The following is a 57,671-nucleotide window of genomic DNA, read 5'->3' on the forward strand; positions in this document are numbered from 1 at the left end:
GGTCTGGACGGAATGTTCCGTCCTGATAGCCGGTAATCATGCCTGCCTGGGACATCCGCTCAATCGCGGCCTGTGCCCAGTGTCCGGCAATATCGCTGAAGCCGGCCGATTGGCCTTCGCTGCTTGTAATCAGGCGCGATAGAAGGGTCGCCATCTCAGCTCTGGTAATCGTCTGGTTCGGCTTGAAGCTGCCGTCCGTGTAACCTTTCATCATGCCGCTTCGCGTCACTTGACCGATTGCTTCTGCCGCCCAGTGTCCGGCAGGAACATCGGAATACGCTACACCAGCAGTGACTGCGGACTGGCTGAAAGTGCGGGCAATGATGCTGGCCGCTTCTGCCCGGGTAATGCTGTTGCCTGGCTTGAAGGTACCATCGGCATAACCCGTCATATACGCCTTCACCTGTACCGCAGGATCTTGTGCAAGTACAACGGTAAAGGTACTAAATTTGCTGATGCTAAATTGAATGCCCGACTTTCCGGTCTGGCCGAAAGGTACGATCTCTCCCTTGACCAATTCTTTGGTGCCGTCGCTGTGCTCGATGAAGACCGCCAGTGCCTTCAGTTGCTCCGCCGTTAACGAAGAGTTGCCAAGCGGCAATACCAGTGTAACCGGACGGCTCTGCAGATTGGTCTCAATCGTTACAGGACGGCTTACTAACGTAACTGTCGCACCGCGGGATACACTCTGCACCTGTGCTTTGGCAAGTGCTTCAACCTCTGCGCTCTGCTGTGATGTCTTCAGTGGAACGAGGTTGAAATAAATATCTGTACCGAATCCAGCCATTGAGCTGCCCGGCACCTTCACCTCAGCATTCACTGTGAATAGATCCAGCATGATCTGATTATCAGCAAATTGCTTACTGGAAGCTGCTGGAATGGTCAGTCTGGTTCCGGCAACCTCATCATTCTTATCAGGCACGATGATTCTGGCAATATTGGACCCGGCCGCCTTAAGCTCATTGACTGCCCGGATCGCCTGCTCCAATGTGAACGTAAGAGTATCACTCTTCACGCCGTTCGCATCCTTGGTGCGGGTAATGACAACGGAGGATACCATGGAGCCTTGAGCAGCCCCGTTTTCAACGTTTGCGTTAATACTTTCTGTCTGAGGACTTGGTGTTGGAACCGGAGCCGGTGCTCCTCCCCCTGATCCTGAACCGCCGCCCGGTGCCGGTGTAGGAGATTCAGTTGGCGTGACTGGAACAGGAACTGTTGCGAAGCTCCAGAGCTTACTATCCGCAAGTCCTGCATAACTGTTACCTGCTTCATCTGTAAAAGCACCCGGTTGTATAAGCACGTAATAGCTGCCGCCCTGCTTCAGCAGGCCGTTCGTGTTGATGCTGACGGTTGAGTTCGCAATCGAAACTAGCGTCTTGTCGTCCGCTTTAATCGACTTAACGACTTCACCATTCTCTGCATTTACAATCTCAATATTGCCTTTTCCAGCAAGCACATTCTCGTTAAAAGTCAATGTGAGTGCAGCCGATACAGGCACATGCGTTGCATTGCCTGCCGGACTGTAAGAGGTCACTACAGGCGCTGCTGTATCTGGCGCACTGGTGGTCACAAACCGCCAGGCGTTAATGCCTGCAATACCGGCATAGCTGTTGCCAGCATTATCGGTGAATGCTCCTTCAGAGACCCGCACAAAGTAGCTGGTACCATGCTCCAGATTGGCAGCCGGATTAATGGTGACCACATTATTTAGAATGGTTACCATGTCCGAAAGTGCTTGAATCGTCAAGACCGGATGAATATCATCGGTGCTGCGGAAAATCTCAATAGTACCCGCCGCTGCCCGTACATTTTCGCTGAAGGTAAGGGTCAGATTCGCGTTAACTGCTATTTCTGTGGCCCATGGCTCCGGCGAATAGGTAATCACCGTTGGCGAGATCCGATCGGGTGCATCTGTAGTTGTGAACTGCCAGACTGCGCTCTCTGCATTGCCGGCATAGCTGTTGCCTGCGAGATCAGTAAATGCCCCGGCTCCAATCTGTACATAGTAGCTCGCACCATACTTCAGATCATCCGTAGGATTAATCGTCACTACATTACTATGGATAGTTACATTCCCTGAAGCCGCAGGAATCGTCGCTGCCGGTGTATGATTCGCACTATTGTAAATGACGATATTGCCTGCTCCAGCCTTTACATTCTCGCTGAAGGTAAGGGTCAGATTAGCATCTGTTGCTACATCCGCTGCCCCATTTACAGGCGTAAAATGCTCTAATGCAGGAGCTGTCGTATCCGGCGCAGCCGTTGTGGTGAAGTGCCACGTGGTGTCGTCTGCGATACCGGAGTACAAGTTGCCGGATAGATCTGCGAAAGCATCTCCGCTAATCTGTACATGGTAGCTTGTACCATATTCCAGATTGTCAGCCGGGTTAATCGTGACTACATTGTTCAGAATGCTTACGTCCTTCGCAGCAATGGTAGCCGCTATTTGGTCAGACGAGTTGTTGTAGATAACAATACTGCCTTCCCCTGCTTGTACATTCTCGCTAAAAGCAAGCTCCAGGTTAGTTCCGATAGCTACCTCTGTTGCCCCATTCATAGGCGAGTATGTGCTTACGATTGGCGCGGTCGTATCCGGTTCGCTGGTGGTACTAAAGCGCCAGGTTGTATTGTTAGTGATACCGGCATAGCTGTTGCCCGACATATCCGTAAATGTACCATTATCAATCTGGACATAATAGCTTGCACCATAATCCAGATCAGCCTCGGGGTTAATCGTTACAACTTTGCCGTCAACGATTACTTCATCAGAACCAACAGGGATCGTCACAGGAGGAACTTCGCTGTTCGTGCTGTTGATTATCTTAATTTGGCCTTCACCCTTCTGTACATCCTCATTAAAGGTAAGAGCCAGATTGGTGCCAATTTCTTCATTCGTTGCTCCATTCTCAGGAGTAAAGCCGATTGTTAACGGCGGTGTAGTATCAGGCGCTTCTTCTGTTGTGAACTTCCAGGTGTCCTTGTCCGAGATACCTTCATAATAGTTAGCATTGTCTGATAGATCTTTGAAAGCTCCTTCATCGATGTTTACAAAGTACGTAGTACTGTTTTTAAAAACTTTATACGGAACAATGGTTACCACGTTATCCTTAACCGTGACATTCTCTGAGTTAACCGGAATTACCATTAGGTTTCCTTCGTCCATACTGTCATAAATCACAATGTTGCCGCTATCTGTCGTTACATCCTCACTGAAAGTGAGCGTCAGATTTGTGTCAATGGCTACTCCTACCGCCCCTGGCACAGGAAAATAATCACTTACAGTCGGAGCTTCCGTATCTCCTGGTCCGGCAACTGTCGTGAAACTCCACTCAGCCGCTGCGATTGCTGCATTGCCGCTTGCACCGTTAGTGAAAGCATTCGCTTCAACTGTAACGGCATATTTAGCCCCTGCATCAAAATCCTTACCCGGATTAATCGTTACCGTATTGGTAGCTGGATTTACTGTTACTCTGCTGGCGTCATCCGCCGGGATGGTTTCAACCGGAGTGGACAGATCCGCAGCCTTGAAAATTTTAATATTATTGTCGTCTCCAGTGGCTGCCGTCACCGGCTGATTAAACATGATCTCCAGATTTCTATCTATATCTACATCGGTCTCATCATTCCCTGGAGTCAGACTGAGCACCCTCGGGATGTTGGGAACGACATAAGACATAATGATTTCTCCGGAATCACCCGCTGCGATAAATTGATTAAGACCTTGGAAAAATACGATACCGTTAAGATTAGCCGTTGCGTTTGTAGTCTCTGGCTTCCACGTTTGCCCCAGATCGGTGCTGGAAAACACTTTCCCTCCATCTCCTGCGGCCATAAATACGCTGTTTCCGAAAGTTATTCCATTCAGGTTCACTTTCGACTCAAGGACCTTTGCTGCGCCTTTCGAACTTTCCGGAGAAGTAATAATAGTTCCAGACGCACCAACCGCTACGAACATTCCGCCGCCAAAGGTGATTCCGTTCAATTTGTTGGTTGTTTTACTTGTCACCTTGGTCCAATCAGATCCATCTTTGGACATTACCACTGTACCGTTATCACCCACCGCTACAAACTTACCGTTACCGTAAGCCACAGCGTTCAGATTCTCATTAGTGGCTGAGAATACGATCTCCCAGTCAGGGCGATTGTCATTTTTGATCATAATCATTCCTGAATCGCCGACTAGAACTAATGTTCCATCGCCGTAACTGACTCCATTCCAGTTAAAACCGGCGGAGCCATCGGAGGGTGTCCAGGACACGCCATCTGTTGACGTCAGGACTATCCCATTGTCACCGACTGCAACGAATTCGCCGCCTGCGCCCTTATGAATAATACTATTCAAATCCTCGGCTACCCCAGAATCACGAACAGCCCATGTCGAAGTTCCGCCTGCGGTAACAATTTTCCCTGCTTCCCCCACTGCAACTAAAGTATCTGAGCCAATAGCAACTCCGTTTACGTTGATGTCGTCTGGCAGCGGACCAACATTGTCCCAGCTTGCCGCACCATTGTCCGTTGAACCCGCATATACCGGAAAGGCTCCGGTCCAAACCAAGCTGATCACGAGTAACAACGAGAAATATTTTTTCAATCCCTTACCCTTAAACAAATGTATCGTTCCCCCTTGTTCATTCATCCTGTGCGCTATATTGCAAGTTCTGCTGGAGTCTAGCATCTGCCCCCTTAGAAAATTTCATTTCTGCGCCCATTCTATCAGACAGCTCTAAACAAACTCTTAACAATTCTCGACAAAAACCGATTCATCAGGACCTAATTGGGGTATAGCTCTAAAAAAAATGAAAAAACAGCGATTTTCTAACCTCTTATCATAAAAATTGTCTAAACCAAAAAAAGCGCACGGAGCTTTCGCTCACATGCGCTTTTTTTGGTTATATTTCCTCAAAAATTCCCTTGGCAACCTGTATCGCCGATGCGGCACGCGGCCAACCTCCATAAAAGGCGAGGTGAGTCATTGCCTCGATCAATTCTTCTTCGGATAGACCGTTCTCCAGGGCCAGACGGATATGAAAGGGTAACTGCTCGGTAAGTCCACCGGCAACCAGGGCCGATATCGTCAGGAGACTGCGTTCCCGAAGCGATAACTGCTCCCTTCTCCATACCTCCCCAAAGAGCACCTCCTCCGAATAACGCGCGAACGAAGGAGCAATGTCTCCAAATGCTTCAAGAGCATTCGATGCAATTCTCCGATGCTTCATTCCAATACCTCTCTTCCTTATATGAACATTCATTCAATCATCTGTGCGATGCCATTGCCAAACGTCCAGTCCTCGAATTCTGTATCGACCAGCACGACGAAGACGTCTTCTTTCCTGATGCCCAGTGTGCTCGACAACGTCTCGGCCAGCTTGCTGTAAAAGCCCCTTTTCTGCTCCTTGCTTCTCCCGGATTTGAGCGTAATCTGAATATAGAGCAGCCCATCCGTTCGCTCTATGTTTAAATAATTCGGACTGTAATAAAATTCGCTTGCTTTATGGGCATGGTAGACTTGAAAGAAATCATCTTGCGGCACGCTAAAATATTCCCTTAGAGCACTCATAATTTCGCGGCTAATGATAGGCAGCTGTTGGTCATCGTATTTGTTCTCCAAGTAACTGACTCTGACAAAAGGCATGTCACTTCACTCCTTTACTGGTGTAACTTCATTGTACTCCCCGCCTTTTATTCTGTATAATTGAATTAAATGATACGTAAATTCAAATTATCCGATGGAGATATCTGCTAATGGACCTAAAAGAACTAACTACATTTCAAACCATCCTGCAAGAAGGAAACTTCTCTAAAGCAGCCGCCAAACTGAACTACGCACAATCCACAATCACCAATCAGGTTCAACGTCTGGAGAAGGAACTGGGCATCAAGCTGTTCAAACGGGGCTGGGATTCTGAGCTTACAGCTTCGGGGCGGATATTTGCCGCTGAGATCGACAGTCTGATCCGACATTGGAACTATGTTGCGGACCAGGCAAAAGCTCTGCAAAAAGAGGAGATCGGAACGCTCAGGATCGGAGGGCTGGAATCATTGACAGAGCAGATACTACCAAAGTCACTGCTGCGGTTCATGGAGCATAAGCCTAATGTATCCTGCCATTTTGTGATCGGTAACACCGCTTCGCTCTCGCATGCCCTGCTTCAGAATCAATTGGATTTTGCCATCTGTGGAGAGCCTGTTGACCTATCTTCGTATCACTTCGAACCCTTGTATCAGGAGCGGATATCTTTTATCGCAGGGAACAACCACCCTTTGGCCGCAAAAGATGAGATCGCTTTCGAGGAATTGCTTGGTTATCCAATCATTGCCGGGGGAGCTACCTGTCTATATCATTCCCAATTATCGAAGCAGTTCTCCCGGTACACCGGAACTCCCTTTCTGCATACCGTAAGTCAAATCTCTGCCATTGCGGGCTTCGTCCAGCAAATCGATTTTATAGGAGCCGTCCTCGAATCTACGCCGTTACCACCGAATGTGGTGAGACTCCAGGTCACGCTGAAGGAAGCCTCCATTCCCGTAGGCCTGCTGCAATTACGTAACGATGAGTATCTCTCCTCATCCAAGAAGCTTTTGATGCAATTTGTAAAGGAGGAGCTGGAGTCTATTCACGATTAAGGCAGGTGGAGTAACGGGGATGCGAGCAGCACTGCAGTGATAAAAACGAGCTGAATTCCTATGCGGACCGGTAATTTTGGCACAGGCTTGCCCCCGATTGTCATATTCATGCGTGCTGCATAGATATTGGCGGGGAGCATGGCAATAAGAAGCAAGATCAGGCATACAGAAGCAGTTGCTGAGAAAGCGGGCAGCAGGATACCTATAGCTCCGGCCATTTCCAGCATCCCGGTAATCGTCACGATCCATTCTTTCTGCGGAAAAGCAGGCGGCACCATTCTGACCAAATCCGGCCGCCGCCGTCCCCAGTGAGCCGAAGCTCCGAAAAGCAGCATCACAGCTACAGCCCACTGAAGGGCGGTTTGCCAGTCATTCCAATACGTCAAGCCTAGTAGACCTATTCCCCGGAACAGTAAAAAGGATACGATGAGCGCTATAAAAGGAACCATTTAACCTCTCCCCTTCTTGTTACTTCATATTGCTTCATCTCAATTCTTCAGAATACCAGCCATAATACCGGATATTTCTTTCGCAGAAAGGGTCCCGGAAGAGGCGCGCAGGGACGCCCGCACACGCAGACCTAATGACAGCAGAACGAACAGCTCCGCCATCTCATCAGGGTTCACCGTTTCTTTAATCACCCCGTACTTTTGCCCCGTGATAATCCACTGCCTGGAGACCGACACCGACCGCTCATGAAAATGCTCAAGCACCTCCGCTACCGCCGGTTCATTCTCCTTGCCCAGCAGGTATAGAAGCACCTTGTTAGTCGCTTCATGGCTGTCTTCCAATCCGGCAAGACTTCTGGCGATGGCATGCATCGGCCCGTCGAAGCTTTTATCAATACTGCCTCTTACTTCCTCCTCAAAACGATCATTCACAGCGTCAAGCCGCTCCTCCAGCACCCAGGCAAAAATCTCATCCTTGCTCTTCACATAATGAAATATCGCCCCCTTAGATAATTGCGACTGCTCCATAATATCCTTCAAGGTAATGGCATGACAGCTCTTGTCCCGCAGCAGCTCCTTGGTCCCCTCCAGCAGCTGCCGGATCGTCTGCTTCCGCCGGTCTGCATTCTTCATTGCTATTCTCCTCTTCTGCCTTACATAGGTAAGATTAGATTAAATTAAAATATGATTACTGTTGATTATACATACCGACCGTTGGTTTGTAAATTAGTGCGTAAATAAAAAAAAGGTTCGGAATGTTCCGGATAACGTGGATTAATTCCTCCATCATTTCTCCGGCTCCCGAGCCCATGATTTTAATATCTATCCGATATGTATATTATTTCCATCTATGCCTCTTCATCCTCTTCGTCTTCATCTTCATCAAAGCCGCCATATTGATCCGGTGCCTCTCCCTCGATCTCCGTGACCATAGGCAGTTTTTGTCCCGGCTTCACTTCAGTCTCTCCCAGATATTGAACAATCATTCTCCACTCATCGCCATAATCGAATAGGAGCAGCATCTTTTGTTTGGGGGTATGAAAAACTTTACTGATTGTTGCTTTTTGCACTCCAGGAAACCTATCCCCCGCCCCCACATCAGCAAATAATTCATAGCCTTCCTCAGAGCGTGTCCAGTTTTTGAGATTATCATAGAATCCAAAGGCATGATCCAGATCAAAATCAAAAGATTCAATCGTAACTGCCGCAAGATCGTACAGCGACGCCTTTGCAGAAATTGCAATCTTCCGGGTAGGCCGACCACGCACCGCACCGTTCCAATCGCTTAAGGTTACTTTGAATAATCTGGCTTGTTCGTTGTTAGTCATCGGACTCTCCCCTTTTATCAATTCATTCTTCCTCACGCATTCTCCGAACCTCATTGTACAGTTTTTTTGCTTCATTAGGCGTCAGTATACCTTCAGATTCAAGAATATCGTCAATTGAATAGTCATCTTCAGCTAGCTCACTAGTTGTTTGTTTATCCATTCTTTTTGGCACAAGCATGTTTGATTTCAGCCTCCTATGAGGATTTAAGGATAATATACATGCAAACAATAAATAAAAGAAAACAAAAATATAAATCCTCTATAGTATACTGCACGATTAGAACCTCTGTAACTACTTATTGATTCCTGGATTTGTAGCGCTATAATAAGAAACATAGGTTGTGAAGCACACGCCGCTTTTAATGCTCTGCCCCTTCCGAGTTAGATTCTTGGAGAGGGTTGAGTATTGAGGCGGCTTTTTTGCGGGAAAAATAAATACTAAGTTGAGCGTTCGAGGAGGAGTACGGATGCCGCGATTTGAGCAGCAGTACGAGGAATGGTTAGTTAGCAATCTTAAGAATGAGAGCAACCACAGGCGCAAGGAGTTACTTGGCAAAGGATTAGGCCACGGAACAGTTGAATTTCTCCGCAAGGTATGGTTTCCGGCAATCGGCAATTTCGATCATTTGTTTCCAGAATGGGAAGTGCGTGATTTCAATAACGGGTACCGCTATCTGGACTTGGCTTATATGCCTGGAGGTGCAAAAGGCGGGATTGAGATTCAAGGCTATGGACCTCACGCCAGAGATCTGGATGTCAGACGCTTCAAGGATCTATGCCGCCGGCATTGCTTACTGGCCCTTGATAGTTGGACTTTTCTTCCTATCGCTTATCCTTCAATTATCGAAGAACCCAAGCAATGTCAGCAGTTGGTGTTGTCTTTTATCGGCAAATTCATTGCGACGGATGTTTCTTCCACATTAACTTGGCTGGAAGCGGAGACCCTTCGTTACGCAAGACGTCTGCTCAGGGCATTCACACCTTTCGAGCTTGCTAAGCATCTCAGGGTAACGGATAGGCACTCCAGACGAATTCTGCATCATTTGGTCGAACAACAGTTACTGGATGTGGCCGGAGGACAGCAGCGTTATCGGACATATCAGCTTAGAGTTTAACGTATGTTTAGGAGCATGAATTATAAAGCTGATATGGTAAAAACACTTGAATTCCGTGGCTGTGAGCGTGAAGAAGTAGAGGTATCAATCAGCTGTAACGGACCGAGACGCACCTATTTCTACAAAAAGCACAATTTTACCAAGCTTACGGACTCAGATGGCGCTATTTATTAGATTTCATCTCATATTTGGATGGTGAAGAGGCCTTAAGCGCGATACGGTCCGTTAGCCCTTTCAATTATACTGAATAGAGAAAATAAGGGCTGTGGGGTCCGTAGCAATCCTTTAGACACATCTAGAACCGAAGGAACTCGATGGAAACCATATTTCGCAGTTTGGGTTCGGGGGTTCGGGTTCGGGGGCGGGGTCGGGTTCGGGGTTCAAGGTTCGGGAATGGACCTCAAGCCCTTGCTGTTCCCCTACTTAATCACCCATATTCCATGAAACAGCAAAAGAACGGCATCTCTGCCGTTCTTCATGTGATGGACTCTCAGGGGCTCGAACCCTGGACAAATAGATTAAGAGTCTACTGCTCTACCAACTGAGCTAAGAGTCCGTATGAAATTGGTGGAGCCAAGGGGGATCGAACCCCTGACCTCATCGCTGCCAGCGATGCGCTCTCCCAGCTGAGCTATGGCCCCATATTTTTTACAATTTTGCCAATTTAGAATTACATTATGTATTCTACAATCTGATCTGAGCGAGAAGCTCAAGTCGCTTATTCATCAATGTGTTTCGTAGGCGACTTCTATATAATACAGAAATCTGCTTTCAGTGTCAACACTTTTCCGAAATTAATTTTGATACAAGACGCTCCACCCGGGAACTGACCTCTCAACCTCAAGGCCAGCCCCACTACCCCAATCGAATCCTTCACTTCTAAACGGCGAAGCTTACAGCCCGTCCAGCTCCTCAGTCTTGGACAGCAGTCCCTTCAGTTCCTTCATGAACATGTTGATGTCCTTGAACTGGCGGTACACGGACGCGAAGCGGACGTAGGCTACCTCGTCGACAGGGTAGAGCTGCTCCATGACCAGCTCGCCGATCTGGCGGCTCTCGATCTCGGCGAGAGCGATGCCGCGCAGGCTTTTCTCCACCTCAGATACGATGACCTCCAGGCGCTCTACAGGGACCGGACGCTTCTCGCAGGCACGGATCAGGCCGCGGAGGATTTTGTCACGGCTGAACTCTTCACGGCTGCCGCCTTTTTTGATCACAATCAGGGGGGTCTCTTCAATCATCTCGAAGGTGGTGAAACGGCGGCTGCACAGTTCGCATTCCCGCCTGCGGCGAATGGACTTATTCTCGTTGGCAGGGCGCGAGTCCAGGACTTTGGTATTGGTGTGGTCGCAGTAAGGACATTTCATAAGCTTCTTCACTTCCTCATCATTAGAATGGTCAGGCCCCGTCCCTTGATACACAAGGGCTATGCGGGCATCATTTAATTTCCAGAAAACACCGTTTATTTGTTGTTATGAATCTGACATGTCCGGCACATAATACAGTTACCAACCGATAGGAGGTGAACAGCAATGAGCCAAAATAACAACTCCAATAACCTGGTAGCTCCAAACTCACGCGGTGCCTTGGAACAACTGAAATATGAAGTTGCCCAGGAACTAGGTATCACCCTCTCCCCAGACGGATACCAAGGCAATAAAACTTCTTACGAAAACGGTTCGATCGGTGGTTACATCACTAAACGTCTTGTAACCCTGGCTGAACAGCAACTGGCAGGTCAGTACAAATAATACCTGCCCACACGACATAAGCTTGCCTAAGAAGTATCGAACGGCCTCCGGCCGTTTGATGCTTCTTTTTACATAACAGCAGCAGAAGTAACAAGCACCCTAGAACTCACTATAGAGCTCGGTGTATTGATCATAATAATAAATTACACGCTGTACGTAGTGACGGGTCTCACCGAACGGAATGTCCTTCACAGAGGCTTCTGTTCCGTCCCATTGCCCTTCATCCAACCAGCTCTGCACCTTACCAGGTCCGGCATTATAGGCGGCTATGACCGCTATACGGTTGCCGTCGAACTGCTTGGACAGCGTAGACAAATACCAGGTGCCCAGTTCAATATTGGAGGAGGGCTCTTCCTTCAGCCGCTCCAGCGACACGTCGGGGAGCTTGGCCTTTTCGAGCGCCCACTTGGCGGTATCCGGCATGAGCTGCATGAGCCCCAGTGCGCCTTTTTTGGATTCGCGGCCAGTCTTATAATTGGTCTCCACACGGATGATGGACGCCACCAGGAATGGGTCCATCTCATACGTCTGGCTGTGCTGGCGGATCTCTGCTTTAAAATAAATGGGATAAAACCATGACATCCAGTTGGAGCCAAGAAACAGGATCGCGGTGAAGCCGATGAACAGCAGCAGCAGGACTCTTTTTTTGCGCAGCCACTTCATCATATCAGACCCAGCCTGTCCCACAGACGGGCAACCTGAAGCTCGGCAGACTCAGGATCACCGCTATTGTCGATCACAAATGTCGCTTTCCTGCGCTTCAGTTCAATATCCATCTGCGACCTCAGCCGGTCCTCAGCCTGTTCCAGCTTCATTCCGCTGCGCTCCATGAGGCGGGCTAGCTGCACCCTCCTCGGAACATAGACCACAATAATCTGATCGAACAAGGAATCCAGCTCTGATTCGTAGAGCAGCGGAATGTCCACAATGACGAGCCGCTGCGGATTCTCTTGTTCAAGCGCATACATTCTGTCCTTAATCTCCCTGCGGATTGCCGGATGGGTCAGGTTATTCAGTGTCTTGAGCGCCTCCGGGTCCCGGAAGACAATCTCGCCAAGACCTGCCCGGTCCAGCGAACCGTCAGGCAGCAGAATGCGGTCTCCAAAAGCCTCCACCGCCGCCGCCAGCACCGGGTGCCCGGGGAGCATCACCTCTCTGGCGATGACATCGGCATCCACCAGTGCAGCTCCCTTGCGGACAAACAGTGCAGACACGGTGCTTTTTCCCGAAGCGATGCCTCCGGTTAAGCCTATAATCATGTACTCACCTCATAATAACTTCATTATACCCATTACAATTAATAATATCGCGGGCAGCGCAGCGGCATGCTTCATCCAGTAGCTGCCTGATAATCTCAGTCCTGTCTTCATTCCCATCAGCAAAAAGGTCCCGCTGAATACAGCGATCATCAGCGAGGTGGACCACGGGCTGAATCCGAGTAGTGCCGCACCGAGGCCGGCACCGAAGGCATCCAGCGACAACGCGATCCCCAGGATCATGGCTTCCATGGAGGAGATGCTTCCCGAGGCATCCATATCAGCGGAAGACGGCGTGCGGAGAATCTGTATAACCACGCCCAGATGGCGAAGCTCCAGCGAGAATACAGCCGGCTTCAGCTCTGCCTCAGCACTCTGTGCGGCAGCAGCCGTCTCCCTCCTGATCTCCTGCCCGGGCGCAGCCTCTTCCTGCTCCTTCTCCTTCTGTGTCAGCATCTGGAACAGGGACCAACAGCCCATTAAGACGAGAATAACCGCTCCGACACTGGAAGCGGCATTCGGGGAGACTACCTTTGCCAGCAGCACGCCGACCTGCATAGAACCATAAATGACGACCCCTGAACAGAGCGAGATAATGATAATGGAGAGCAGGGGAATTTTCATTTTACGCAGTCCATATGTAATGCCTACACCAAATCCATCCAGACTAAGCGCAAACGCAAGCAACAGCAGTGACAACAATGGGCTAAGCACCCGCAATCCCTCCCGTGAAGAACCGGAGCCGGAGCTCCGTTTCGCCATAATCAGCAATCTTCACACATTATATGGGCGGGACGGGCAGGAAGTGCCTGCCTTTATACATAACGGTTATAACTCAGATGTAACTTGCCTGGAAACGGGCTGTAAATGCGGCGCTGACTCTAAATAAATATTACAGAATCAGTACAGGTACCGGCTGGCAGCTGGGACAATAATGCGTTCCCCGTCCGCCGACCACACTCTTCTCAATCAGCGTGCCGCAGGTGGCACACGGCTGATCCTTGCGTCCGTAGATCTTGTGCTGATCCTGGTAGCTCCCGCTCTCTCCCTGGCCGTTGACATATGACTTCACGGAGGAGCCTCCGGCATTCACTGCTTCCGTCAGTGTTGCGACAATAGCATGATGCAGTCTGGCCAGCTGATCCTCCGAGAGGGACTTCGCGGTCTCCTCCGGGTGGATGCCTGCACGGTGCAGGGACTCATCTACATAAATATTGCCGATACCTACTATATATTCCTGATTGAGCAGCAGCGGCTTGATCTTGGTGCTCCGCTTAACGACAATCTCCTTGAACCGTTCCAGCGTGAAATCGGCATCCAGCGGCTCCTGCCCCAGCTTGTTCAGCGGCTTCAGCTGCAGATCCTCTCCCGGCTGGAATAGATGCATCGTCCCGAACTGGCGCACATCCGTATAACGCAGCTCCGTCCCATCTGTGAAATGGAAAATAACATGCGTATGCTTGTCCAGCAGCTCGCCCTCACGGTACACCCCGTAACGGCCCTCCATCCGCAGATGGGAGACCATCACCAGCCCGTCAAATACGAAACGCAGGAACTTGCCTCTGCGCTCAACCGTTACCACTGTATGGCCTGCCAGCATATGGGCAAAGACCTGAATATCATCCGGGCGCTGAATGATCCGCGGCAGCCGGACGGTGACATGCTCTATCTGCTTGCCTGTAATTAACTCATTAAGTGTTCTTCTGACTGTTTCGACTTCCGGCAATTCCGGCATCATGGCTCACCTCCACTCCATTATACCGGATATCTGCCATGTGCGGGGAGCCTATTTCGCTTCGTACCAGTTGCTGCCATAACTTACCTCTGCCTTCAGCGGAACAGACAGCTGCAGCGCTCCGGCCATCACCTCGGGCAGAAGCTGCTTCATTTGCTCCAGCTCCTCCTCCGGCACCTCGAATACTAACTCATCGTGTACCTGGAGCAGCATCCGGCTCTTCAGGCCGCGCTCATGCAGCGCCTTGTCCATATGAACCATGGCCAGCTTGATAATATCCGCAGCGGTTCCCTGAATCGGCGTATTCATCGCCGTACGTTCTGCGAAGGACCGCAGATTGAAGTTCTTCGCATTGATCTCCGGCAGATAACGGCGGCGTTCCAGCAGAGTAGTAACATACCCCTGCTTACGGGCCTCGACTACGATATCATCCATGTAACGGCGCACACCTTGGAACACCTCGAAATACTGCTCAATGAACCTGGCCGCTTCCTTGCGCGGGATGTTCAGGTTCTGCGACAGGCCGTAATCGCTGATGCCGTAGACAATCCCGAAGTTAACTGCTTTGGCGGAGCGGCGCATATTACTGTCCACACTCTCCGCAGGGACGCCGAATACGTCCATGGCGGTCTTAGTATGAATATCCATATCCTCGACAAAAGCTTCCTTCATCCGCTCATCACCTGAGATATGCGCCAGCACACGCAGCTCGATCTGCGAGTAATCCGCCGCCAGAATCGACCAGCCCGGCTCGGAGGGCACGAATACCTTACGGATCTTGCGGCCCTCTTCGAGCCGGATTGGAATGTTCTGCAGGTTCGGGAACTGGCTGCTGAGCCGGCCCGTGGCCGCAATCGTCTGCCGGTAAAAGGTGTGTACCTTGCCGGTCTCCGGCGAGATTTCCTTCATCAGGCCTTCCACATACGTGGATTGCAGCTTGGCAATGGTACGGTATTGCAGAATCAGGCGCACAGCGTCATGATAAGGCGCAAGCTTTTCCAGTACCTCGGCATCCGTCGAATACCCGGTCTTCGTCTTCTTCACGACCGGCAGACCGAGCTTCACGAACAGAACCTCGCCCAGCTGCTTCGGAGAATTAAGATTGAATTCGGTTCCGCAAGCGGAGTAGATCTCAGTGACCAGCCGGGAGATCTGGGCTTCAAATTCCCTGCCGAGCTGGACGAGATCATCCTTGTTAACAGCAATGCCCTGCTTCTCCATATCGGCGAGAATCCGTGACAGCGGCATCTCCAGGTCCTGGAACAGACCGGTCATGTCCGTCTTGTCCAGCTCCTCCTGCTGCTTCTGTACAATGCCAAGCACAGTCGCACTCTTACGGGCGACATGCTCACCGAGAATCTTAAGCTCAGGAATTCTATATTTGGCCCCTTTGCCGAAGACATCCTCATCCGGCGACAAGCGGGGTAGGCCGTATTTCGTGGTCAGGTCATTCAGATTCTGGCTGGCTTCGGTCGGGTCCAGCAGGTAGGCGGCCAGCTGAACATCGTTAGCGGCTCCGGCAAAAGCAATCCCCTGCCAATGCAGCGCCAGATCGGCACGGTGCAGATCATACCCGCTCTTCGGCGCCTGCTCGTCACCGAGCCAGTCCCGCAGGGGTGCTGCCGCCTTACTCTTCAGCAAGGCAAAAGACACAAAGTAATGCTGCTCCGGCGAAGACAGCCCGAGACCGATCACTTCGGCACGGTGCGGGTTCTCCCCGTTAGATTCCACATGCAGGGCGGAGATGCCCGGCAGTGCCTGAACCAGCTTCTCTATTCCGGCTTCGTCAACAATTGTAATATTAAGCTCTGCGGCTTCCACCACGGGGGAACCCGTCAGGCTGCCGTCCGCCGCATGTGAATAGGCGCTCAGCGACAGGCGCTCCAGCAGCGAGCGGAATTCCAGCTTGGCGAGCGCCGGCCCAGCCGTGTCCGTGTTAATCCCGCTGAAGACCATATCCTCCCACGTATGCTCAAGCGGAACCTCGCGGTAGATCGTCGCCAACTTTTTGCTCATGATGGCGCTGTCCGCATGCTCTTCCAGCTTCTCTTTCATCTTGCCCTTCAGCTCACCGGTTCCGGCCAGCACGCCCTCCACCGATCCGAACTGCTGGAGCAGCTTAAGCGCTGTCTTCTCCCCGACTCCCGGCACCCCGGGAATATTATCGCTGGCATCGCCCATCAGCCCCTTCAGATCAATGATCTGCTCTGGGGTGAGATCATATTTGTCACGGATCTGCTTAGGTCCGTAAAGTTCCACTTCCGTAACTCCCTTGCGCACCAGCGCTATGGTGGTATGCTCGGAAGCCAGCTGCAGCATATCCTTATCCCCGGACACAATCATCACCTGACGGCCGGCGGCATCCGCTTCCCTGGAGATGGTGCCGATAATATCGTCGGCCTCGTAGCCTGCAATCTCGAACTGCGGAACTCCCAGACCCTTCAGCAGTTCCTTGAGCAGCGGGAACTGCTCGGACAGCTCCGGCGGGGTCTTCTGACGCCCGCCCTTATAATCCTCATAGCCTTCATGCCGGAAGGTAATCTTCCCCGCGTCGAAGGCTACAATCATATGTGTCGGTTTATGCTCCTCCAGCAGACGCAGCAGCATCGTCGTGAAACCGTATACCGCATTCGTCTGCTGTCCCGCTGTATTCGTCAGCGGCGGCATGGCGAAGAACGCCCGGTAAATGATATTATTTCCATCAATGAGTATCAGCTTGTCCACACTAGCACCTCGCCTTTTTCTTGCTTTCTCCTTACATAGTAACATATGCTCCGCACCAAGACGAAATGGCTCTGCCACGAATCGCCGCTTTATGCCAAAATAAAAAACAAGCCCCCGGAATGAAGGCTTGCCTCTGGCAGTCTATACTGTTATTGGTTCAAATCCGGACGTTTACCTGTAACCAGATACACTACACTCTCGCCAATATTCGTGGCATGATCGGCAATCCGCTCAATGTAACGGCCAACCAGTGTGAGCAGCATCGCCTGATTCACTGTCTCAGGCCTCTGAACCATATAAGTGTACAGTTCGTTAATCATCGCGCTGTACAGACCATCGACCTGATCGTCATCCTGCGCCATTTTGTAGGCCAGATCCGTATTCTCGTCCAGATAAGACTGAATAGCCTCCGTGGTCATGATCGTAACAAGCTCAGCCATGCGCGGAATATCCACAAGCGGCTTAATCAGCTGCTGTCCCTGGATGCGCATCGTTACCTTGGCTACATCCAGTGCCAGATCGCCCATACGCTCCAGATCGCTGGAGATTTTGAAGGCTACAATAATGCGGCGCAGGTCCTTCGCCACCGGCTGCTGGGTGATGATCAGCCGTGAGCCGATCTCCATAATCCGGTCTTCCATGGCGTTCAGCCGCAGGTCCGCTTTGACAATCTCCTGCGCCCGTACCGTATCAAGGGTCTGTAGGGCCAGTACCGCACCGTCGAGTGCATCCGTTACATGCTCGCCCATCTGCTGCAGCAGAGAGCGCAGTTCTTCCAGATCTTTATCGAATTCTTTTCTGCGAATCATATCGAAAGTGATCCTCCTCACAAACATTTGGTCATATCGGGTGAACAAGAGTGAACCTAAGACTTACGAAGCAGCCATTCTTAGCCGAAGCGGCCAGAAATATAGTCTTCTGTGCGGGAATCCTTAGGGTTCGAGAACAGCAGCTCCGTGTCCGCAGCCTCCACAATAACACCGTTCAGGAAAAATACAGTGCGTCCCGATACCCGGGCGGCCTGATGCATATTATGCGTGACCATTACAATCGTATACTTATCCCGCAGCTCCTGGACCAGCTCCTCAATCTTGAGTGTGGACACCGGGTCTAGCGCTGAAGTCGCCTCATCCATCAGCAGAATATCCGGCTGTACGGCAAGGGCTCTGGCAATACAGAGACGCTGCTGCTGGCCTCCGGACAGACTTAAGGCCGACTTTTTGAGGAAATCCTTCACTTCCTCCCAGAGTGCAGACTGGCGCAGACTTTGCTCTACCAGGACATCCAGCTCGGCTTTGCTCTTCACACCGTGCAGACGCGGGCCATAAGCCACGTTATCATAGATCGACTTGGGAAAAGGATTGGGCTGCTGGAACACCATCCCCACCTGCTTGCGCAGACTCTCCACTTCAATCTCGTCGCTGTAGATGTTTTTGCCGCCGATATTCACTTTACCTTCAATACGTGTTCCGGGAATCATGTCGTTCATACGGTTAAGGGTACGCAGCAATGTGGATTTCCCGCAGCCGGAGGGTCCGATAAACGCAGTCACCTGCTTCTCCGGAATCTGCAAATCCACCTTCTTCAGGGCATGGAATGACTCATAGTAGAGATCTAGCTTCTCTATGTCAATGATGGATTTCATTAGTTTCTGTTGTCTCCTTCTCATCATCTTCGTTCCCCATGATAAGCTTTCAGTGTAAATAGAGCTCCAGAGAATTGTTAACGCAGTGTAAAAATCCTTGTACAGTTAGACAATGCCGGAGGAGAAGATGCTTATCTTGTGAGAAAAGAACACCGTCATGTTAAATGACTGGTGTTCTCTTCTTGTTGACAACCAGCTTGTAGCCCACGCCGCGGATGGAATCAATATGCACGGATTCAGGGTCAAGCTCCAGCTTCTTGCGCAGGGAACTGACATGCACATCGACGGTACGCTGGCCTCCGATATAGTCGAAGCCCCAGACCGCATTCATCAGATCATCCCGTGTCAGGACAACGCCCGGCTTGCGGGCCAGATACAGCAGGACTTCAAATTCCTTCGGCCGCAGATTGATGCTCTGTCCGCCCAGCGAGACTTCATAACGCTCAGGGTAGATCTCCAGCTGTCCGAGAATAATCGTCGATGCAGACACCGCCGTCTCGGGCGGAGCTTCTTCGGCAATACCGGAGATCCGCCGCAGTACAGCGCTGACCCGCGCCAGCAGCTCGGATACGCCGAAGGGCTTCGTAATATAGTCATCCGCCCCGGACTTCAGCCCGCGGACGACATCCTCTTCCGCATTCTTGGCCGTCAGCACTATAACCGGTGTGCGGATGCCTTGTCCACGCAATTTATCCAGAATGTCAATGCCGTTCATGCCGGGCAGCATCAGATCCAGTACGATCAAGTCAAAAGGTTCTCTAGTCGCACGGTCATATCCTGCCGTTCCATGATCCTCCACCGTCACCTCGTAGCCTTCCTGTGTCAGGTTATAAGACAGCAGCCGGGCCAGTGTCGGTTCGTCTTCAATGACAAGCAATCGTTGTGCCATAGGTTCCCCCGTCTTTTCATAGGTTATTAATTTTACAAAACTGCACACATGCACATCATAGCACCACAATGTTAACTTGGTGTAAAATCATAAATTTATTCTCTATTGATCCGTTATGATCCGCAGGGTTATAGATTCTCTTCCTGCAGCAGCGGCAGTTCAAGGATGAACGAGCTGCCGATGCCCAGATCGCTCTCAACGTTAATTGACCCGCGGTGCAGCTCAACCAGATGCTTCACGATGGATAGACCGAGGCCGGTTCCGCCGGAGCTTCTGGAGCGGGCTTTGTCCACCCGGTAAAAGCGTTCAAAGATCCGGGGCAGATCCTTGCGCGGAATCCCCATCCCCGTATCACTGACTGTAAAGCGTACGCTCTCGGTGCCATCCTTCTTCTGGATGCTCACTGCGGTGACTCTGACATTCCCCCCGTCCTGGGTGTAGTTGATCGCATTGGAGAGCAGATTCATGAAGATCTGGCGCAGCTTGTCTTCATCTCCCTCAATGAATAGCTCCGCAGGCACATCCGAGCTAAGTGTAATCTTCTTCTTCTCCGCAACCTTACTGAGCGTTTCCAGTACGGAGTCGAAGAATTCGATCAGATGAACCGGGGAGCATTCCAGCTGAACGCGTTTGGATTCGATTTTGGACAGCTCCAGGATGTCGCCGATCAGGCGGTTCAGCCGTTCATTCTCATCGTAAATAATCTGCAGGAACGAACGCGCCGTCTTCTCATCTGTAACGCCACCGCCGAGGAGGGTCTCGGCGAAGCCTTTTACCGCAGCGACAGGGGTCTTCAGCTCGTGGGAGACATTGGCGACGAATTCGCTGCGCATTTTCTCGAGCCTGCGGATCTCTGTAACCTCCTGAAGCAGGAACAGCATGCCCCGAGAACAGCCGTCCTGAATCATCGGCACCCCATCCAGACGCACAATCCGCTCCACCGGATTATAGATGCTGCGCTCCTCGTGAATAGGTTCACCTGCGGACACCCCATCATCAATTAGCCGGGTAAGCTCATAATGATGCTTAATCTCCTTGTAGGAATGTCCGGTCATCTCGCTGTGCTTCACATCGAGCAGCCGTTCGGCGGCCCGGTTAAGCAGGGCAATCTCCCCTTCAGCGTTAATCATCACGATCCCGCCGGTCATATTGTCGAGTACGCTCTGCAGCAGGTCCTCATTGTCGCGGATGGTCTTCAGCTGGGCCTGGAGACTGTCGGCCATCGCGTTGATGGCTGTAGCCAGCTGGCCGATCTCATCCTTGCGCTTCATGGGCACCCGGGCATCGTAATCGAGATCGGTAATCCGCCGCGCCACTCTGGTGATCTGCTCCAGCGGTGAGGTCATACTGGAAGCCACCTTGTAGCTCACCAAGGTTGCGGCAATGAACAGCAGCACCAGCCCCCCTGCCATGATCATCCACGCCCGGTTCAGTCCTTCGGATACGGTATCGAGCCCCATCGACAGCCGGATATACCCGTCAAAGCCCTGATCGGAGGACACGGAACCCGCCACATACATCATTTCACGGTCTAATGTATCGCTGTAACGGATCGCCCGGCCAATCCCTTCCTTCGCGGCCAGCAGCTCCTCTTCGCGGGTAGAGTGGTTGTCCATATCACGCGGATTCTTCTCCGAGTCCCCAATGACCCGGCCTTGCTTCGTAATGAAGGTGACACGTGATCCGGTCAAGATGGATATCCTCTCTGCCTGTTCTGTATAGTAGTTCAGGGCATCCGGGCTGCTGGTATCCATGAATGAGAAGGTGCCGGAGAGCAGCTTTATTTCCCGGGACATGTTCTCTTCCAGCACGGAAATATGCGAATCCTTGAACAGCTGAGCCATGGTGATCCCGGCCCCGGTCATTGATATTCCTATCAGTGCCATAAGTATGATGGTAAGTCGAATGCGGAATGGTTTCATCTGCGGCGGTCCTCTTCCCTCGTGTTTATGTCCATGAGAACACTCTACCTGCATTTTCGGCAAAATACCAGTTCCGGCGGCGATTATCAACGGGGTGTAAAATGTGCGGGGGGCGAGGGAGGAGCGTTGTCTAAGATCCAAGAGCCTGGGCCGAGGATGGAGCGCTGTCTGAGATCCAAGAGCCTGGGCCGAGGATGGAGCGCTGTCTGAGATCCAAGAGCCTGGGCCGAGGATGGAGCGCTGTCTGAGATCCAAGAGCCTGGGCCGAGGATGGAGCGCTGTGGGATCTATAATGGACGCTCCGCAAACGGACTGTTGTTCCGATCGCTGTTGTGTCCAGATTTTTATTATTTTTACCTGATCGGTGAAAATCCGGACACAAAGGCGAACGCTACCGCTTCTCCGCGGGTCAGTCCGCCCGCTGCGCTGTTTAAGTGGTGGGAGATACAGGAAAACCCTGTAAACCTCAGACCCTCGCACACATCCAGCACGCTCACCCTTGCTCCTATACAATGTATTCGGTTTTCCGAATACAATCGGCCCGCGTACCTCGCCGCTAAACATTGTGTTCGGTTTTCCGCATACATTCGGCTCGCACACCTCACCAATGCGCATTGTATTCGGTTTTCCGCACACATTTAGCCCGCAGACCCAGCACGTGCACATTGTGTTCGGTTTTCCGCATACATTCGGCCCGCACACCTCGCCACTGCCCATTATGTTCGGTTTTTCGCCTATATTTGGCCCGCATACCTCGCACCTGCGCATTGTGATCGGTTTTTCGATTACATTTGGCACGTGCACTCCCAACCTGCGCATTGTGATCGGTTTTCCGATTACATTTGGTACGTGCACTCCCAACCTGCGCATTGTGATCGGTTTTCCGATTACATTTGGCACGTGCACTCCCAACCTTCGCATTGTGATCGGTTTTTCGATTACATTTGGCACGCACACCTCTCCAACCAGAAAACGCCCTTCCTAATTGGCATACTACACCACTTAGAAAGGGCGGCCCCGTTTTGTTACTTACATGCGCTACTGATCCTTCCAGCGCTGCACGGTCAGTGTGACCGTCTGCGACCCGCCTGACGTCGTGAGCGTCCGGTTCGCAATATCTGCACCGCTGGATGCGGTCTCTACTGTGCCCCAGCTTATACGTCACGGCGCTGCCTGCCGGAAGATTCAAGGTGATGGAATAGACGCCGTCACTGCCACGGGTCAGCAGATAGGCTACATCTGCCGCATTCCAGCTGTTGAACGAACCCGTCAGATAGACCGGAGCATTCGCCGGAGTCGAACCTGGTACGTTAACCCGGAAGGTTACGCTATCCGCCTGCGGTTCCCCGGAGGTCAAGCTTCCCCCGACCAGACTGGAACTGCCGGTGCCAAAATGATAGTTATTCCCGCCATTGTTATCCCAGGTCCCGCTGCCGTTATTAAAGGCTGCGGTTAGACCTGTGGCGCTGCCAAGCGGGATGGTAATGGCTTTGTAGCCACTGAAAGTAGAGGCCTGCATCTGCACACCCGGTGAAGTCGTCCAGGTGGTCGCCCCATCCAGCTTGTAATGAATGTATGAGTTACTGAATGCCGTATTCTTGTAATAGATGGTCGCGGTGTTGCCCGCCGGTGTGGCGGTTGGCACAGGTGTCGCCGTTGGCGCTATGGTTGGTGTTGCACTCGGAGCTACCGTCGGTGTTGCGGTCGGCGCTACAGTTGGTGTAGCTTTTGGAGTTGCAATAGGCGTTGCACTTGGTTTAACTGTCGGTGCCACCGTTGGCGTAGCACTCGGCTGGGTCGTCGGGGTCGCAGTTGGTACTGTTGTCGGTGTTGCGGTCGGCGCTACAGTTGGTGTAGCAGTCGGTGCTACGGTTGGTGCCACCGTAGGAGCCACGGTCGGTGTAACCGTCGGAGCTACACTCGGCGATGCAGTTGGCGCAGCAGGACCGCCCGGCTGGATTTTGCCAGAGCCGGTGTAGGTCCAGGTGCCGGTGCCGAACAGATAATTGCTGCCCCCGTTACTGTCCCAGGTGCCGCTGCCATTGTTGAAGCAGGCTTCGAGCTGGGTAGCTGCGCCGATGTTAATGGTGATTTTGTGATAGCCTGCTACCTCAGCGGCCGGAATCGCTACGCCTGGGGCTGTCGTCCAAGTCCCGCCCACTGGACGGTAATGAATGTACGGATTGGTGTAACCCTGCTTATAATAGATCGTTACATTATTGCCCGCCGGTGTGGTAGCAGTTGCTGCGGCACTGAAGCCGGAGAGATTGCCGGAGGCATCATAGGCTTTAACTCTGTATTCATATGTTGTACTGGCCGACAAGCCACTGTCTGTATATGAGGTGGAAGCTGTTGTTCCGATTTTGATGCCATTGCGGTAGAGCTCATAGCCGGTAACACGAATATTATCTGAAGCGGCATTCCAGGTCAGCCCGATAGAAGAAGCATTAACCACTGTGGCCTGAACATTGCCTGGAACAGCCGGAGCTTCAGTATCCGGGACAGCGGGCACATCTGTGATGAACGGATGCGTCCCTTCAATAGTACCTTGCATGCTCTCCGTATATTTGCCGTTCGCCAGCTTATATTTGCCGGCACCGACATAGACCTGCTGGATATCACTTTTGGTCACATTGCCTTTAGCATCCTTGGCTTCAATGTAGTAGTCCAATAGCTGATCGCGGTAATCGGAGATGTAGGAGAAATACAGATTCCCGATATCCGTGGCCGGAACCTTCTGCATAATCGTCTTGCTGCTTGGCTGCCAGTCAACACCGTTAATATCGGCGCTCAGGTCGCGGACATTCATCGGGTATTCCGTCCACGCGCCAACCTTGGCAGGGTCAATACCAGGTACTCCGGCTGCGGCCAGACCTGCGGGATCATATACTTTGAAGGTATTATCCGCTGCGTCTGCCGTCTTATCACGGTGTGCCCGGACCTTCACCTTGATCTCGCTGATTCCGCTGGTGTCGAACGCATACGTATAGATGGCAAAAGCATTATTGTAATGCTGCAGGGTCCAGCCCTCTGCCTTGCTGACATTGGCGCTGCCCGGATTGTACGGGTAACGCTGGGGCCACCAGACGGAGGGGCCGGTTTTGTCTTTGGCCAGCTTTTGCGATACATAGGGCTTGGAGAAGTATAACGATTGATTGAAGGACAATGCCGGCTTCACGCTGTCATCCACATTCTCATCGTAATAGCCGAATCCCGAATCCATCGCAGGCAGCAGGAAATACCAGGCCAGCTCAGCAGGATTGGCACCTCCAGCATAGTCATTCGCCGTGTTGCCCTTCACAGGATAGGAGAGCATCCACGGATTCAATTGATTGCCTTCGTAGGTCACCTCACGGTCCAGCGGGTTCGCAGGCTTCCAATAATTCGGGTGCTCCTCCAGCCAGATCTGCTCAGCGGTCTTGGCATAGTTCAGGGAAGCCTGTAACAGTGCGAAATTACGCTCCAGATAATGATAGCCCTTCTCGAAGGATACCGTCATGCCTTCCTCGACACCCGCCAGATTCTTCTTCGGGGCGTAAGCAGTCCCATTCACCTGATTGAAGGCCGCGAACTGGCCTTTCCAGATCCCAAACGGCAAATGCCAATGGTACCAGGTCGGATCAGACGACGAATCCCGGGTATCGATCCAGGAGCCGTCCTGCACATGGACCACATCGGATGCGGCCGGTGTATTGCTGCGCAGATACTCATCGATCCCCATACCGGTCACGCCGCTGCTGGCATAGGTAACATTCCCGGCATTGCGCCAGGTCTCCTCGGAGCCGGCCCGGCCTGAAGAATTATCCCCGTCATGGGCCACGACAAAAATCTGCTTCTGCGCAACCAGATTCTCATACGGCTTAAGCGCATCTGCTTTTACCTGGCCCAGATACCCTTCTTCCCAGGACTGCGCCTGGGCGACAGGCACGCCGACCACTCTCGATTCTGCCCCGGTTGCCGGGTCCACATAACGGACCCAATGGGCCGTTGAGGCAAAAGGATATTTATTATAGACCACCTGCTGCTCATTGAACATCGGCTCACTCACCCAGGCTCCGGCTGTACTGACATTCTGCAGATCGCTGCGGTTGGGCGGTGAGATCATCGTATCTGTGCCCGGACTGTCCAGCAGCGGATAATCCTTAAGGGTGCGGGAGAAATGGTTGTTGCCGATCACGGACCACTGGATGCCAAGCTTGTTCAGCACCGGGATCATCCGCTCTGAGAACCCCAGCTCTGTCGGAAAAAATCCCTTAGACGACTTGTAGCTGCTGCCCAGGAAATAAGGCTGAGCCATCGTGGCTCCATGATAAATCATATCCTTGAGCAAATAGTCATTGCCGACCAGCGGTCCCATCGAATGGTGTCCGGAGAAATGGATCAGGTCGAGCATGTTGTCGCCGCCTGTGGTCCGAAGCTGATTTACGGCATTCTTCCACGGGGTTCCCCAGGCCGGATTATTGTATCCGCTTACATTTCCTTGTTGAATAATACTGTTCACATTGTTCACCACGGACCCCGACATAGTAACATGCATCTGCGCCTGGGGATGATTGCTGTGCAGCGTGTTCGCCACACTCCAGGGCCAGGTTAAATACGCGCCCGTCTTGGCGTGATGGGAATAGTAAGAGACCAGATCATCATGGGGCATGGGAGATCCATTCGGCAGATAATAGGGATATCCAGCGGGCGGATTCTGCTTCAGTTGGATCACTTCACCATCGTAGGTATAGCGGATCGGACTGCCTACAGGAGTGGAATTGTAAGTGTTCAAGTCATAGTAAGCCCAGAAATTCGGCATATGATTATGGTAGACATGCGTAGCGGCAATCTCTGCCGAGACAGGGGACACTAATGCCGGAACGCTCAGAAGCCCGCCCAGGAGCAGGGCTGTAATCTTGCGCAGGGACCTGGAGGTCTTGGTCATGGTTCAACTCCTTCTTATCGGGTTCATTCTTCGTCAAAAAAACGGGGGCGGCGGACATCCATCCCCCGCCCCCTCAAGCGGCTTACTGATCCTTCCAGCGCTGCACGCTTAGTGTCACTGTCTGTGCTCCGCCTGCCGGTGTGAGCGTCCGGTTCGCAATGTCCGCCCCGCTGGACGCGGTCTCTACCGTACCCCAGCTTCCGCGCGTCAGCTTATACGTCACGGCGCTGCCTTCCGGAAGGTTCAAGGTGATGGAATAGACGCCGTCACTGCCACGGGTCAGCAGATAGGCTGCATCTGCCGCATTCCAGCTGTTGAACGAACCCGTCAGATAGACCGGAGCATTCGCCGGAGTGGATCCCGGTACGCTAACCCGGAAGGTTATGCTGTCTGCCTGCGGTTCCCCGGAGGTCAAGCTTCCCCCAACCAGACTGGAACTGCCGGTGCCAAAATGATAGTTATTCCCGCCATTGTTATCCCAGGTCCCGCTGCCGTTATTAAAGGCTGCGGTTAGGCCTGTGGCGCTGCCAAGCGGAATGGTAATGGCTTTGTAGCCACTGAAAGTAGAGGCCTGCATCTGCACACCCGGTGAAGTCGTCCAGGTTGTCGCCCCATCCAGCTTGTAATGGATATACGAATTACTGAAGGCTGTATTCTTGTAATAGATCGTCGCAGTGTTGCCCGCCGGAGTGGCGGTTGGCACAGGTGTCGCCGTTGGCGCTACGGTCGGTGATGCTGTTGGTGTTGCACTCGGTGCTACGGTTGGTGTAGCAGTCGGTGCTACGGTTGGTGCCACCGTAGGCGTCAGGGTTGGTGTCGCTGTTGGTGCTACGGTTGGTGTAGCCGTCGGCGTTGCCGTTGGCGTTACCGGACCGCCTGCCTGGATATTGCCTGTAGGCGTATAGGTCCAGGTACCGGTGCCGAACAGATAATTACTGCTACCATTGCTGTCCCAGGTGCCGCTGCCGTTATTGAAGCAGGCTTCGAGCTGGGTGGCTGCGCCGATGTTAATGGTGATTTTGTTATAGCCCGCTACCTCAGCGGCTGGAATAGCCACACCCGGAGATGTCGTCCAAGTCCCGCCCACTGGGCGGTAATGAATGTACGGATTGGTGTAACCCTGCTTGTAGTAGATTGTCACACTGTTACCGGCAGGGGTAACGATCAGAGCGGCTGCGCTGAAGGCCGACAGATTCATGGCGGCATCATACGCTTTTACCGTATAAGAATAATTAGTGCTGCCTACAAGTCCGTTATCGGTAAAAGAGGTCGTAGCCGAAGTCCCGATCTTCACTCCATTGCGGTAGATTTCGTACCCGCTCACCCCGACATTATCGGTGGAAGCTGACCAGGACACCAGCGCGCTGGAGGCATTCTGTACGGTTGCTGTTACATTTCCCGGAACACTTGGTGCTTGCGTATCGGTTACCGGCTGTGTTTTGGAGTAGATTTTGGCCGAATTGGCACTTAGAGTAACTGTAATTTGCTTACCGGTAACACCGCCCGCCTGCACGGTCACAGTATCGGAGGGGTTCAACTGGTTCACCAGAACCGTACCTGCGGTTAGTGTGCTCTCGGCGCGCAGCGGCAGCGTTACCGTCTGTGATCCGCCGGATGCATTACTGAATGCGGAGATGACCTCCTGGCCGACATTCGTTCCGCTGTCAATCCGACGGGAGAATGCGTACAGGTTCTGTGCCGACCACATTTCGCGCTGGGTGCCGGTGCGCAGGGCCGGGTTGTTTTTGCGGATCTCATTGAGCTTGGCTACATGCTTGAAGGTGCTGGCATTCTCATTGAAATAATTCTCCAGCACATTGCCGCTTGCATCCCGCTTCACCATCGACCAGCGGTTCCACGTATCCGCGATGCCGCCCGTCATGATCTGCCCGTTGCCATTGCCCTTGTTCTGCTCCGTTCCCTGGAAGACCACAGGCGTTCCGCGCACGGTGAAGATAAAGGACAAAGCATTCTGCAGCTTCTCAACACTGCCCCCGGCCTCGGTCAAGAAGCGGTTGCGGTCATGATTGTCGATGAAGGTAACCATATGGTTGGTGTTGCCGCCGTAGTAGGAGTCTTGAGCCAGGGTGCCTTTAATATTTGCGTCAAAAGACTGCCCGTACGCGAAGCTGTTCAGCACGGAGAAGAACAACGGGAAGTCGAGCATCCCCCACTCCTTATTGGTACCGACCCAGCGGGAGACGAATTCGGCATTGCCGTCGAAATTCTCCCCAAAAGTGTTCACGCCCAGCAAATTTTGCAGCTCGCCGATATCGGTCGGCTTCATCAGCTTGGCCGCATCGACACGGGCGCCGTCTGCTCCCGTATAGTCAAACCAGCCCTTGATCGAGCTGAAGATGGCCTGCTTGGCGGCAGGAACATCAAAGTCGATATCATCCAGACCACCCAGATCATGATTCTCCAGATAATCCTGGGCCCACTGATCGTACCGTCCATCGGCAAGTGACCAGTTAATGTCCCCATTGTGATGGTACCAGGCCGGATTATTGAACGGAGCCGCAGGCTGCAATGTCGGGATATCATAATACGCCTGTGTGCCCAGCATATAATCGCCGATGTGATTAGGCACGACATCAATGATCACCTTAATCCCGAGCGCATGTGCGGAGTCTACAAGTTCTTTCAGCTTTTCTTTGGTGCCGAAGTAAGGGTTCGCCTTGTTCGGATCTTTGACATTGTAGCCGTGGTAGGCCGTGTTCTTGCCGGTACCGTTGTTCTCACGGTTAGTCATCTGCGGCTCGGCTACCGGTGAGATCCAGATTGCGGTATAGCCCATATTGTGAATATACGGGAGCTTGTCAATGACCCCCTGCCAGTCCCCGCCCTTCATATAACGGAAGTCCTCCTCGGAGTTCTCCCCGTAGCGGATAGCCGCGCCTGTTGCATTATTGGAAGAATCACCGTCATGGAAGCGGTCAACCATAATCTGATAAATCGTGTCATTCTCGGTTACGGTGCCAATACTCGCAGCCTCCGCCTTAGAAGGCGGTACAACAAACAGACTCATCGTGATGGACAGTACAATGGATGCGATTAGAACGGGAACAAGCAAGCGGTTACGTTTTCTTTTCATTCCTCATCTCCCTCTCATGTAAACCGAATGCAATACACTTTCAGTAACGAATAAGCTGCCGTCAATAATTTCAATCTTTCTAATATAGGGAAACCGGTTTCCCCACTAAAAATTAACATGTCCATGTATGCGCTGTCAAGACATATAATTTATAACTTCCACAAGCCGCATCCTATAGGGGCTGCCGACTCTGCAAAACTTGAAAAAAATATTATTCGGCACAGCCGAATAGCTGCAGGTGCTTTTCAGGAACCGGTTGCCTCCAGAAAATATAGTGTTAGACTGATAAATAAAAATGCTGCAATATAAGGGGAGCGATATTATAATGAGCCCATCTATTCTGCGGGACGGATTAAGAATCATCTCTTCATGTAAAAAAGACACAGGGGATATCTGGCAGGCTCACTTTGGTGCTGCCGCTATTGGCAGTTATTTTTTTATTAAAACGAATAATCCGGCACCAGAGCTTGCCCGACTTGTAGCTTTGCAGACCGAAGCAATGATCCAAAGGATAATTGGGGAGAACGGTATACAACATCGTACCGGCTGTGACGAGCAGCTGGCTGTAACTGCCATACTTGAGGCCCTCGATGCAACGGTTGATGAGTTACACTGGGTCGGTCATAATGTGATTTACAGCGCATCGTGTCTGCTCTCCATCCACGAACTTAAAGGCTGGGGAAGTACGGAGGATCTTGCAGGAATAACCGATCTTATCCGCTCGTTTGAGCGGACAATTCCGGGGCGGTCATGGATTGGCTTCTCTGCTTCCGAGGTGAAGAGGATGGAGGTTACAGACGAGGACGGCTTTCCGGTCATCTCGACGCCCGGCGAGCTTTCTTTGCTTGTGCTGGAAGAATTAGCTCATTTCCCTGTCATTTACCGGGCAGAAGCACATCATGATCTGATCGGTCATATGCTGACTTTCTCCCACGCGTTAAACATCCTGTATGACCTTGGCCATGTCTCCTTTTTCCAAAGAGGGTTACCGCCTTTAATGAAATTGATTACAGTTCTGCGCCACAGCCGTAACCTTGTACCTGGAGAACCCATCAAGCTGGTTTCACCTGTCGATCATTTGCCCCTGAAGCCGGCTGAGCGTGCGGACGTATTGCCGACCGACATTAAGTTTTGGCAAAAGGACTATAGCGGGCAGGATTGGGATTATGGTCACGTGTTTAAATTCACCCATAGCTTCTATGACCATTTGCAGCGTGTAGAGCACAAGAAAGAGTCGTATATTGAAAAATTCCGGTATACGCTAATTCAATAAAACAGCGTCAGTCTATGGACATTACTCTCGTCCATGGCTGACGCTGTTTCTTTGTTTGAGGTCCTGTTACTTAAACACCGGCTCGCGGAACTGGGCCAGCTTGGCGGCGGAATCCTTTTCGACATCGGCATGGAGGCTGTTGCCGTGCGCATCCATGGTCACGATCGCTGCGAAGCCGTCCACCTGCAGATGCCACATCGCCTCAGGAATACCGAATTCCATGAAGTCTACGGCGTTGACCTTCTTGATACATTCTGCGTAATACTGCGCCGCACCGCCGATTGCATTGAGGTAGACGGCGCCGTGCTCCCCTAAGGCTTTGAGGGTCTTGGGTCCCATACCGCCTTTGCCGATTACAGCGCGGATGCCGAACTTCTTAATAATATCGCCCTGATACGGCTCCTCGCGGATACTGGTCGTCGGGCCAGCCGCCTTCACATGCCAGCCTTCATCATCCTTCAGCATGACCGGGCCACAGTGATAGATGACGGCACCGTTCAGATCGACAGGGGTGTCATGATCCATGAGGTATTTGTGCAGGGCATCGCGGCCGGTGTGCATCTCGCCAGAGAGGATCACCACATCGCCGACGCGCAGGCTGCGGATATCCTCCTCGCTGATCGGTGTGCTCAGGCGGATCTCGCGCGAGCCGCCTGAGCCAGCGGAAGCTGCCGCAGCCGGTTCAGATCCTGCCCCATTCCCTGAAACGGCTGCATCCGAAGCTGCTTCACCCGTCCCGGATACAATAGCCGGTGCCGCAGGAATCGTAGCATCCTCTGGCACCACGCCGGAAGCTGTCCGTTCTGCCGCAGCTACACCCACAGGTTCAGCAACCGGCTGCGGTGCAGCTTCCCCCTCAACAGATATCCCGGTGCCGCTCTCATACAGCCAATCCTGAATGTCACCAGTAGCCGGATGAACCAGAATGCCCTGGCGGCGGAAGGCCCAGCAGTTATAGGCTACAGAGACAAAGAAGCTGGCAGGCAGCCGGTTCATTACCCCGATTTTGCAGCCCAGCAGCGTCACTTCACCGCCGAAGCCCATCGTGCCGATTCCGAGCTTATTGGCATTCTCCATAATGTAATTCTCCAGCTTGCCCAAATCTTCATTAGGATTCACATCCTCAACCTTGCGGAACAGCTGCTTCTTCGCCAGCTCATAGCCCGTGGTACGGTCACCGCCGATGCCTACACCAATGAATCCTGCGCTACAGCCCTGGCCCTGCGCCTGATACACGGAATGCAGGATGCACTTGCGGATACCGTCGAGGTCGCGTCCGGCTTTGCCGAGTCCCTCCAGCTCTGCCGGAAGGCTGTACTGGATGTTCTTATTCTCGCAGCCGCCGCCCTTCAGGATCAGCCGGACGTCAATGCTCTCTTCCTCCCACTGCTCGAAGTGAATCACCGGAGTGCCTGCTCCCAGATTATCCCCGCTGTTCTCGCCGGTTAGCGAATCCACGGAATTGGGCCGCAGCTTCCCGTTCTTCGTAGCGCGGATAATTGCGCTGTGAATATCCTTCTTCATCTCTATCTGATTCACGCCCACCGGCGTATGGATTATAAAAGTCGGCATCCCCGTATCCTGGCAGATCGGTGATATTTGCTGCTCCGCCATCCCGATATTCTGCGCTATCGTGGTTAGTGCCAGTCCGGAGCGTGTCGCCCGGTCTTCCAGCGCCCGCCCTCTGGCCACTGCCCGGCGCACATCTCCCGGCAGGTTCGTGGAGGTCTCTACAATCAAATTATAAATGCTCTCTTCAAAATGCTGCATCTTCATTCAGTCTCCTCTCCATCTGGTTCAAGCGGCCCTAACTCTGGTACAATTAGTTACTATAATAGCACATTAAGCTGCTCATGAAAGGGGTTACTTCAAAATTGAACTACCATTTCTCCGCCTATCTCTACCGGCTGCAATATATCCAGCGCTGGAGCCTCATGCGCAGCACCGCCCCGGAGAACGTGGCGCAGCATTCATTCCAGGTCGCCCTGCTGGCGCACATGCTGTGCACCATCGGCAATGCCCATTTCGGCTGCTCGCTGAACGCCGACCGCGCATCCACAATGGCGCTGTTCCACGACGCCACCGAGGTCTTCACCGGCGACATCGCTACGCCGGTGAAGCATGACAACTCGCGTCTGCTGTCCAGCTTCCGCGAGATGGAGCAGGTGGCCGCCGACCGGCTGGCGGCCATGATCCCGCCGGAGCTGAGCGCAGTCTATGCGCCGCTCCTGCAGCCGCACACCAGCCCGCCCGGCTCCGAGGATGCCGGACTGCTCCGCTACGTCAAGGCAGCGGATGTGCTGGACGCTTACCTGAAATGCGTCTGGGAGGTCGCCGCAGGCAACCGCGAATTCGCCGCTGCCAGGGAGCAGACCGCCGCGAAGCTGCATGTGCTGGAGATGCCTGAGATGGAATATTTCCTTAAACACATGGCTCCGGGCTTCGAAATGTCGCTGGACGAGCTGTCTTCCAGTGCGAGTCAGGGACAGTCTGCCGTAGAGCCTGAATCTATAGAGTAAATAGAGTACAGCATTTGTATATGTTGGCTCCTAGCGTTGGCTGATATACTTACGTGTTAACAATGCTATGCGAATGCCTCTCTTAAACGGCCCGCATTTTCTCCTTCCGCACCAATTGTGTTCGGTTTTTCGCACATATTGGGCCCCACCCAGCCTTCTCGTTAGCGATTGTGTTCGGTTTTTCGCCTACATTGGGTCCACCAGCCTTCTCGCTAGGGATTGTGTTCGGTTTTTCGCCTACATTGGGCCCACATGCAACTTATAACCCTTATACAATGCAAATAACCCGCCATGAAGCGGGTTATTTGCATATGGTCAGGTTAAGTTAGACACGGTTAGTCTAGTCAGCTTAAGTTAGACACGGTTAGTCTGGTCAGTTTAAGTTGATTCGCTTAGTCTAGTCAAGTTAAGTTCATTCGTTTTTCCTGATCAGTTTAAATTACATCCGGTTTGGTCACATCAGGCTCAACCAGATTCAGCCTGCCTACCTCAACCCAAGCGGCTCGGACAGGATATCCCAGTCCTTGAATACCGGCTGGAGTCCTTGCGAACGCAGCATCTCGGCCATCTCGTTCACGCTGCGGTTGTCCGAGATTTCAAACTGCGGCGTTCCCCCTTCCAGGGAATGTCCGCCCACTTCGGTGGATACCCCTGCGGACATCTTCGTGATGCCGAGCTGGACCAGATGATCGCGCAGGGCCGCAGGCTCCCGTGTAGACAGCGAGATGCCGGAGCGCGGCAGAAATAGGCGGTAAGCCAGAATAATCTGCACCAGCGCACGGTCGGTTACATCGCTTGCGGGATTGAATTCGCCTAAGTAAGGCCGGAACCGGGGAGTCGACAGCCCGATTTCGCATTCCGGGTACTTGTCCTGCAGATATCTCGCATGCAGCGCAGTGGCCAGCGCCTCCTGGCGCCATTCGTACATGCCAAGCAGGGCTCCGATATTCACCGAACGGAACCCGGCTTGACAGCCCCGTTCGGGAGCGTCCAGACGGTTGCGGTAGACGCGTTTGGGTCCTTTTACATGCAGCGCACGATAAGTTTCCTGATGGTAGACCTCCTGATAGAGCGTCAGACCGTCCACGCCAGCTTCTCTGAGCTCAGCATATTCTGCTGTCGAGAGCGGATTCACTTCAATGCTGACGGAGGCAAAATAGCGGCGCAGCACATTCACGCAGTCCCTCACATAACCGGCCGGACTGTCCCTGCGGGATTCTCCGGTCAGAATCAGAATGTGGCGCAGGCCTGTGGCTGCGATGGTCTCCGCTTCCCGGGCGACCTGCTCCAGCGTCAGTTTTTTGCGCGGAAAATCATAAATAGAACTGAAGCTGCAATACGTGCAGTGATTCACGCAAAAATCAGCCAGGTACATCGGTGTAAACAGCTGCATCACATGGCCGAAATGCGTACGCGTTAAGCGGTGCGCCTTCTGCGCCATCTCCTCCAGATAAGGCTCCGCTGCCGGTGACAGCAGTGCCATCAGCCCCTCTTCATCGACCCGCTCTGCACGAAGCGCGCGCTTCACATCCTCTGCCGTATACCGGCTCCATAACGCTTCGTAAGGCAGCTGCTCCAGCCGGGTCATCGTCTCATAAAAGCTCATAACCGTTCTCTCCTCCCTATTCCATCTGTCAGGCCAAGAACCCGGTCAACGGTGAAGAGGCTGCCGCCGTCTCTTCCACAGGCCCCAGTCCGGCGAGATAAGCCTTGCGCCCTGCGGCTACCGCGTCACGGAAGGCTTCTGCCATCAGCAGCGGATCCGAGGCGGTGGCAATCGCTGTATTAAGCAGCACCGCTGCGGCCCCCATCTCCATCGCCTCAGCCGCCTCGGACGGTCTGCCGATTCCGGCATCCACGATCACCGGCAGATTCGTCTCGGAGATCAGAATCCGGATCAGTTCCTTGGTCTGCAGTCCGCGGTTGGACCCGATCGGCGCTCCCAGCGGCATCACGGCCGCAGCCCCCGCTGCCTTCAACCGCAGGGCGGCGGACAGGTCAGGACTCATATACGGAAGCACCACGAAGCCCTCTGCTGCAAGGATCTCGGTCGCCCGGATGGTCTCGGTATTATCCGGCAGCAGATATTTCTGGTCGTTGATGACCTCAATCTTCACCCAGTTCCCCAGCCCCGCCGATCTCGCCAGCCGGGCAATCCGTACTGCTTCCTCTGCGGTGCGCGCACCGGAGGTATTAGGCAGTAAGGTCATATGGGAAGGAATATGGCTGACAATATTGTCACTGCTCTCCGGGTCCACCCGGCGCAGAGCAACGGTAATGACCTGTGAGCCTGATCGCGTAATCACCTCGGGAATGAGGGTGTTGCGGCTGTATTTTCCGGTACCAATGAACAGTCTGCTGGTTAGAGTCACTCCGCCAATCATCAATGGATCTTGCATGTTAACGCCTCCTGGGATAAGTCTTCGTGTTCAGCCTCCGCCTACAAAATGAACCAGCTCCACCCGGTCCCCCTCACTGAGCAGTGTTTCTCCGTAAACCTCTCTGCCAGCAAGCTCACCATTCAGCTCGACAATCACCAGCTTACCGGCCCACTCGGGCCGGGAGAGCAGATCCTCCAGTGTCCGGCAGCTCTCTTCGATTCTTTGCCTCTTTCCGTTAACGGTCACATTCATGCCTGTTCACCTCCTGCTGTGCCCTGTGTTTGAGCCATATCCAGCGCTTCAGCCAGCTCCGCTGCCCTGTCCCTGTGGACCGCTTCCCTGTACGCCATGGCCGCTGCCACCGGGTCCGGGGCTCCGCAGATCCCCGACATGACAGCAATGCCAGCCGCCCCTTGGGCCAGCACCGCTCCGGCATTACCCGGGGTAATCCCTCCAAGCGCAATCAGCGGGATGCGGCTCCAGCGGACAGCCTCGGCCAGTTGCGCAAGTCCCCGTGCCTGCTGTCCGGGCTTACAGGCCGTCGGGAAAACATGCCCGTAGAGGCAGAAGTCTGCTCCCCGCCTTCCAGCCTCCGCCGCCTCTTCCCGCGAGTGTACCGACCTGCCGATCCGCAGGCCCGGTGCAAGCCCGCGTGCTGCGGCTGGCGGAAGGCTATGCCAGGCCAACTGTACACCGCCTGCCCCAGCGGCCAAGGCAATATCGATCCGGTCATTAATGACCAGCTTCGAAGGCGGAACCCCGGCCTGAAGCATCTGCTGCGCCGCCGCCAGCAGTTCGCGGGCGGACATGGCTTTTTCCCGGAGATGGATATAATCCACCATGGGATGTACCGCCGCAGCCAGCTCCGCAAGCTTCTCAGGGTGGAGCCGACCGTCTGAGATGACATGAATTTCGTGCAACGCCTTTCCCCCTCCCGTCTGTCCCAGCTCACACTACACCTCTCCACAACACAAAAAAGACCGCCCCCGTAAAGGAAGCAGTCTGGAATAGAAACAGGAATACCGGTATTAGCCGTATACCCCCGCTGCAATATTCGTTCTCCACTTCCCTACGCTGGTATAACCCAGATCAGGTTCAAAGGGTCCGAGCAGATACGCCCGTCTCAGCCTTGCGGCTCCCCTAGTGATCGTTCTATGCGGTTGTTTGGCCTTGCTTTTTGTATATTAGCATATAATTCCTGTTAGAGCTATTCTTTCGTAGATTTTACTTCAATTACAAAAGCCACGGATGAACTCCCTTCTGAAAATTTACCATCCTCGGATGTCCAGAATGCTGATATGCCGTAGTAATAAACGCCTTGTTCTTTTGGAGCATTAAAAGAGCCGTTCTTCAATGGAATTTGCACTTCTTTATCATCGACAAATTGCTGAACGGTTAACCCGCCGGGTGCCGGTTTATAAGTAAAAGCAACATCGATCCCCCCCTCAGGGGCTATAACAGTGGGAGTAACCCCCTGTACCAAGGATTGTCCTCCTGTATAATCTGCACATCCTAATTTTCCCCAGCAATAGCTGCCTTGGGTAACCGGAATTTGGGTTTTCCCGGAAGTAACAAGGGGTAGCGGCGGCGATTCCTGTGTAATTCTAATCCCAATGCTTTTTGCATATCCTTCCAATCTTGTGTTTTCCACAACTCTCCCTGCAAAAGGAGTCCAATAAATGAACACTACCAGAAAAATTAAAATCCCCGCTGCAGATAGAATGAATCCTTTTTTTCTAAGCATCCCTATCCCCTTTTCATATCAAATTATCTAAATAGACGGAAATATATTGTAATAGTTACAAGCGCAGAAAAAAAGCCTGCCGGCAAGCGGTTAGGCTTTTTTAAAATAAAATTTATATGTTGCACACAAATCTGCATCCAGATCTTATTCTGCACCCATTATCCGTTGACAACCTCGCCGCCGTTCACATGCATCACCTGTCCGCTCACATAGGAGGAATCGTCCGAGGCCAGGTATACATACGCCGGTGCCAGCTCTTCAGGCTGCCCCGGGCGCTTCATCGGCTGGGTGCCGCCGAACTCACTGACCTTCTTCGCGTCAAAGGTGGACGGAATCAGCGGGGTCCAGATCGGTCCGGGCGCTACCGCGTTCACGCGGATGCCCTTATCGGCCAGATTCATTGACAGCGAACGGGTGAAGCTGAGAATGGCTCCTTTGGTGGACGAATAGTCCAGCAGCTGCGGGCTGCCGCGATACGCCGTGATGGAGGTCGTGTTAATGATCGTAGCGCCTTTTTTAAGATGAGGCATAGCTGCCTTCGTCAGGTAGAACATGGAGAAAATATTCGTCCGGAACGTACGCTCCAGCTGCTCCGCTGTAATGTCCTCAATATGGTCCTGCGGATGCTGCTCCGCCGCATTGTTAATCAGGATGTCAAGCTTGCCGAGTCCTTCAACGGTTTGGCGAATCAAGCTCTGACAGAAGCATTCGTCCCCGATATCCCCGGCGATCAGAATACACGTTCTGCCCTCCTGCTCCACCTGGCGCTTGGTCTCTTCCGCATCCTCATGCTCGTTCAAGTAGGAGATCACCACATCCGCGCCCTCCTTGGCAAAATGCACGGCAACCGCACGCCCGATCCCGCTGTCGCCTCCGGTAATGAGCGCGGCCTTGCCCAGCAGCTTGCCTGCTGCCTTGTACGCAGGTGTCTCAAACTCCGGGAGCGGGTTCATCTCACTCTCAATTCCCGGGCGCTGATCCTGTACCTGCGGGGGCAGAGTTTTGACAGGTTGTTTGTTAGTGTCTGGCATAATCCATTCTCCTTTCGCTGTCCACAGTATTGTTGATTAATCATGTTAGCATGGCTTAAGGTCTGGTGTTTATGCACAGGCAGTGTGCCTGCTTGACTGTACGTTATGTTACTTACCACACTTGGCAGCCGCCCAAACAGCCAATCTTCATTCAACGGTGCCTATATCGGAACGGTAGTACGGTAAGCAACGAACGTTTCCAAAAAGAATATTATCTATATCCGCTAGGGGGAATGTCCTATACTTTGTGGGGAACGACAACTACCTTAACTGAGGGGACGCTTCTATCATGGGAAATGAGCGCATCTTGCTGACGAACGGAACTGTAATCGATGGAACCGGACAGCAGCCGCTGCATCATGCAAGCATTGAGATTGTTAATGGCCGTTTCGGCACCATAACACAGTATAGTGACATTAACGGGAGAATCGGGCATGACTCCGCAACAACAGTGATCGACCTTGAGGGTCTGTTCCTTTTGCCGGGGTTTATTCACACCCATGCCCATACCAGCTTCAAGTACATACAGAATGAGCCGCTGCACGGATATCATACGGAATATTTGGCCGCGTGCCTTGCGGAAGGAATTACTACGATCCGGGATGAGGGGATGACTACGGCAGCATCGATTGATGATGTGGTCACATATACGCAGCAGTTGGAGGACGCTAATTCTCCCAGAATTCTTACATCCGGCAAGGTATTCACCGCTCCAGGCGGGTACGGTGGTCAGGAGCCTATCGGAGTAGGGAGTGCAGAGGAGGCGCGGCTTAAGGTCCTTGAAGTCTTGGGACAAGGAATACATTTCATCAAAACAGCGCTGGAAGACGGCTACGATCCCGCAACCGCCGGACTGCCGCAGCTGAATCAGGAGATTCTCGAAGCGATCTGCCAGGAGGCCAGGAGTATGGGTGCTTGTGTGTCTGCTCATGTTACAAGTGCACGCAATCTTCAGATTCTGGTGGATGCAGGGATCAGCGATGCTGCGCATATGGTCTACGACCGGCTGGACGATCAACTGATCCGGCAAATGGTGAGCGGGAGCATCCGTATCGTCCCCACCCTCACCGTACTCCAGATGTTCCAGGACAAATTCGGTGCGCCGCTGCTGGAGCAAGGGCTGGATAATGTCCGGAGATTTATTCAGGCAGGCGGGGAGATTGGGCTGGGGGATGATTTTATTGAAGAAACTCCTCCGTGGTACAGAGCCGGTATGCCGTGGAGGGAGATCCAGCTGTTAGGCCAGGCCGGCCTCTCCCCGATGCAGATTATTGTGGCTGCCACTTCAACCGGTGCCAAGATCTGTAAGCTGGAACATGAGCTCGGTACCATTGAGACAGGCAAGAGGGCCGATCTGTTGGTCGTCGGGGGAGATCCGCTGGCGGATATTAACAACCTGCGGCAGGTCAGCTGGGTAATGAAAGACGGCAAGATCGTATCGAAATCATACTAACAGGAGGTTTTGCAAAATGAATGCAAGAATCACACTATCTCCGGTCACCCCGGACGATATCGATTTCATCACAGAACTGGAGACCAATACCGCCCTCTGGCCCTTCGAGGATATGATTCCAACTGACAAGGAGGCAGTCCGGAAGACGGTGACGGAACGAATCGCTAGCGACTGGCATAGACAATTCCTGATCCGGCTAGCTACTCCCGAAGCAACCCCTGTAGGGGAACTGAGCATACACTGGTATGTAAAAGAGCGCGAGAGCTGGGAGCTGGGCTACAGCCTTTTCCCTGAATACCGGGGGCAAGGCTACTGCACCGAAGCGGCGCAGCTGGCCTTGAAGCTTGCTTTTGAAGAATGGAAGGCCCACAGAGTCGTGGCTATGTGCAATGAATACAATACCGCATCCATCAAGGTGCTGGATAGGCTAGGCATGGTCCGCGAGGGCGTATTCCGGGAAGAAATACACTGGAACCACCAGTGGGTCAACCAGTACTTTTATGCGATACTGGACCGGGAGTACCGGGCGATTACCGGGATATAGAGGAAGGATGCTGTATTCTGTTTTTAGGCACGTTGTTCATTTTCATGCTGGAGCTGTGCCTTGAAAGACATGTTTGTTTTCGCATACATCGGGTCGATGTCTCTTCATAGCAGTACATCGCCCCTCATGACAAGACCTCACTCCTTGGGATAGCGGCCTTATTTCCAGAACTCTATTCATCTTCCTTCACAATTGCATCCTGAACCTTACCCGCACCCCTAACCTTTGTTGACATATTCAGAATCGCCTGCGTCACTGTTGTCCCTTCATCCAGCTCTATCTTAACCCCTGTTGCAGTGGCAGCGGTCTTAAGCGTGCGTATGGAGCCTTTTTGCAGGTGGAGGACGGGTCCTTTGGCTTCAATATTCACATCTCCGAAATTGCCGTTAAGCGTCACTACGATCCCGGCTGCAAGGCCGGATGGCAGATCAATATCTGTGAACCCGTCTCCGGTACCCTCCCCCTCTTCCAGATTTACACCGGACTGTACCGACAATGCCTTCACCCAGGCTGTACCTTCGGTGACCAGGCGGGCAGTTCCACTATTCTTCTGCACAATCACTTGGTTCATGGTTGTGTTCTTGAGCTGCACTGAGGGATCTCCGCTTCCCTGTATGATGACCTTTCCTAGCACTTCAACACTATCCAAGGTTACCTCTCCGTTGCCAATACCTTCTTCCAGGACCAGGTCTCCAAAAATCTTCAGATTCTGCAGCAGCACATCATAGCCGGATACGGTAACATTGTTATAGTATTTGATGGCTCCCGGTTCAAAACTTCCGAGCCCCTCAGAACGGCCGATAGTTACACTCTGCAAGCCACCGCTTGTGACATTGTAATAATCCAGCAGTGCAATCGCTTCGGCCCGGGTCATCGCCTGTTCTGGAGCAAACCGCCCGTCCGGGTACCCCTTCATTCCTCCGTCATTGATCAGTGCAGCGACATCGGCTTCACTCCAGCCTGCAATCTGATCCTTATCGCTGAACATGGATAATACCTCCGTGCTTCCCGTCTCAAAATACATCATTCTGCTCACCATAATCGCCGCCTCCTGGCGCATAACGGGATCGCCCGGACGAATCGTGCCTCCGTAACCCTTGATGATGCCCACTTCCAGCGCTTTCGAGATTTCTTCGTATGCCCAGCTTGTCTTAGGCAGATCGCTGAAATCAGCCTTCACCTTGCTCTCAGCCGTCAGCCCGGCCAACTGGTTGATTAACGCGATAAATTCCGCTCTAGTGATCGCCTGATCCGGCCGGACTGACCCGTCCGCGAATCCCTTCAGCCATCCCTTTTCCAGCCAGCGGCTCATCTGCTTCTGCGCCCAGTGTCCTTCATAATCGGCTGCCGCAGACATATGCCCGGCTGAACCCAGCAGCAAGCCCAGACTCAGCCCGACCGTTACTAATTTTCTTCCTATCATTACTGCGCTCACTCCTAAGTATGTATGTGATGCCAAATGAACCAAGCACCTGATCACAGTGTACCGGAATACATAGCCGTTGGGAACAATATCCAACCATGTGCATCCAGACATGCGAAACAGCCCTGGAGGCCGAGGCTTCCAGAGCTGTTATCACACTGCCCATCCGGTAGCAGGTTATTTAGATAATTGTGTTGTAGACCATGAAAAAGATCATGACGACCAGCGAGACCATCAGCAGCAGACTCATGGTACGGATCTTGGCAGTCTCCGCAGAGACATCACGGTTCTCTCTCATGCCAGCCGCAGCAAGGCGCAGGGGCTTGGTCATAATCCCGCCGAACGCGAACATAGCCAGCAGAAGCACCGTAACAATGATCATCCAGGGTACAGAATACTCGCCCTTAGTCATCATGTAGCCGCCGGTCAGCAGCTGAATCACCAGCCCGTATTGGGCAAAGCGGTTGAAGCCGCCGATTGCAGTGAGCGTGCCTTCCTTCGCCGGGGAGGACAGCTTAGCCGTCCCGCTTAAGATAAACGGCAGCACCAGATAGAAACCGAGTGCCAGTGTCCCGATCATATGCAGAAAAAAGAAAACATGACCCATCTTAATCTCCTCCAATTTCGATTTGAGGGGCTCCGGCAGATTGCCGGACTTACATAGTTACCGAAGAAGTCACCGCGCGGACCGAATCAGCGGACTGGTTGAGTGCCGCCTGTTCCTCCGCTGTAAGCTCCAGTTCAAAAATCCGCTCAATGCCCTCCGCCCCCAAAAGCGCAGGAACTCCCATGAACAGGTTCTCATAGCCGTATTCACCCTCAAGCAGAGCGATTACCGGTATGATCCGTTTCTTGTCCTTGAGAATAGCCTCCGCCATCTGAACCAGGGATGCTGCCGGAGCATAGTACGCGCTGCCGTTCCCAAGCAGGCTGACAATTTCACCGCCGCCCACCCGGGTACGCTGCACAATCTCTGCAATGCGCTCTGCCGGGATAAGCGTCTCGATGGGAATACCGCCTACGCTGGAATAACGCACTAGCGGCACCATATCGTCGCCATGGCCACCCAGCACGAAGCCGCGTACATCCTCTACCGATACATTAAGCTCCTGAGCGATGAAGGTGCAGTAGCGGGCCGTATCCAGCACCCCGGATTGCCCGATGACACGGTTCTTGGGGAAGCCGAGCGCATGATAGGCCACGTATGTCATCGCATCCACCGGATTGGTCAGTATGATCACAATGGACTCTGGGGCCACGCGCTTCACATTCCCGCAGACCGATCTGACGATATTCGCATTGGTATTGACCAGATCCTCACGGCTCATGCCGGGCCCCCGGGCAATCCCTGCGGTAATAATAACGATGTCAGAATCCGCTGCGTCCTCATAGCTCGAAGTTCCGGTAATTTGAGCATCGAAGTTCTGCACGGGTCCCGCTTGGAGCATATCCAGCACCTTGCCCTTGGTAGGATTCTCAAGCTGAGGAATGTCAAGCAGCACTACATTGCCAAGCTCCTTCTGGGCAAGCATAAGCGCCGTGGTCGCGCCGGTGAATCCGGCACCTACGACAGTGATTTTTGAACGTTTGATCGCCACGGTAGCCCTCCTAACCTGATGATAGTCTGAAGGCGGCCTACATAGATATAAGCTACACGGATGTGCAGCTTATATCTGTAGTATTTACCGGCCCGGCCTCTTACAGATGGTTGATGATCTCGTCAGCAAAAGCAGAGCATTTCAGCTCAGTCGCGCCTTCCATCTGGCGGGCAAAGTCGTAAGTAACCGTCTTGTTGTTAATCGCCGTACTCATTCCCTGGTAGATCAGGTCAGCCGCTTCCTGCCAGCCCAGATGCTCAAGCAGCATAACGCCGGAGAGAATAACAGAGCCCGGATTCACTACATCCTTGTCAGCATACTTAGGTGCCGTACCATGTGTAGCTTCGAAAATAGCATGTCCCGTAATATAGTTAATATTCGCTCCCGGAGCGATACCGATGCCGCCAATCTGGGCAGCCAGTGCGTCGGAGAGATAGTCACCGTTCAGGTTCAGCGTTGCAATGACATCGAAGTCTGTCGGGCGTGTCAATACCTGCTGAAGCGCAATGTCCGCAATGGCATCCTTCACGATGATCTTGCCTGCAGCTTCGGCTTCCTTCTGGGCAGCATTCGCAGCCGCTTCACCGTCGCGTTCCTTGATGACATCGTACTGGTTCCAGGTGAAGACCTTATCGCCGAACTCTTGTTCAGCCACTTCATAGCCCCAGTTCTTAAAGGCGCCTTCAGTGAACTTCATGATGTTGCCTTTGTGTACCAGGGTTACGCTCTTGCGTCCGTGCTTGATCGCATACTCTACTGCTGAACGAACAAGGCGTTTCGAGCCTTCCTCGGATACAGGCTTAATACCGATACCGGATGTTTCCGGGAAGCGGATTTTGTTCACGCCCATTTCCTTCTGCAGGAATTCGATCACCTTTTTCACTTCGGCAGAGCCTTCCTGATATTCGATACCAGCATAGATATCCTCTGTATTCTCACGGAAAATAACCATATCCACCAGCTCAGGATGCTTCACCGGAGAAGGAACGCCGTCGAAGTAGCGCACCGGGCGCAGACATACGTACAGGTCAAGCTCCTGGCGCAGCGCTACGTTCAGGGAGCGGATACCTCCTCCAATCGGAGTGGTCAGCGGGCCCTTGATGGCCACAATGTACTCACGGATCGCTTCCAGCGTGTCGTTCGGCAGCCATTCACCATATGTATTGAAGGCCTTCTCGCCGGCAAACACTTCGTACCACGCAATTTTCTTCTTGCCGCCGTAGGCTTTCTCTACAGCTGCATCCAGCACCCGCTTGGAGGCTTTCCAAATGTCACGGCCTGTCCCGTCACCCTCGATGAATGGAATGATCGGCTGATCCGGAACCAGCAGCTTGCCGTCTTCGATTGTAATTTGTTCGCCTTCTGTGGGCAGATCGTATTGTTCCAGTTTCAACATTGGTAGATATTCCTCCTAAAAGTATGATGTATAAGCATTCATATCATTCATTGTACTAAAGGGGTAGAGCAGCCCGCAAGGGCCGCCCTCCCTGCCAGCCTGTTATCGCTCGTCTACAGGGACGTACTTCATGTCGGACATGCCTGTATATTCCGCACGCGGACGGATGATACGGTTGTCTTCGTACTGCTCCAGAATGTGCGCCGTCCAGCCCGAAGTACGGCTGATCGCGAAGATAGGGGTGAACAGCTCCCGTTCAATCCCCAGCTGTGTGTAGACCGATGCCGAATAGAAGTCGACGTTTGGTTTCAGCCCCTTTTGGCTGGTGATCAGCTCTTCCACCTTGACCGACATGTCATAGAGACTGGTATCATTCTTCATCGTGCCCAGCTCGCTGGACATCTTCATCAGGTGCTTGGCGCGCGGGTCGCCGTTCTTGTAGACACGGTGTCCGAAGCCCATAATCTTCTCGCGGCGCTCCAGCTTGCCCTGGATATACGGTTCCACCGCGTCCAGGCTGCCGATCTCCTCAAGCATCTTCATTACGGCTTCATTCGCCCCGCCGTGCAGCGGCCCTTTAAGCGCCCCGATCGCTGAGGTCACACCGGAATAGATGTCGGACAAGGTCGCAACCGTTACCCGTCCGGCAAAAGTCGAAGCATTCAGCTCATGGTCGGCATGCAGCACAAGCGCCGTATCCAGCGCCTTGACGGATACCGCATCCGGCTCTTTTCCCCACAGCATGTAGAGGAAGTTCTCAGCGATGGTCAAGCCTTCCTTGGGAGCTACCGGCTCCAGGCCTTTGCGGATGCGTGCCAATGCGGCAACTACGGTCGGAATCTGCGCCTGCAGCTTCAGCGCCTTGGTCTGGTTCGCTTCCTTGCTCATATCATCGGCGGCTTCATCGTACAGCGCCAGGCTCGATACGGCAGAGCGCAAAGCGGCCATGGTGTTGGCTTCCTTGGGATACAGCTTCATTTGAGTGAGCACCTGCTCCGGGATCGGAGCGTGAGCGCTGAGGTCGCGCCGCAGAGCTTCAAGCTCCGGCACCGTCGGCAGACTGCCGAACCACAGCAAATAAGCGGTCTCCTCAAATGTGGCATGGTCCGCAAGATCGTCAATATCATAGCCGCGGTAAGTGAGCACTCCATCTACGATAGAGCTGATTGAGGAGGTCGTTGCAACAATGCCTTCAAGTCCTTTAGTAGCTGTCATAGTATCTCTCTCCTTTGCCAACAAGAGTGTATAGTGCCGCTTTAAATCTCATGTAAACATTTACATTTCCAAGTATTTCAACTCTCTCAGAAAAAAAGCTTCAGGACCGGCTCAGAAGATTGCAACTAAATTTCTGCTCTTTAACCTTTAATTATCATACCGGATTTTGACGGTTATGTGAACAACGTGGAAGCTTTACAGGACATCAAATGATTTTATCGGAGGGATAGAAAAAAACGAACGCAAAACCTGTTTCATGAACGCGCTCCCAGGTTATGGATATGCCCGCCGTCTGCCCTTTTCTAGCGTTGCTAGTCTTTTCACACCCCCTATGAATATATATAAGACGAGCCGTTGTTTCTGGAATCCGCCAGAGTAGGAGGGACCGAAGATCGATACACTTGTGCTTAAAAGATTGCTGCGCGGCCTCTGGGTCGTGCTTGCCGCCGCCCTGATTCTGCTGGCTGTATATGTACTGCTGCCGCTCCTGTACCCCTTGCTGATCGCCTGGATGCTGGCTTATCTTATGCATCCGCTGGTCCTGATCCTGAAGGGGATGAAGCTCCCCGGCTGGCTCGCTGTATCCCTCTCGCTGCTGTTCTACATCGGAGGCATCGCACTTGTACTGACCGCACTCATCACAAGGCTGGTCAAAGAGCTGATCGGGCTGCTCCAGACCTTCGATCTTCATACCGATCAGTGGCGGGAACTGCTGCTGTCCCTGAGCCGTAATGCCAGCATTCAGAATATTATTAACCAAATCAACCAGTTTTACCACGACAACCCGGGTTATCATGCCACCATTGACAGCAATATCAACCGGACCACTGAAACGGTCGGCCAAGCCGTGACGCAGATGATCACCGGATTCTTCAATATCATCCTGAAGCTGATCTCCTCGCTGCCGAGCCTTGGCACCATTCTGATTGTCATCGTATTGGCCGCCTTCTTCCTCAGCACCGGCTGGGAACGGCATAATGCCAAGCTGACTGCGTGGCTCCCAGCCCCGCTGCTAAGACCGGTGTCGGAGATCTGGAAGGATCTGCGCAAAGCGCTGTTCGGCTACATCCGCGCCCAGCTGGTGCTGATCTCCGTAACGGCGGTAATTGTGATCATCGGCCTGCTGCTGCTGGGGGTCAAATCAGCCTTCGCCATCGGCCTGACCATCGGTATCGTCGATCTGATTCCTTATCTGGGTGTTGGTATCGTCATTCTGCCCTGGGCCTTGTATTCATACATGACCGGGAACATGGCGCTGGCCATCGGGCTGCTGGTGCTCTACGGCATCATCCTGATTACCCGCCAGGTACTGGAGCCCAAGGTACTCGCCAGCAGCATCGGCGTCGATCCGCTCGCCATGCTGATCGGCATGTTCGCCGGCCTTCAGCTGATGGGCATGCTCGGCCTGATTCTCGGCCCGGTGCTGCTCGTCATTCTCGACGCATTCGCCCGCGCCGGCGTATTCCGCGCCCTGCGCACTTATATCCTCAGCGGCAGACTGCATTAGGGGGCCGCGTTCGAAACTAACTTTGCTCCGCACCACTCCCTAACGCCAAAAAGGCATCCAGCCGCAGTATCCTGCAACTGAACACCTTTTGACAAGCCTGATTTCTTCCTTATTACCCGCTTACCTGCGGTAGAAGGTGAACGTGCCGTTCTTCATCTTCTTCTCGATCCATTTCAGCAGAAAAACCCGGTAAAGCGGCCGGGTCAGCGGAAATACCAGAGTAAAGCCGATCAGATCCGTGACAAACCCCGGCAGAATCAGCAGCAGACCGCCGAAGAAAATACATAAGCCGTCCAGCATGGTCCGTCCGGGCACCCGGCCCTCCTGCATATGTGTTCTGCTGTCCTGCAGCACTTTCTTGCCCTCGAACCGCATCATTAGCAATCCGATGACTGAAGTAGCCAGCATGATCAGCAGCGTCTTGGGCGCTCCAAGAAAACTTGAGACATAGATGAAACCGAATAATTCCACGGCCGGGACTGCAAATAGGGCGGCCCACAGCCATTTGTTCCTGATCATACTGCTCCTCCTTCTTCTTTACGTTAACGCTATTCTTCTTCCTTCAGCGCAGCCAGGATGGCATGGAACAGCTCGGGCTGTGCCCTGTCGATCCGCACCGGCCTCCATTCCCCGTTCAGCCAGACATGGCTCGTCGAGCCGCTGACCAGAAGCTCGCCTGCGGTCCGCTCCTGCCCTTCCTGACCCGCCGCCATCCGGCGGATTTCATATTCATACACAACCCTAAGAGCCGAGAAGGTGGTTAACCGCGCATACACGGTAATAAGATCATCATATCGCGCGGGGCTTTTAAATTGCAAATCTGCAGAGGTTACCGGCAGCAGCAGACCGAGTCCCTCCAGCCTCTTGTAGTCGAAGCCCAGCTCACGGAACATCTCCGTCCGGCCGCACTCAAACCAGATCAAATAGTTGGCATGATAGACGACGCCCATCTGGTCGGTCTCCTGATAACGTACACGGATGGAGGTACTATGCCAGCGGCTGGCCCATCCCGGTTGATGCGGATTCATATTCATGCTCCTTTCTAAAATACAGCCTGTCCGGCAGCCAGCAGAACGCTTAAGCGCCGACACCGCCGGATGCAGACTTCAGCGGCAGCTTGCGGCGCGAGCTTCGGGCAACATAGAACAGCAGGGCCGCACCCGCAGCCGCACTAAGCATACAGGAGAGGTTCATCAGCCCGACCCCGCCCTGATTCAGCAGCATCCCGTTCAGCAGATTGCCCAGAATGCCGGCTAACCCGGAGAATACGATGTTAAACACACTTTGCCCGGTCGCCTGCATCTCCGCTGAGGTAATCTTCGATACATATTCAACCGCCGCGATATAAAAGAACCCGAACGAGAGGCCGTGAAGCACCTGTACGCCGATCATGACGGAAGGGTACGGGAAGGCCACCTGGATGCCCCAGCGCAGTACATAGATCATTGCGCCGAGCAGCAGCGTCCGCTCCATCCCCAGTCTGCGGATCACTTTGGAGGCGAAGAACATTGAAGGCACATTGGTAATCGATGCCAGGAACAGGGCGATTCCGGCAGTGCCGGTCGAACCGCCGACCGACTGGAAGGCAATCACGAAATAGGTCCCGAAGGCCGTCATGGTCTGATTGACCAGAAAGCTCCCGCCCAGGAAGGCCAGGAATATGCGGTTGCCGAGCAGCTTTTTGATCCCCTGTGAGAAGGACTGGCTCATCATATGATTCTCCTCCGCCTGCTTGGGAAGAGTGAAGGCAATCACTACAGCGACGCTATTCAGCAGCAGAAACGGCAGCCAGATGGTCGATACAGAGAACTTGGATACATACTGCCCCCCCGCAATGGCCCCTACGGCGGCGCCTATGCTCATCATCATGCGAATGCTGCCGTAAGTGGCTCCGGCCCTGTTCGCTGCCGCTATGGCGTATGAGTCGGCTATAGGCGCCTGTGTAGAGGAGAAGATCGTGGACACGGTATATACCAGCATCAGCACGATAAAATATTCCGAACGGTACAGGACCGCAAGCACCGCCGGAACCGCCACGCTCAGAATCAGCACCAGCCGCGCCTGGTTATACCGGTCGGAGACCATTCCCCATAAGGGCTGGACACAGATGGCGATCAGCGTACCTATAGCCATCAGCACGCCGATCTGGCTGACTTCAAGTCCATTCGATTTCAGCAGCAGCGAGAGGTAGGAGCCGAAGGAGCCTCCGGCCAGTCCCAAAAACAGATAGAACCCGCGCAGCTTTGTTATTTTTTCCATGGGGATTACAAGTCCTCTCTCATTCTTTTTAACAGAATACCCAACCTTCATAGCCGCCTGCTGCATTAAATAGAGCACAACCTATTATGAGGCGGTGGACAAGTGGGCCAAGTCAATAGATTAACACGAAGCAAGCCCTGTCTGAAGGATAAACTTAATACGGGCAGAGCCGCCAGTTCAGGCTTAGGCTGGACATCAAGCAACTGGAGCGGTTATGCCATTTCCGGCAAAAAAGGCAGCTACCGGCAGATATCCGCCGACTGGATCGTCCCTTATGTAAAGCCTACGGTAAAAGCTACGTTCTCCTCGGCCTGGATCGGCATCGACGGCTTCAAGAACAGCAGCCTGATTCAGACGGGCACCGGCCATGAGTCGGTGAACGGAAAAGTCCGGTATTATGCCTGGTGGGAGATTCTCCCCGCCTCCGAAACCGTCATTCCTCTTCCCGTCTCTCCCGGCAACCATATGCGTGCTTCCATCGTCAAGCTGAGTTCCGGCAAATGGTGCATCACCCTGCGCAATCTCAGCAAATGCTGGGTCTTCCGTACCGTACAGCGCTATAACGGACCGCAAAGCTCTGCCGAATGGATTGTCGAAGCGCCGCAGGTGGGGTTCGATATCGCTCCGCTGTCCAAGTTATCCACAGTCTGCTTTACCTGTTGCCAGGTCAATGGACGCAGCCCCAGACTAAAGGTCTCAGATGGCGGCATTATGCTCCAGAATAAGAAGCTGCTGGCTGTGCCTTCTCCCCCACGTTCCTGCGGAAGCGCCTTTTCAGTCAGACGAATCTATCATAAAAGTCCCTCTGCCGTGTATTCCAGGAACCCTATTTATACGACTCCCTAACAGGCTGACATGCCGTCCTGCTCCAGACACTCAGGTCCAATATATCCATTTGCATTATCGATATCAAAAAAGAGCAGCGGCAATCAAGCGCCACTGCTCTAATCATTATATCTTATTCGTGCTGCAGAAGCTCTTCCAAATCCTAGTCGGCTGGAATCGTATCTACCTTCACCAGGTTAGTGGAACCGGAACGTCCAAGCGGGATACCTGCAGTGATAACTACAAGATCGCCGGCTTTAACCAGACCGGAAGCTTTACCGCCGTTAAGAGCTGTTTCCAGCAATTCGTCAGTGGAATGAGCTTCAGGGCCGAATACAGGAGTTACGCCCCATACCAGCGCCAGCTGACGCATGGTTCTTTCCTGGGTGGTAACAGCAATGATCTGTGATTTAGGACGATATTTGGAAACCACGCGTGCAGTGTGGCCAGTTACAGTCGAAGAAATGATCGCTTTAGCATTCAGATCCAGAGCGGAGATCGCTACGGATTGGCTGATCGCTTCAGTTACAGTAGTTTCTTGAGCAATCTGCTGCTTCATGAAGATCTCACGGTGGTTCAGAGCAGACTCTGCTTTCTCAGCAATACGGGACATAGTCAATACGGATTCAACCGGATATTTCCCGGCAGCAGTCTCACCGGACAGCATGATTGCATCAGTTCCGTCGAAAATTGCGTTCGCTACGTCACTTGCTTCAGCGCGGGTTGGGCGCGGGTTGCGCTGCATGGAATCCAGCATTTGGGTAGCTGTGATTACCGGTTTGCCGGCGATATTACATTTTTGAATCATCAGCTTCTGTGCCAAAGGTACATCTTCAGCAGGGATTTCTACACCAAGGTCGCCACGGGCAACCATCAGGCCGTCGGATACTGCCAGGATTTCATCCAGGTTATCGACACCTTCCTGGTTCTCGATCTTGGAGATGATCTGGATGTGGGAAGCATCATGCTTCGCAAGCAGTTCACGGATTTCCAGAACGTCGCTGGCTTTGCGTACGAAAGAAGCGGCAATAAAATCAATGTCCTGTCCGATCCCAAAAATGATATCATTGGTATCTTTTTCCGTAATACCCGGCAGGGAGATGGATACTCCTGGTACGTTAACACCCTTCTTGCTCTTGATCGTACCGCCGTTAACAATACGGGTCTTGATTTCGGTGCCTTGAATGTCGACAACTGTAAGGCCGATCAGGCCGTCGTCGATCAGGATCGTCGATCCTACTTGAACATCGTTAGGCAGGTTGTTGTAAGTGATGGAGATACGGTTGTGGTCGCCAAGGATCTCTTCCGTAGTCAATGTCAGATACTCATCCTGAACCAGTTCAATCGGTTCTACTTCCAGCTTGCCTGTACGAATCTCCGGTCCTTTGGTGTCGAGCAGGATGGCAACAGTCTTGCCAAGTTCCTTGGATGCTTGACGGATCGTGTTGATCCGGGCTCCATGCTCATCAAAATCGCCGTGGGAGAAGTTCAGACGGGCCACATTCATACCAGCCAAAATCAATTTTTTGATATTCTCCAACGATTCACTTGCAGGTCCGATCGTACATACAATTTTACTTTTCCGCATTAGGTTTTCCTCCGTTTTTTCGTTCTCTCTGTCTCATCTTTTCCAACTACAAAATCTACTATAAGGCTTGCTCTTTGTATAGGAACTTTATCACATGTAAAGACATGCACGTTTTATTGCGCCCTTATGAATATTACTGCATGTTGAACACAAAATCAATGTTAGTGCCTGTTTTTGCTGTAAATTAAAGTCGAATAATATAGGATGGCCGATAAAAGAAAAATCATCCCGCAGCAAGCACAGGATGATTAGAATGGGAATAATTGTATAACCGATCTTGTCCTGTCCGCAGCCTGGAATAAGCTGGAATGTGTTAAAAAGTGCAAACCGGCGGTACCGGCATTGCCGCTAATTCCCCGGAGAGAAGCTCCTGCTTACTCTACAATTTGCGCTTCATCCTGATCGGCATCCTGCTCCAGCACCGCCTCGGAAAACTCGCCGATTTTGCGGAATTTCAGGTAACGGTCTTCCTTCAGCGCCGCCGCATCCATACCGGACAGCTCCTGCAGGTGACGCCAGACTGTGTCCTTAACCGCCTCCGCCGCAGCTTCGTAATCCCGGTGTGCACCGCCTCTGGGCTCCGGAATAATCTCCTCGATCACTTCCATCTCCAGCAGATCGGTGGCCGTAATCTTCATGGCCTCTGCGGCCTGCTCCGCCTTGGTGGCATCCTTCCACAGAATCGACGCTGCACCGTTAGGGGAGATCGCCGAATAGATCGCATTCTCCAGCATCAGCACACGGTTGCCGACAGCCATCGCTAAGGCTCCGCCGCTGCCGCCCTCGCCGATAATCACGCAGATGACCGGCACGGCCAGCTGGGACATCTCGAACAAATTGCGGGCAATCGCTTCCGATTGTCCGCGTTCCTCTGCGGTATTGCCCGGGTAAGCCCCCTTGGTGTCCACAAAGGTAATGATCGGACGGCCGAACTTCTCCGCCTGCTTCATCAGGCGCAGTGACTTACGGAAGCCTTCCGGATGGGCGCTGCCGAAGAAGCGCAGAATATTCTCCTTCGTATCCTTGCCGCGCTGTTGACCGATGACAGTTACAGGCCGGCCGTTCAGCTTGGCGATTCCGCCGACTACAGCAAGATCGTCACCGTACAGGCGGTCACCATGCAGCTCGATAAAGTCCGTGAAGATAAGCCCGATCAGATCCAGCGAGGTCGGGCGTACGTGATGCCGGGCCAGATGCATCTTCTGGGCCGGGGATATATTGGAATAGATCTCATTCTCCAGCTCGCTGTAGCGCTCCTCAAGCCGGGCTACCTCATCGCTGAAATCAATGCCCTTCTCTTCGCCGAACTGCTTGAGCTCGGCGATTTTTTTGCGCATTTCTACCAGAGGCATTTCAAAAGGCATCTCTCCTGCCAACCTAAAATCCCCCTTTCACATCATGCAGCTCCAGCAGCTTCGTGAGTGTGGAGCGCATTTCCTTACGGTGCACGACCAGATCCAGCTGTCCGTGCTGCAGATTGAACTCGGCCGTCTGGAAATCCTCCGGCAGCTTCTGGCGGATCGTCTGCTCGATGACAATCCGTCCGGCAAAGCCGAAGACCGCTCCGGGCTCGGCAATAATAATATCGCCCAGGCTGGCAAAGCTCGCCGATACCCCGCCGGTGGTCGGATCAGTAATGACGGAGATATACAGGCCACCCGCTTCACTGAACCGGGCCAGCGCGGCACTTGTCTTCGCCATCTGCATAAGACTGAGAATGCTCTCCTGCATCCTGGCTCCGCCGGAGGTGGAGAAGATCAGCATCGGCAGTCCCCGCTCTGTCGCTTCTTCTACCGCTCTAGTAATTTTCTCTCCAACCACAGATCCCATGCTGCCTGTGAAGAACTCAAAGTTCATCACGGCTACAATAACCGCATGGCCGCCGATGCTGCCCTGGCCGGTGATTACAGCCTCAACCTGTCCGGTTTTGGACTGCTGCTGCTCAAGCTTGGAAGCATAGCCGGGGAACTTCAGCGGATCAATGGACGCCATCTCGCTGTCGAACTCAATGAACCCTTCCGGATCAAGTATCATCGCAATCCGTTCGGTCGCATTCAGACGCATATGATAGCCGCAGGACGGGCATACTTTCAAATTCTTCTCCAGTTCCTTGCTGTACTGGATTGTTCCGCATTTGGCACACTTGCTCATTAGGCCTTCGGGAATCTCCCGCTTAGGGCGCTCGCCTTCTGCCGGTCCGCCGCTTCGCTCCAGACGCTCTGAAGGAATAGTCGCGTACTTCCGTTTTTTCTGAAATAAATCTTTGAACAAGGGTCGCACCTCTTCAGCCGTTTATTTGCGTAAATAGCAGCTTGCCGCTGTCATGAATGTTCTTGAATCTCTACGCCATACTCTTCAGGGATGCAGGATCAGATTGAGGACCTCCTGCACTTCTTCAAGCTCTCCCGAAGGAACCAGAATCTCAAACTGCTGCTTGGACATATTGATGGGACGGCATTTAATCAGAAATCCTTCTTCCGTAAGCTTCTTCTCAATCATCTCCGCCACTTTGGCGGTCGGCGCTATATAGATTACCGTCCACATGCCCTGCAAGGCCTCCCTAATCTCGAATCCAGCCGTATCCTGAATATAATGAAATTATGATAACACAGTTTTCTTTTTTCCCGCAAGCAAGCCCGGCAGGAAGGACTCAGGCCCGGGAGGCCGGTCGCAGCGCATCAGGAGCAGCCGTTATTCGGTCCCGGTCACATGGGGATAGACCTTCGCACCCTCATGCCCGTGGGCGATCCGGGCTGAAGCTGCAGCCGCAATTCCGGCCACAAGATCATCCAGAAATACATGAATGCTCCCCTTATCATCATTCAATTTGCCGATAATTCCAAGCTTTATTTTATCGAGGTAGCCGAAGCTGGTCAGACCGATCATTCCATACACGCTCGTGATGCCCAGCGCCAGAGTCTCGTCCGCCCCATAGAGCGACTCATCCGCTTCCATTACCGCCTGAAACGGCTGGGGCAGCAGCTTCTTCTCGGCCAGCTCATCCAGCGCAATCCCCGTCATGAGCGTATACTGGACCTCTCTTTTGTTCAAGACCGACTTGACACTGCTCAGGCACTCCTCCTGCGTTAAGCTGGGATAATAGACCGATTGCAGGATATAGACGATCTCTGCGATCGAATCCAGTGATACTCCCCGGCGCTCCAGCAGATCCTCCGCCATTTGATAGGACATGATGTCATTCCCCTTCCGCACGGGACAATGCCCCGCTATGATTTAGCTGAACTTGAGAGTGAAGCCTGACAGATTCATAAGTTCACTCTATTGGTTCCCTAATGTATGCGGAAGAGGGCGCAAATGTGCTAAAAAGATCAGTGTATCTATGGCCGGGTTATGGTGCAGCGCGTATGCTCAAGTGCATTCTGTACAACTAAATCGTCTGATTTACTGCCGACTATCCATTTAGCTGTAATCGATACAACTAAACTGCCTCTATATGCGGGTTCTCACCTATTCGGGCAGATTTAGTTGTACAGACTACAGTTAGGAGAGGAAAGCCGTCCTTTTTACGGTTTTTAATTGCACATAATACACCTATGTGAATGTTCGCTTTGAACATGCTCCTAGTAGCGCATCAGATTAAAAAAGCGGGTCTGCATGATGAGGCCTGAACCACTAAAAAAGTAAAGTGTTTGGGACAAATGTATGCGAAAACAATCATGTCTTTCAAGGCACAACTCCAGCATGAAAATGAGCAGCGTGGCTAAAAACCAGAACATCGTCTGTTTGTATATAATTAACAAATTTCAACATAAAACCGAACACAATTGGACCGGGTGACTAGCGTAGGCCAAATGTAACCGAAAAACCAAATACAATTGGACTGGGAGCGCTACGTAAGCCAAATGTAATCGAAAAACCGAACACAATTGGACTGGGAGCGCTACGTAAGCCAAATGTAATCGAAAAACCGAACACAATTGGACTGGGAGCGCCACGTAGGACAAATGTAATCGAAAAACCGAACACAATTGGACTGGGAGCGCCGCGCAGGCCAAATGTAATCGAAAAACCGAACACAATTGGACTGGGTACGCCGCGTAGGCCGAATGTAACCGAAAAACCGAACACAATCGGACTGGGAGCGCTACGTAAGCCAAATGTAATCGAAAAACCGAACACAATTGGACTGGGAGCGCTACGTAGGCCAAATGTAATCGAAAAACCGAACACAATCGGACTGGGAGCGCTACGTAAGCCAAATGTAATCGAAAAACCGAACACAATTGTAGGTGGTATCGTTGTACTGATTCAATCCATAAATTTAATTCTGACGCTACACAAGGATAGCTTGGCTGCTCCTATCTGAGGCGGACGGTTCCGGCACCCAGCATCTCCTCAATGGCTGCGAACAGCCCCTCCGAGGGCTCGATCCGGTAGCTGTCGCTCAGCGCAAGCACCTTCTGGTTGCGCTCATAGAACAGCAGCGTCGCTGCGGGTCCCGGATGGGTCTGCAGCAGCGCTTGGAGGCGCGGCAGCAGACCCTTCAGCTCAGCGCCCGGCGTGATCTTGATGAAGACACGCTGGGCGCCTGGCTCCTGCCCCGTGCGCAGCGGGGCAGAGCTGTCCGGCCGCGCGGCTGACGCGGCCGGGACCTTAGGCGCGGCCTGCGCAGCGGCCGCAGAAGCGCGCGCACCGGGCGGCTGTGCCGCCGGTGTGCGCGTGCCCGTGCAGCGGCGGTGCCAGCTGCACCGCCGGGCCGGGCGCCGGGGCCACCGGCGCCCGTGCGGGCTGCAGGAGCGGCCGCAGGCGCTCCTGCAGGGGAACTGCGGCCCGCGCCGTAGGCGGGCCGGGACCCGGCGCTGCGGCGCTGCAGCAGGCCGCGCACGCTGTCTGAGGTGAGCGGAGCTACCTCCTCGGCCAGCAGCTTGAAGCCCTCGTCCTCCTGCTGCACCTTGGCGCGCAGGGCCAGCAGTGCGCCCTTCTCAATCAGGGCGCGGCTGCGTTTCCACACCTCAGGGAAGAGTACGACCTCGCAGCGCTCGATCTGATCTTCCCACTCCACAAAAGCCATCGCCTTACCGGCTTTGGTCGTGATCTCCTTCAGCGACACGACCATACCGGCCGTCACGGTCATACTCTCATCCGCTGCTTCGCCAAGATCCATCAGCTTCTGCACCCCCGGCTCCTCCAGCAGCCCCGCATGGTCATCCAGCGGATGGCCGGAGAGATAGAGCCCGAGCAGCTCACGCTCCAGCTCCAGCTGCTGGGTTCCGCTGAACCTCGGAATATCCGGGTAGCGGATCTCCCAGTTCGGCGTCTCGATCAGGTCATCGAACAGCTGGATCTGCAGCTCATCGCGCTCCTTGCGCCATTTGGCCGCCGCGTCCACCGTCTCATCCAGCATCGCCAGCAGCTGCGCCCGGTGTCCGGGCAGCGCATCGAACGCCCCGGTCTGCAGCAGCGATTCGATCACGCGCTTGTTGCAGACCCGCAGA

General features: G+C 53.1%; 49 protein-coding genes, 2 tRNA genes and 1 riboswitch (2 of these 52 only partly in view). Of the genes, 9 read left to right on the plus strand and 42 right to left on the minus strand.

Annotated elements, in window-relative coordinates:
• From MKY64_RS16845 to MKY64_RS16855, 3 genes are all read right to left on the minus strand, one after another.
• Window positions 1-4,609 carry the 5' portion of an Ig-like domain-containing protein gene (locus MKY64_RS16845; protein WP_340954478.1) on the minus strand. Its footprint begins 155 nt before the window's first position, so the window shows 4,609 of its 4,764 coding nt (coding positions 1-4,609); the start codon lies at window positions 4,607-4,609; its stop codon lies beyond the left edge, outside the window.
• A gap of 280 nt (window positions 4,610-4,889) precedes the next feature.
• Window positions 4,890-5,216 (minus strand): carboxymuconolactone decarboxylase family protein, encoded by a 327-nt coding sequence (locus tag MKY64_RS16850; RefSeq protein ID WP_036725472.1) that lies wholly within the window; start codon window positions 5,214-5,216, stop codon window positions 4,890-4,892.
• Between the two features lie 29 nt (window positions 5,217-5,245).
• Window positions 5,246-5,632: a tautomerase family protein gene (locus MKY64_RS16855; protein ID WP_340954480.1), complete on the minus strand. Its 387-nt coding sequence runs from the start codon at window positions 5,630-5,632 to the stop codon at window positions 5,246-5,248.
• A gap of 110 nt (window positions 5,633-5,742) precedes the next feature.
• Between MKY64_RS16855 and MKY64_RS16860 the strand changes: the two genes are divergently transcribed.
• A complete protein-coding gene (locus MKY64_RS16860) occupies window positions 5,743-6,624 on the plus strand; it encodes a LysR family transcriptional regulator (RefSeq protein WP_340954482.1) in 882 nt (293 codons plus the stop codon).
• Here MKY64_RS16860 and MKY64_RS16865 read toward each other — a convergent pair.
• The 4 genes from MKY64_RS16865 to MKY64_RS16880 form a co-directional block, all read right to left on the minus strand.
• Window positions 6,621-7,073, minus strand: coding sequence for a DoxX family protein (locus MKY64_RS16865; protein WP_340954484.1), 453 nt, complete (start codon window positions 7,071-7,073; stop codon window positions 6,621-6,623). The genes MKY64_RS16860 and MKY64_RS16865 overlap by 4 nt on opposite strands.
• A gap of 39 nt (window positions 7,074-7,112) precedes the next feature.
• Window positions 7,113-7,706 (minus strand): TetR/AcrR family transcriptional regulator, encoded by a 594-nt coding sequence (locus tag MKY64_RS16870; protein WP_340954486.1) that lies wholly within the window; start codon window positions 7,704-7,706, stop codon window positions 7,113-7,115.
• A 215-nt stretch (window positions 7,707-7,921) separates the two neighbouring features.
• Complete coding sequence (locus MKY64_RS16875) at window positions 7,922-8,401, minus strand: IS1096 element passenger TnpR family protein (RefSeq protein WP_340954488.1); 480 nt, start codon at window positions 8,399-8,401, stop codon at window positions 7,922-7,924.
• A 22-nt stretch (window positions 8,402-8,423) separates the two neighbouring features.
• On the minus strand, window positions 8,424-8,579 hold the full coding sequence (locus MKY64_RS16880) for a hypothetical protein (protein WP_209874683.1): 156 nt from the start codon (window positions 8,577-8,579) through the stop codon (window positions 8,424-8,426).
• Between the two features lie 289 nt (window positions 8,580-8,868).
• Here MKY64_RS16880 and MKY64_RS16885 point away from each other — a divergent pair, with 289 nt between their 5' ends.
• The gene (locus MKY64_RS16885; RefSeq protein WP_340954492.1) at window positions 8,869-9,516 is read left to right on the plus strand and encodes a transcriptional regulator; all 648 of its coding nucleotides are present in this window, start codon (window positions 8,869-8,871) and stop codon (window positions 9,514-9,516) included.
• A gap of 483 nt (window positions 9,517-9,999) precedes the next feature.
• Here MKY64_RS16885 and MKY64_RS16890 read toward each other — a convergent pair.
• The 3 genes from MKY64_RS16890 to nrdR all read right to left on the minus strand — a co-directional run bounded on the left by MKY64_RS16890 (window position 10,000) and on the right by nrdR (window position 10,883).
• Window positions 10,000-10,072: transfer RNA gene (locus MKY64_RS16890), tRNA-Lys, on the minus strand.
• A 9-nt stretch (window positions 10,073-10,081) separates the two neighbouring features.
• Window positions 10,082-10,157: transfer RNA gene (locus MKY64_RS16895), tRNA-Ala, on the minus strand.
• 252 nt (window positions 10,158-10,409) lie between these two features.
• Window positions 10,410-10,883 carry a transcriptional regulator NrdR gene (gene nrdR, locus MKY64_RS16900; RefSeq protein WP_036725557.1) on the minus strand — a complete coding sequence of 158 codons (474 nt, stop codon included), beginning with the start codon at window positions 10,881-10,883 and terminating at the stop codon, window positions 10,410-10,412.
• Window positions 10,884-11,048: 165 nt separating this feature from the next.
• Here nrdR and MKY64_RS16905 point away from each other — a divergent pair, with 165 nt between their 5' ends.
• Window positions 11,049-11,267, plus strand: coding sequence for an alpha/beta-type small acid-soluble spore protein (locus tag MKY64_RS16905; RefSeq protein ID WP_036695868.1), 219 nt, complete (start codon window positions 11,049-11,051; stop codon window positions 11,265-11,267).
• Between the two features lie 99 nt (window positions 11,268-11,366).
• Here the strand turns inward: MKY64_RS16905 and MKY64_RS16910 are convergent, their stop codons facing one another.
• The 11 genes from MKY64_RS16910 to MKY64_RS16960 all read right to left on the minus strand — a co-directional run bounded on the left by MKY64_RS16910 (window position 11,367) and on the right by MKY64_RS16960 (window position 29,459).
• Window positions 11,367-11,930, minus strand: coding sequence for a lytic transglycosylase domain-containing protein (locus MKY64_RS16910; protein WP_340958103.1), 564 nt, complete (start codon window positions 11,928-11,930; stop codon window positions 11,367-11,369).
• Window positions 11,930-12,526, minus strand: a complete 597-nt coding sequence (gene coaE, locus MKY64_RS16915) for a dephospho-CoA kinase (protein ID WP_036725559.1) — start codon at window positions 12,524-12,526, stop codon at window positions 11,930-11,932. Before coaE ends, MKY64_RS16910 begins: the two co-directional genes overlap by 1 nt.
• A 9-nt stretch (window positions 12,527-12,535) precedes the next feature.
• Window positions 12,536-13,237: a sporulation membrane protein YtaF gene (ytaF, locus tag MKY64_RS16920; protein ID WP_036725560.1), complete on the minus strand. Its 702-nt coding sequence runs from the start codon at window positions 13,235-13,237 to the stop codon at window positions 12,536-12,538.
• A 178-nt stretch (window positions 13,238-13,415) separates the two neighbouring features.
• Window positions 13,416-14,258: a DNA-formamidopyrimidine glycosylase gene (gene mutM, locus MKY64_RS16925; protein WP_340958104.1), complete on the minus strand. Its 843-nt coding sequence runs from the start codon at window positions 14,256-14,258 to the stop codon at window positions 13,416-13,418.
• Window positions 14,259-14,309: 51 nt separating this feature from the next.
• A complete protein-coding gene (gene polA, locus MKY64_RS16930) occupies window positions 14,310-16,982 on the minus strand; it encodes a DNA polymerase I (RefSeq protein ID WP_340954496.1) in 2,673 nt (890 codons plus the stop codon).
• A gap of 149 nt (window positions 16,983-17,131) precedes the next feature.
• Window positions 17,132-17,791 carry a phosphate signaling complex protein PhoU gene (gene phoU, locus MKY64_RS16935; RefSeq protein ID WP_340954500.1) on the minus strand — a complete coding sequence of 220 codons (660 nt, stop codon included), beginning with the start codon at window positions 17,789-17,791 and terminating at the stop codon, window positions 17,132-17,134.
• Between the two features lie 80 nt (window positions 17,792-17,871).
• Window positions 17,872-18,627 (minus strand): phosphate ABC transporter ATP-binding protein PstB, encoded by a 756-nt coding sequence (gene pstB / locus MKY64_RS16940; protein WP_036725565.1) that lies wholly within the window; start codon window positions 18,625-18,627, stop codon window positions 17,872-17,874.
• A 160-nt stretch (window positions 18,628-18,787) separates the two neighbouring features.
• Window positions 18,788-19,516 (minus strand): response regulator transcription factor, encoded by a 729-nt coding sequence (locus MKY64_RS16945; protein ID WP_076082862.1) that lies wholly within the window; start codon window positions 19,514-19,516, stop codon window positions 18,788-18,790.
• A gap of 128 nt (window positions 19,517-19,644) precedes the next feature.
• Window positions 19,645-21,438 carry a two-component system histidine kinase PnpS gene (gene pnpS / locus MKY64_RS16950; RefSeq protein ID WP_340954502.1) on the minus strand — a complete coding sequence of 598 codons (1,794 nt, stop codon included), beginning with the start codon at window positions 21,436-21,438 and terminating at the stop codon, window positions 19,645-19,647.
• 601 nt (window positions 21,439-22,039) lie between these two features.
• Window positions 22,040-26,365 (minus strand): carbohydrate binding domain-containing protein, encoded by a 4,326-nt coding sequence (locus tag MKY64_RS16955; protein WP_340954505.1) that lies wholly within the window; start codon window positions 26,363-26,365, stop codon window positions 22,040-22,042.
• Window positions 26,366-26,447: 82 nt separating this feature from the next.
• Entirely contained in the window at window positions 26,448-29,459 is a 3,012-nt protein-coding gene (locus tag MKY64_RS16960; RefSeq protein ID WP_340954508.1) for a carbohydrate binding domain-containing protein, read from the minus strand.
• A gap of 322 nt (window positions 29,460-29,781) precedes the next feature.
• On the opposite strand from MKY64_RS16960, the gene MKY64_RS16965 reads away from it, so the two are divergent.
• Window positions 29,782-30,732, plus strand: a complete 951-nt coding sequence (locus MKY64_RS16965) for a hypothetical protein (protein ID WP_340958105.1) — start codon at window positions 29,782-29,784, stop codon at window positions 30,730-30,732.
• A 66-nt stretch (window positions 30,733-30,798) separates the two neighbouring features.
• On the opposite strand, the gene MKY64_RS16970 is transcribed toward MKY64_RS16965, so the two are convergent.
• Window positions 30,799-32,502, minus strand: a complete 1,704-nt coding sequence (locus MKY64_RS16970) for a fumarate hydratase (protein ID WP_340958106.1) — start codon at window positions 32,500-32,502, stop codon at window positions 30,799-30,801.
• A 104-nt stretch (window positions 32,503-32,606) separates the two neighbouring features.
• On the opposite strand from MKY64_RS16970, the gene yfbR reads away from it, so the two are divergent.
• Window positions 32,607-33,251 (plus strand): 5'-deoxynucleotidase, encoded by a 645-nt coding sequence (gene yfbR, locus MKY64_RS16975; RefSeq protein WP_340954511.1) that lies wholly within the window; start codon window positions 32,607-32,609, stop codon window positions 33,249-33,251.
• Window positions 33,252-33,735: 484 nt separating this feature from the next.
• On the opposite strand, the gene thiH is transcribed toward yfbR, so the two are convergent.
• From thiH to MKY64_RS17005, 6 genes are all read right to left on the minus strand, one after another.
• Window positions 33,736-34,857, minus strand: a complete 1,122-nt coding sequence (gene thiH, locus MKY64_RS16980) for a 2-iminoacetate synthase ThiH (protein ID WP_340954513.1) — start codon at window positions 34,855-34,857, stop codon at window positions 33,736-33,738.
• Window positions 34,858-34,885: 28 nt separating this feature from the next.
• A complete protein-coding gene (locus MKY64_RS16985; protein ID WP_209872516.1) occupies window positions 34,886-35,650 on the minus strand; it encodes a thiazole synthase in 765 nt (254 codons plus the stop codon).
• Between the two features lie 30 nt (window positions 35,651-35,680).
• On the minus strand, window positions 35,681-35,884 hold the full coding sequence (gene thiS, locus MKY64_RS16990; protein WP_036725578.1) for a sulfur carrier protein ThiS: 204 nt from the start codon (window positions 35,882-35,884) through the stop codon (window positions 35,681-35,683).
• A complete protein-coding gene (locus MKY64_RS16995) occupies window positions 35,881-36,552 on the minus strand; it encodes a thiamine phosphate synthase (protein ID WP_340954515.1) in 672 nt (223 codons plus the stop codon). The genes thiS and MKY64_RS16995 overlap by 4 nt, the downstream gene beginning before the upstream one ends.
• Before the next feature lie 129 nt (window positions 36,553-36,681).
• Window positions 36,682-36,784: riboswitch (TPP riboswitch) on the minus strand.
• Window positions 36,785-36,839: 55 nt separating this feature from the next.
• Window positions 36,840-37,376 carry a hypothetical protein gene (locus tag MKY64_RS17000; RefSeq protein WP_340954518.1) on the minus strand — a complete coding sequence of 179 codons (537 nt, stop codon included), beginning with the start codon at window positions 37,374-37,376 and terminating at the stop codon, window positions 36,840-36,842.
• A 158-nt stretch (window positions 37,377-37,534) separates the two neighbouring features.
• Entirely contained in the window at window positions 37,535-38,407 is an 873-nt protein-coding gene (locus MKY64_RS17005) for an SDR family oxidoreductase (protein WP_209872520.1), read from the minus strand.
• A 289-nt stretch (window positions 38,408-38,696) separates the two neighbouring features.
• Between MKY64_RS17005 and MKY64_RS17010 the strand changes: the two genes are divergently transcribed.
• Together MKY64_RS17010 and MKY64_RS17015 are read left to right on the plus strand one after the other, a co-directional pair.
• Window positions 38,697-39,860, plus strand: a complete 1,164-nt coding sequence (locus MKY64_RS17010) for an amidohydrolase family protein (RefSeq protein WP_340954520.1) — start codon at window positions 38,697-38,699, stop codon at window positions 39,858-39,860.
• A 16-nt stretch (window positions 39,861-39,876) separates the two neighbouring features.
• Window positions 39,877-40,404 carry a GNAT family N-acetyltransferase gene (locus MKY64_RS17015; protein ID WP_340954522.1) on the plus strand — a complete coding sequence of 176 codons (528 nt, stop codon included), beginning with the start codon at window positions 39,877-39,879 and terminating at the stop codon, window positions 40,402-40,404.
• A 172-nt stretch (window positions 40,405-40,576) separates the two neighbouring features.
• Here MKY64_RS17015 and MKY64_RS17020 read toward each other — a convergent pair whose 3' ends face one another.
• The 5 genes from MKY64_RS17020 to citZ all read right to left on the minus strand — a co-directional run bounded on the left by MKY64_RS17020 (window position 40,577) and on the right by citZ (window position 46,036).
• Window positions 40,577-41,827: an S-layer homology domain-containing protein gene (locus MKY64_RS17020; protein ID WP_340954525.1), complete on the minus strand. Its 1,251-nt coding sequence runs from the start codon at window positions 41,825-41,827 to the stop codon at window positions 40,577-40,579.
• Window positions 41,828-42,008: 181 nt separating this feature from the next.
• Entirely contained in the window at window positions 42,009-42,434 is a 426-nt protein-coding gene (locus tag MKY64_RS17025) for a hypothetical protein (protein ID WP_340954528.1), read from the minus strand.
• Between the two features lie 49 nt (window positions 42,435-42,483).
• Window positions 42,484-43,425 carry a malate dehydrogenase gene (gene mdh / locus MKY64_RS17030; protein WP_340954530.1) on the minus strand — a complete coding sequence of 314 codons (942 nt, stop codon included), beginning with the start codon at window positions 43,423-43,425 and terminating at the stop codon, window positions 42,484-42,486.
• Between the two features lie 100 nt (window positions 43,426-43,525).
• Window positions 43,526-44,821: an NADP-dependent isocitrate dehydrogenase gene (icd, locus tag MKY64_RS17035; RefSeq protein WP_036725590.1), complete on the minus strand. Its 1,296-nt coding sequence runs from the start codon at window positions 44,819-44,821 to the stop codon at window positions 43,526-43,528.
• Window positions 44,822-44,923: 102 nt separating this feature from the next.
• Window positions 44,924-46,036 carry a citrate synthase gene (citZ, locus tag MKY64_RS17040; RefSeq protein WP_036725592.1) on the minus strand — a complete coding sequence of 371 codons (1,113 nt, stop codon included), beginning with the start codon at window positions 46,034-46,036 and terminating at the stop codon, window positions 44,924-44,926.
• Window positions 46,037-46,427: 391 nt separating this feature from the next.
• Between citZ and ytvI the strand changes: the two genes are divergently transcribed.
• The gene (ytvI, locus tag MKY64_RS17045) at window positions 46,428-47,543 is read left to right on the plus strand and encodes a sporulation integral membrane protein YtvI (RefSeq protein ID WP_340958108.1); all 1,116 of its coding nucleotides are present in this window, start codon (window positions 46,428-46,430) and stop codon (window positions 47,541-47,543) included.
• Window positions 47,544-47,663: 120 nt separating this feature from the next.
• Here the strand turns inward: ytvI and MKY64_RS17050 are convergent, their stop codons facing one another.
• The 3 genes from MKY64_RS17050 to MKY64_RS17060 are packed head-to-tail and all read right to left on the minus strand — an operon-like array spanning window position 47,664 to window position 49,802.
• A complete protein-coding gene (locus MKY64_RS17050) occupies window positions 47,664-48,062 on the minus strand; it encodes an FxsA family protein (protein WP_036695825.1) in 399 nt (132 codons plus the stop codon).
• A gap of 29 nt (window positions 48,063-48,091) precedes the next feature.
• A complete protein-coding gene (locus tag MKY64_RS17055) occupies window positions 48,092-48,571 on the minus strand; it encodes an acyl-CoA thioesterase (RefSeq protein ID WP_339255124.1) in 480 nt (159 codons plus the stop codon).
• Between the two features lie 49 nt (window positions 48,572-48,620).
• Entirely contained in the window at window positions 48,621-49,802 is a 1,182-nt protein-coding gene (locus MKY64_RS17060; protein ID WP_340954534.1) for an MFS transporter, read from the minus strand.
• A gap of 102 nt (window positions 49,803-49,904) precedes the next feature.
• Between MKY64_RS17060 and MKY64_RS17065 the strand changes: the two genes are divergently transcribed.
• Window positions 49,905-50,648 (plus strand): G1 family glutamic endopeptidase, encoded by a 744-nt coding sequence (locus tag MKY64_RS17065; RefSeq protein WP_339255122.1) that lies wholly within the window; start codon window positions 49,905-49,907, stop codon window positions 50,646-50,648.
• A gap of 142 nt (window positions 50,649-50,790) precedes the next feature.
• On the opposite strand, the gene pyk is transcribed toward MKY64_RS17065, so the two are convergent.
• The 6 genes from pyk to MKY64_RS17095 form a co-directional block, all read right to left on the minus strand.
• Window positions 50,791-52,215, minus strand: coding sequence for a pyruvate kinase (gene pyk / locus MKY64_RS17070; RefSeq protein WP_036725599.1), 1,425 nt, complete (start codon window positions 52,213-52,215; stop codon window positions 50,791-50,793).
• Window positions 52,216-52,589: 374 nt separating this feature from the next.
• On the minus strand, window positions 52,590-53,591 hold the full coding sequence (locus tag MKY64_RS17075) for an acetyl-CoA carboxylase carboxyltransferase subunit alpha (protein ID WP_076082927.1): 1,002 nt from the start codon (window positions 53,589-53,591) through the stop codon (window positions 52,590-52,592).
• 1 nt (window position 53,592) lies between these two features.
• A complete protein-coding gene (accD, locus tag MKY64_RS17080) occupies window positions 53,593-54,486 on the minus strand; it encodes an acetyl-CoA carboxylase, carboxyltransferase subunit beta (RefSeq protein ID WP_036725603.1) in 894 nt (297 codons plus the stop codon).
• 84 nt (window positions 54,487-54,570) lie between these two features.
• Complete coding sequence (locus MKY64_RS17085) at window positions 54,571-54,759, minus strand: glutamate decarboxylase (RefSeq protein WP_340954537.1); 189 nt, start codon at window positions 54,757-54,759, stop codon at window positions 54,571-54,573.
• A gap of 147 nt (window positions 54,760-54,906) precedes the next feature.
• The gene (locus MKY64_RS17090) at window positions 54,907-55,407 is read right to left on the minus strand and encodes a phosphatidylglycerophosphatase A family protein (RefSeq protein ID WP_036725608.1); all 501 of its coding nucleotides are present in this window, start codon (window positions 55,405-55,407) and stop codon (window positions 54,907-54,909) included.
• A gap of 1,312 nt (window positions 55,408-56,719) precedes the next feature.
• Window positions 56,720-57,671, minus strand: the final stretch of a protein-coding gene (locus tag MKY64_RS17095) for a DNA polymerase III subunit alpha (RefSeq protein ID WP_340954540.1). 2,591 nt of this gene lie beyond the right edge of the window; the window shows 952 of its 3,543 coding nt (coding positions 2,592-3,543); its start codon lies beyond the right edge, outside the window; the stop codon is at window positions 56,720-56,722.

This window comes from Paenibacillus sp. FSL R7-0210 (assembly GCF_038009085.1).
Taxonomy (GTDB): Bacteria; Bacillota; Bacilli; order Paenibacillales; family Paenibacillaceae; genus Paenibacillus_AQ; species Paenibacillus_AQ silagei.

Bases quoted from the DNA above. Each gene is read 5' to 3' on its own strand.
- thiS (WP_036725578.1), bottom strand. From the start codon at position 35,884: ATGAATGTGACCGTTAACGGAAAGAGGCAAAGAATCGAAGAGAGCTGC.
- phoU (WP_340954500.1), bottom strand. From the start codon at position 17,791: ATGATTCGCAGAAAAGAATTCGATAAAGATCTGGAAGAACTGCGCTCT.
- MKY64_RS16955 (WP_340954505.1), bottom strand. From the start codon at position 26,365: ATGACCAAGACCTCCAGGTCCCTGCGCAAGATTACAGCCCTGCTCCTG.
- MKY64_RS16885 (WP_340954492.1), top strand. From the start codon at position 8,869: ATGCCGCGATTTGAGCAGCAGTACGAGGAATGGTTAGTTAGCAATCTT.
- icd (WP_036725590.1), bottom strand. From the start codon at position 44,821: ATGTTGAAACTGGAACAATACGATCTGCCCACAGAAGGCGAACAAATT.
- pyk (WP_036725599.1), bottom strand. From the start codon at position 52,215: ATGCGGAAAAGTAAAATTGTATGTACGATCGGACCTGCAAGTGAATCG.
- MKY64_RS16970 (WP_340958106.1), bottom strand. From the start codon at position 32,502: ATGCAGCATTTTGAAGAGAGCATTTATAATTTGATTGTAGAGACCTCC.
- MKY64_RS16875 (WP_340954488.1), bottom strand. From the start codon at position 8,401: ATGACTAACAACGAACAAGCCAGATTATTCAAAGTAACCTTAAGCGAT.
- MKY64_RS17005 (WP_209872520.1), bottom strand. From the start codon at position 38,407: ATGCCAGACACTAACAAACAACCTGTCAAAACTCTGCCCCCGCAGGTA.
- MKY64_RS16945 (WP_076082862.1), bottom strand. From the start codon at position 19,516: ATGGCACAACGATTGCTTGTCATTGAAGACGAACCGACACTGGCCCGG.
- coaE (WP_036725559.1), bottom strand. From the start codon at position 12,526: ATGATTATAGGCTTAACCGGAGGCATCGCTTCGGGAAAAAGCACCGTG.
- MKY64_RS17050 (WP_036695825.1), bottom strand. From the start codon at position 48,062: ATGATCAGGAACAAATGGCTGTGGGCCGCCCTATTTGCAGTCCCGGCC.
- MKY64_RS16865 (WP_340954484.1), bottom strand. From the start codon at position 7,073: ATGGTTCCTTTTATAGCGCTCATCGTATCCTTTTTACTGTTCCGGGGA.
- mutM (WP_340958104.1), bottom strand. From the start codon at position 14,258: ATGCCGGAATTGCCGGAAGTCGAAACAGTCAGAAGAACACTTAATGAG.
- MKY64_RS16985 (WP_209872516.1), bottom strand. From the start codon at position 35,650: ATGCAAGATCCATTGATGATTGGCGGAGTGACTCTAACCAGCAGACTG.
- thiH (WP_340954513.1), bottom strand. From the start codon at position 34,857: ATGAGCTTTTATGAGACGATGACCCGGCTGGAGCAGCTGCCTTACGAA.
- MKY64_RS16960 (WP_340954508.1), bottom strand. From the start codon at position 29,459: ATGAAAAGAAAACGTAACCGCTTGCTTGTTCCCGTTCTAATCGCATCC.
- MKY64_RS17015 (WP_340954522.1), top strand. From the start codon at position 39,877: ATGAATGCAAGAATCACACTATCTCCGGTCACCCCGGACGATATCGAT.
- MKY64_RS16870 (WP_340954486.1), bottom strand. From the start codon at position 7,706: ATGAAGAATGCAGACCGGCGGAAGCAGACGATCCGGCAGCTGCTGGAG.
- MKY64_RS17010 (WP_340954520.1), top strand. From the start codon at position 38,697: ATGGGAAATGAGCGCATCTTGCTGACGAACGGAACTGTAATCGATGGA.
- MKY64_RS16860 (WP_340954482.1), top strand. From the start codon at position 5,743: ATGGACCTAAAAGAACTAACTACATTTCAAACCATCCTGCAAGAAGGA.
- MKY64_RS16850 (WP_036725472.1), bottom strand. From the start codon at position 5,216: ATGAAGCATCGGAGAATTGCATCGAATGCTCTTGAAGCATTTGGAGAC.
- pnpS (WP_340954502.1), bottom strand. From the start codon at position 21,438: ATGAAACCATTCCGCATTCGACTTACCATCATACTTATGGCACTGATA.
- pstB (WP_036725565.1), bottom strand. From the start codon at position 18,627: ATGAAATCCATCATTGACATAGAGAAGCTAGATCTCTACTATGAGTCA.
- MKY64_RS17055 (WP_339255124.1), bottom strand. From the start codon at position 48,571: ATGAATCCGCATCAACCGGGATGGGCCAGCCGCTGGCATAGTACCTCC.
- MKY64_RS17000 (WP_340954518.1), bottom strand. From the start codon at position 37,376: ATGCTTAGAAAAAAAGGATTCATTCTATCTGCAGCGGGGATTTTAATT.
- MKY64_RS17090 (WP_036725608.1), bottom strand. From the start codon at position 55,407: ATGTCCTATCAAATGGCGGAGGATCTGCTGGAGCGCCGGGGAGTATCA.
- citZ (WP_036725592.1), bottom strand. From the start codon at position 46,036: ATGACAGCTACTAAAGGACTTGAAGGCATTGTTGCAACGACCTCCTCA.
- MKY64_RS17025 (WP_340954528.1), bottom strand. From the start codon at position 42,434: ATGGGTCATGTTTTCTTTTTTCTGCATATGATCGGGACACTGGCACTC.
- MKY64_RS16855 (WP_340954480.1), bottom strand. From the start codon at position 5,632: ATGCCTTTTGTCAGAGTCAGTTACTTGGAGAACAAATACGATGACCAA.
- MKY64_RS17060 (WP_340954534.1), bottom strand. From the start codon at position 49,802: ATGGAAAAAATAACAAAGCTGCGCGGGTTCTATCTGTTTTTGGGACTG.
- MKY64_RS16905 (WP_036695868.1), top strand. From the start codon at position 11,049: ATGAGCCAAAATAACAACTCCAATAACCTGGTAGCTCCAAACTCACGC.
- MKY64_RS17085 (WP_340954537.1), bottom strand. From the start codon at position 54,759: ATGTGGACGGTAATCTATATAGCGCCGACCGCCAAAGTGGCGGAGATG.
- nrdR (WP_036725557.1), bottom strand. From the start codon at position 10,883: ATGAAATGTCCTTACTGCGACCACACCAATACCAAAGTCCTGGACTCG.
- MKY64_RS17020 (WP_340954525.1), bottom strand. From the start codon at position 41,827: ATGATAGGAAGAAAATTAGTAACGGTCGGGCTGAGTCTGGGCTTGCTG.
- MKY64_RS16910 (WP_340958103.1), bottom strand. From the start codon at position 11,930: ATGAAGTGGCTGCGCAAAAAAAGAGTCCTGCTGCTGCTGTTCATCGGC.
- MKY64_RS16880 (WP_209874683.1), bottom strand. From the start codon at position 8,579: ATGCTTGTGCCAAAAAGAATGGATAAACAAACAACTAGTGAGCTAGCT.